General features: G+C 65.3%; 46 protein-coding genes, 1 other RNA gene and 2 pseudogenes (2 of these 49 cut by a window edge). 34 read left to right on the top strand and 15 right to left on the bottom strand.

Translation table 11 applies throughout. The features are described from left to right. Positions 1-1,210, bottom strand: partial view of a FecR domain-containing protein gene (locus tag ACNJX8_RS34445; RefSeq protein WP_439362019.1) — the 5' portion only. It extends 179 nt beyond the left edge of the window; only the first 1,210 of its 1,389 coding nucleotides appear in the window; the start codon lies at positions 1,208-1,210; its stop codon lies off the left edge, out of view. A 296-nt stretch (positions 1,211-1,506) separates the two neighbouring features. Next, on the bottom strand, positions 1,507-2,304 hold the full coding sequence (locus tag ACNJX8_RS34440; protein WP_439358328.1) for a DUF2147 domain-containing protein: 798 nt from the start codon (positions 2,302-2,304) through the stop codon (positions 1,507-1,509). Positions 2,305-2,687: 383 nt separating this feature from the next. Between ACNJX8_RS34440 and ACNJX8_RS34435 the strand changes: the two genes are divergently transcribed. Continuing rightward, complete coding sequence (locus tag ACNJX8_RS34435; RefSeq protein ID WP_439358327.1) at positions 2,688-3,368, top strand: DUF2147 domain-containing protein; 681 nt, start codon at positions 2,688-2,690, stop codon at positions 3,366-3,368. A gap of 343 nt (positions 3,369-3,711) precedes the next feature. After that, complete coding sequence (locus ACNJX8_RS34430; protein WP_128936051.1) at positions 3,712-4,923, top strand: extensin-like domain-containing protein; 1,212 nt, start codon at positions 3,712-3,714, stop codon at positions 4,921-4,923. A gap of 109 nt (positions 4,924-5,032) precedes the next feature. On the opposite strand, the gene ACNJX8_RS34425 is transcribed toward ACNJX8_RS34430, so the two are convergent. Both ACNJX8_RS34425 and ACNJX8_RS34420 read right to left on the bottom strand, forming a co-directional pair. After that, positions 5,033-5,374 carry a DUF6665 family protein gene (locus ACNJX8_RS34425; RefSeq protein WP_128937786.1) on the bottom strand — a complete coding sequence of 114 codons (342 nt, stop codon included), beginning with the start codon at positions 5,372-5,374 and terminating at the stop codon, positions 5,033-5,035. A 54-nt stretch (positions 5,375-5,428) separates the two neighbouring features. Further along, positions 5,429-6,061 (bottom strand): TetR/AcrR family transcriptional regulator, encoded by a 633-nt coding sequence (locus ACNJX8_RS34420; protein ID WP_128936049.1) that lies wholly within the window; start codon positions 6,059-6,061, stop codon positions 5,429-5,431. A gap of 197 nt (positions 6,062-6,258) precedes the next feature. On the opposite strand from ACNJX8_RS34420, the gene ACNJX8_RS34415 reads away from it, so the two are divergent. The 5 genes from ACNJX8_RS34415 (at position 6,259) to ACNJX8_RS34395 (ending at position 13,103) form a co-directional block, all read left to right on the top strand. Continuing rightward, positions 6,259-7,575 carry an HlyD family efflux transporter periplasmic adaptor subunit gene (locus tag ACNJX8_RS34415; protein ID WP_439358326.1) on the top strand — a complete coding sequence of 439 codons (1,317 nt, stop codon included), beginning with the start codon at positions 6,259-6,261 and terminating at the stop codon, positions 7,573-7,575. Between the two features lie 208 nt (positions 7,576-7,783). Then, positions 7,784-9,367, top strand: coding sequence for a DHA2 family efflux MFS transporter permease subunit (locus ACNJX8_RS34410; RefSeq protein WP_439358325.1), 1,584 nt, complete (start codon positions 7,784-7,786; stop codon positions 9,365-9,367). Between the two features lie 239 nt (positions 9,368-9,606). After that, the gene (locus ACNJX8_RS34405; protein WP_164940314.1) at positions 9,607-9,771 is read left to right on the top strand and encodes a hypothetical protein; all 165 of its coding nucleotides are present in this window, start codon (positions 9,607-9,609) and stop codon (positions 9,769-9,771) included. Between the two features lie 72 nt (positions 9,772-9,843). Then, positions 9,844-11,643, top strand: a complete 1,800-nt coding sequence (locus ACNJX8_RS34400; RefSeq protein ID WP_439358324.1) for an ABC transporter ATP-binding protein — start codon at positions 9,844-9,846, stop codon at positions 11,641-11,643. Positions 11,644-11,696: 53 nt separating this feature from the next. Next, complete coding sequence (locus tag ACNJX8_RS34395) at positions 11,697-13,103, top strand: MATE family efflux transporter (RefSeq protein WP_439358323.1); 1,407 nt, start codon at positions 11,697-11,699, stop codon at positions 13,101-13,103. A 97-nt stretch (positions 13,104-13,200) separates the two neighbouring features. Here ACNJX8_RS34395 and ACNJX8_RS34390 read toward each other — a convergent pair whose 3' ends face one another. From ACNJX8_RS34390 to ACNJX8_RS34380, 3 genes are all read right to left on the bottom strand, one after another. Continuing rightward, positions 13,201-13,515 carry a hypothetical protein gene (locus tag ACNJX8_RS34390; protein ID WP_128931407.1) on the bottom strand — a complete coding sequence of 105 codons (315 nt, stop codon included), beginning with the start codon at positions 13,513-13,515 and terminating at the stop codon, positions 13,201-13,203. Continuing rightward, on the bottom strand, positions 13,512-14,618 hold the full coding sequence (locus ACNJX8_RS34385; RefSeq protein ID WP_128937143.1) for an IS5 family transposase: 1,107 nt from the start codon (positions 14,616-14,618) through the stop codon (positions 13,512-13,514). The genes ACNJX8_RS34390 and ACNJX8_RS34385 overlap by 4 nt, the downstream gene beginning before the upstream one ends. 73 nt (positions 14,619-14,691) lie before the next feature. Continuing rightward, complete coding sequence (locus tag ACNJX8_RS34380) at positions 14,692-15,435, bottom strand: sulfite exporter TauE/SafE family protein (RefSeq protein ID WP_128936043.1); 744 nt, start codon at positions 15,433-15,435, stop codon at positions 14,692-14,694. 229 nt (positions 15,436-15,664) lie between these two features. On the opposite strand from ACNJX8_RS34380, the gene ACNJX8_RS34375 reads away from it, so the two are divergent. From ACNJX8_RS34375 to ACNJX8_RS34365, 3 genes are all read left to right on the top strand, one after another. Beyond that, the gene (locus tag ACNJX8_RS34375; protein ID WP_164934369.1) at positions 15,665-15,925 is read left to right on the top strand and encodes a hypothetical protein; all 261 of its coding nucleotides are present in this window, start codon (positions 15,665-15,667) and stop codon (positions 15,923-15,925) included. An 82-nt stretch (positions 15,926-16,007) separates the two neighbouring features. Further along, positions 16,008-17,114, top strand: a complete 1,107-nt coding sequence (locus ACNJX8_RS34370; RefSeq protein ID WP_128937143.1) for an IS5 family transposase — start codon at positions 16,008-16,010, stop codon at positions 17,112-17,114. After that, on the top strand, positions 17,111-17,425 hold the full coding sequence (locus ACNJX8_RS34365; RefSeq protein ID WP_128931407.1) for a hypothetical protein: 315 nt from the start codon (positions 17,111-17,113) through the stop codon (positions 17,423-17,425). The genes ACNJX8_RS34370 and ACNJX8_RS34365 overlap by 4 nt, the downstream gene beginning before the upstream one ends. On the opposite strand, the gene ACNJX8_RS34360 is transcribed toward ACNJX8_RS34365, so the two are convergent. Next, on the bottom strand, positions 17,422-18,792 hold the full coding sequence (locus ACNJX8_RS34360; RefSeq protein WP_439358321.1) for a PLP-dependent aminotransferase family protein: 1,371 nt from the start codon (positions 18,790-18,792) through the stop codon (positions 17,422-17,424). The genes ACNJX8_RS34365 and ACNJX8_RS34360 overlap by 4 nt on opposite strands. A gap of 79 nt (positions 18,793-18,871) precedes the next feature. Here ACNJX8_RS34360 and ACNJX8_RS34355 point away from each other — a divergent pair, with 79 nt between their 5' ends. Beyond that, positions 18,872-19,300 carry a DUF983 domain-containing protein gene (locus tag ACNJX8_RS34355; RefSeq protein ID WP_128936040.1) on the top strand — a complete coding sequence of 143 codons (429 nt, stop codon included), beginning with the start codon at positions 18,872-18,874 and terminating at the stop codon, positions 19,298-19,300. Positions 19,301-19,575: 275 nt separating this feature from the next. Here ACNJX8_RS34355 and rnpB read toward each other — a convergent pair. After that, an RNA gene (gene rnpB, locus ACNJX8_RS34350) (RNase P RNA component class A) lies at positions 19,576-20,055 on the bottom strand. Positions 20,056-20,205: 150 nt separating this feature from the next. Here rnpB and ACNJX8_RS34345 point away from each other — a divergent pair. Together ACNJX8_RS34345 and ACNJX8_RS34340 are read left to right on the top strand one after the other, a co-directional pair. After that, positions 20,206-20,559, top strand: coding sequence for a YciI family protein (locus ACNJX8_RS34345; protein WP_091879244.1), 354 nt, complete (start codon positions 20,206-20,208; stop codon positions 20,557-20,559). 76 nt (positions 20,560-20,635) lie between these two features. Then, positions 20,636-21,868, top strand: a complete 1,233-nt coding sequence (locus ACNJX8_RS34340; protein ID WP_439358320.1) for an RNA polymerase sigma factor — start codon at positions 20,636-20,638, stop codon at positions 21,866-21,868. Between the two features lie 142 nt (positions 21,869-22,010). Here the strand turns inward: ACNJX8_RS34340 and ACNJX8_RS34335 are convergent, their stop codons facing one another. After that, positions 22,011-22,793, bottom strand: coding sequence for an N-acetylmuramoyl-L-alanine amidase (locus ACNJX8_RS34335; RefSeq protein WP_128936038.1), 783 nt, complete (start codon positions 22,791-22,793; stop codon positions 22,011-22,013). Between the two features lie 525 nt (positions 22,794-23,318). On the opposite strand from ACNJX8_RS34335, the gene rsmH reads away from it, so the two are divergent. The 7 genes from rsmH (at position 23,319) to murD (ending at position 32,067) form a co-directional block, all read left to right on the top strand. Continuing rightward, entirely contained in the window at positions 23,319-24,308 is a 990-nt protein-coding gene (gene rsmH / locus ACNJX8_RS34330) for a 16S rRNA (cytosine(1402)-N(4))-methyltransferase RsmH (protein WP_439358319.1), read from the top strand. Between the two features lie 3 nt (positions 24,309-24,311). Further along, a complete protein-coding gene (ftsL, locus tag ACNJX8_RS34325; protein WP_091879235.1) occupies positions 24,312-24,704 on the top strand; it encodes a cell division protein FtsL in 393 nt (130 codons plus the stop codon). Next, entirely contained in the window at positions 24,701-26,455 is a 1,755-nt protein-coding gene (locus ACNJX8_RS34320; protein WP_128944668.1) for a peptidoglycan D,D-transpeptidase FtsI family protein, read from the top strand. The genes ftsL and ACNJX8_RS34320 overlap by 4 nt, the downstream gene beginning before the upstream one ends. 84 nt (positions 26,456-26,539) lie before the next feature. Beyond that, positions 26,540-27,997 carry a UDP-N-acetylmuramoyl-L-alanyl-D-glutamate--2,6-diaminopimelate ligase gene (locus ACNJX8_RS34315; protein WP_439358318.1) on the top strand — a complete coding sequence of 486 codons (1,458 nt, stop codon included), beginning with the start codon at positions 26,540-26,542 and terminating at the stop codon, positions 27,995-27,997. Then, positions 27,994-29,373, top strand: a complete 1,380-nt coding sequence (locus tag ACNJX8_RS34310; RefSeq protein ID WP_439358317.1) for a UDP-N-acetylmuramoyl-tripeptide--D-alanyl-D-alanine ligase — start codon at positions 27,994-27,996, stop codon at positions 29,371-29,373. The genes ACNJX8_RS34315 and ACNJX8_RS34310 overlap by 4 nt, the downstream gene beginning before the upstream one ends. 182 nt (positions 29,374-29,555) lie before the next feature. Beyond that, positions 29,556-30,659, top strand: a complete 1,104-nt coding sequence (gene mraY, locus ACNJX8_RS34305; RefSeq protein ID WP_122401968.1) for a phospho-N-acetylmuramoyl-pentapeptide-transferase — start codon at positions 29,556-29,558, stop codon at positions 30,657-30,659. 7 nt (positions 30,660-30,666) lie between these two features. Continuing rightward, the gene (murD, locus tag ACNJX8_RS34300; RefSeq protein WP_439358316.1) at positions 30,667-32,067 is read left to right on the top strand and encodes a UDP-N-acetylmuramoyl-L-alanine--D-glutamate ligase; all 1,401 of its coding nucleotides are present in this window, start codon (positions 30,667-30,669) and stop codon (positions 32,065-32,067) included. A 63-nt stretch (positions 32,068-32,130) separates the two neighbouring features. On the opposite strand, the pseudogene ACNJX8_RS34295 reads toward murD, so the two are convergent. Beyond that, positions 32,131-33,493 (bottom strand): annotated as a pseudogene (locus ACNJX8_RS34295) (IS30 family transposase). Positions 33,494-33,723: 230 nt separating this feature from the next. On the opposite strand from ACNJX8_RS34295, the gene ftsW reads away from it, so the two are divergent. The 12 genes from ftsW (at position 33,724) to ligA (ending at position 50,718) form a co-directional block, all read left to right on the top strand. Then, a complete protein-coding gene (gene ftsW, locus ACNJX8_RS34290; RefSeq protein WP_439358315.1) occupies positions 33,724-34,875 on the top strand; it encodes a putative lipid II flippase FtsW in 1,152 nt (383 codons plus the stop codon). Between the two features lie 118 nt (positions 34,876-34,993). After that, positions 34,994-36,094, top strand: a complete 1,101-nt coding sequence (murG, locus tag ACNJX8_RS34285) for an undecaprenyldiphospho-muramoylpentapeptide beta-N-acetylglucosaminyltransferase (protein ID WP_128936031.1) — start codon at positions 34,994-34,996, stop codon at positions 36,092-36,094. Between the two features lie 123 nt (positions 36,095-36,217). Beyond that, positions 36,218-37,621 (top strand): UDP-N-acetylmuramate--L-alanine ligase, encoded by a 1,404-nt coding sequence (gene murC, locus ACNJX8_RS34280; protein ID WP_249757788.1) that lies wholly within the window; start codon positions 36,218-36,220, stop codon positions 37,619-37,621. 4 nt (positions 37,622-37,625) lie between these two features. Beyond that, positions 37,626-38,543, top strand: a complete 918-nt coding sequence (gene murB / locus ACNJX8_RS34275; RefSeq protein WP_439358314.1) for a UDP-N-acetylmuramate dehydrogenase — start codon at positions 37,626-37,628, stop codon at positions 38,541-38,543. 156 nt (positions 38,544-38,699) lie between these two features. Next, complete coding sequence (locus ACNJX8_RS34270) at positions 38,700-39,686, top strand: D-alanine--D-alanine ligase family protein (RefSeq protein ID WP_249761905.1); 987 nt, start codon at positions 38,700-38,702, stop codon at positions 39,684-39,686. Between the two features lie 351 nt (positions 39,687-40,037). Then, positions 40,038-41,060, top strand: a complete 1,023-nt coding sequence (locus ACNJX8_RS34265) for a cell division protein FtsQ/DivIB (RefSeq protein ID WP_439358313.1) — start codon at positions 40,038-40,040, stop codon at positions 41,058-41,060. Beyond that, positions 41,057-42,379 carry a cell division protein FtsA gene (ftsA, locus tag ACNJX8_RS34260; RefSeq protein WP_439358312.1) on the top strand — a complete coding sequence of 441 codons (1,323 nt, stop codon included), beginning with the start codon at positions 41,057-41,059 and terminating at the stop codon, positions 42,377-42,379. Before ACNJX8_RS34265 ends, ftsA begins: the two co-directional genes overlap by 4 nt. Before the next feature lie 90 nt (positions 42,380-42,469). Next, a complete protein-coding gene (gene ftsZ / locus ACNJX8_RS34255) occupies positions 42,470-44,263 on the top strand; it encodes a cell division protein FtsZ (protein ID WP_439358311.1) in 1,794 nt (597 codons plus the stop codon). A gap of 361 nt (positions 44,264-44,624) precedes the next feature. Beyond that, positions 44,625-45,587, top strand: a complete 963-nt coding sequence (gene lpxC, locus ACNJX8_RS34250; protein ID WP_128936024.1) for a UDP-3-O-acyl-N-acetylglucosamine deacetylase — start codon at positions 44,625-44,627, stop codon at positions 45,585-45,587. A gap of 243 nt (positions 45,588-45,830) precedes the next feature. Next, the gene (locus ACNJX8_RS34245; RefSeq protein ID WP_439362018.1) at positions 45,831-46,721 is read left to right on the top strand and encodes an outer membrane protein assembly factor BamD; all 891 of its coding nucleotides are present in this window, start codon (positions 45,831-45,833) and stop codon (positions 46,719-46,721) included. Between the two features lie 13 nt (positions 46,722-46,734). Further along, positions 46,735-48,408, top strand: coding sequence for a DNA repair protein RecN (recN, locus tag ACNJX8_RS34240; RefSeq protein WP_128936023.1), 1,674 nt, complete (start codon positions 46,735-46,737; stop codon positions 48,406-48,408). Positions 48,409-48,564: 156 nt separating this feature from the next. After that, a complete protein-coding gene (gene ligA / locus ACNJX8_RS34235; RefSeq protein WP_439358310.1) occupies positions 48,565-50,718 on the top strand; it encodes an NAD-dependent DNA ligase LigA in 2,154 nt (717 codons plus the stop codon). A 108-nt stretch (positions 50,719-50,826) separates the two neighbouring features. Here the strand turns inward: ligA and ACNJX8_RS34230 are convergent, their stop codons facing one another. Further along, a complete protein-coding gene (locus tag ACNJX8_RS34230) occupies positions 50,827-52,101 on the bottom strand; it encodes a multidrug effflux MFS transporter (RefSeq protein WP_439358309.1) in 1,275 nt (424 codons plus the stop codon). A gap of 284 nt (positions 52,102-52,385) precedes the next feature. After that, a complete protein-coding gene (locus ACNJX8_RS34225; RefSeq protein ID WP_439358308.1) occupies positions 52,386-54,215 on the bottom strand; it encodes an aminopeptidase P family protein in 1,830 nt (609 codons plus the stop codon). 187 nt (positions 54,216-54,402) lie between these two features. Between ACNJX8_RS34225 and ACNJX8_RS34220 the strand changes: the two genes are divergently transcribed. Continuing rightward, the gene (locus tag ACNJX8_RS34220; protein ID WP_439358307.1) at positions 54,403-54,582 is read left to right on the top strand and encodes a hypothetical protein; all 180 of its coding nucleotides are present in this window, start codon (positions 54,403-54,405) and stop codon (positions 54,580-54,582) included. Positions 54,583-54,652: 70 nt separating this feature from the next. Here ACNJX8_RS34220 and ACNJX8_RS34215 read toward each other — a convergent pair whose 3' ends face one another. Then, positions 54,653-55,540: a 50S ribosomal protein L11 methyltransferase gene (locus ACNJX8_RS34215; RefSeq protein WP_439358306.1), complete on the bottom strand. Its 888-nt coding sequence runs from the start codon at positions 55,538-55,540 to the stop codon at positions 54,653-54,655. Positions 55,541-55,609: 69 nt separating this feature from the next. Here ACNJX8_RS34215 and ACNJX8_RS34210 point away from each other — a divergent pair. Further along, a pseudogene (locus tag ACNJX8_RS34210) lies at positions 55,610-55,756 on the top strand (Flp family type IVb pilin); the annotation flags it as partial. A gap of 274 nt (positions 55,757-56,030) precedes the next feature. Here ACNJX8_RS34210 and ACNJX8_RS34205 read toward each other — a convergent pair. Then, positions 56,031-56,894: the 3' portion of a phytoene desaturase family protein gene (locus ACNJX8_RS34205; protein WP_439358305.1), read on the bottom strand. Its footprint extends 747 nt past the window's final position; 864 of the gene's 1,611 nt are visible here — the last part of the coding sequence; its start codon lies beyond the right edge, outside the window; the stop codon is at positions 56,031-56,033.

The following is a 56,894-nucleotide window of genomic DNA, read 5'->3' as shown; positions in this document are numbered from 1 at the left end:
GTACGCCACCAGGCTGGGCGCCTTGCCCGGTGCGTGGCGCTCCTGGCGGCCGACCCGCGCCTTGCTGGCCTTGATGTTGCGGCCCCTGTTGCTGCGCGCCTTGTCGCTGCTGGCCCTGGCCTGCGCGCTGGCCGCCCGGCTGTACCGCGCCGCCCTGGCCCTGCCGCTGCGGTGGCTGCGCGCCTTGCCGGCCCGGCGTACCCGGCTGCTGTTGACCTGGACGGTTGTTCTGGCCGGGCTGGCCGTTCGGCCTCTGCGGCTGCTGGCTTGGCGGCGTGGTCGGGCGCAATTGCTGCTGTTGCGGCTGGAGCGGTCGCGGAATGCGGCTGAGCGCACCGGGATTGGCGCGGCGGAAGTCGCGCTGCTCGGTGACGATCTGCCGGCCCGCGGTCTGCGCGAGATGGACCTGGCTGACGAAGCCGCGGTCGCGCGCGATCTGCTGCGGTGGAATCGTGATCGGCACCGCTGCAAAGCGCATGACGCCGCCGGCGCCGCCTGCACCCGGCCGGATCGCAAAGCCGCTCGCTGCTTGCGTCAGCGCGCCGAGCCGCGCGCCGCTTGTGCGGTCGTCGACGTCGATGTGCCCGACCCGGCCGTCTGCGTCGGGATAGAGCTTGATGTTGACGTTGCTCGCCCTGTTCGCCGCCGCGCCTTCCGGCACGTCGACGACGCCAGTGGTGCCGCGGATGCCGAGCGTCGCGGTCGGCGTCGTGATCTTCATGTCGCCGGTCTTCGCCACCGCTGCGGCAACGAAAGCGACCGTGCCCTTGCCGACGTCGAAGATCGCGGCGTTCTGCTTGCCGCCGTCCTCATAGACGTAATTGTCGATGGTGATCCTGGCGCTGGCCGAGAGGTTGAACGTGGTGGCGTCGTTGAAGGTGATGCCGAGCGAGGAGTTCGACGAGGTCTGCACGACGTCGTTGAGATAGATGTCGTCGCGCACGCGCAGCGGATACGAGTTCTTGTCGCGGATCACGGTCGCGATGCCCGTCACCGTCGCGACGTTGCCGATCGGCTCGACGGCGGCGGGCTGCGCGTCTGTCGCGGGGCTAGGCGAGGCCGACGGTGTCGGGGAGGGTGTGGGTATCGGCTGTGCTTGCGGCTGCGCCTGCGCAAACTCCATCGCATCGGATGCGAATGCCGCGCCCGCGCCGGCCAGCGGCAAGGCCAGCAGGGCGAGCGCAAACACGAAGCGGCGCCAGGCTGCCAATGAAGTCACGAGGAGATCCCGGTGAGAACGCGAGGCGAGAGCTGCGGATTTCAGCCGGGGACAGCTGAATGGCGGATGAACATGTGTGGCAGGGGGGCGAATGCTCGAATGTCGTGTCCACAAGACCAGGTCGCGAGCAATGCCAGTGTTATGGGCTCCGGCATCTCCTCACCGTCATGGCCGGGCTTGTCCCGGCCATCCACGTGTTGGCGCGCGGTTCGAAGAACGTGGATGCCCGGGACAAGCCCGGGCATGACGATGACTTGTGCTTGCCTGTCGATGTGACGCCTTCAGTGTCAGCTCACGCGCTTCCAGGTCTGCCCGCCGCAGAACATGCCGCCGAAGGCGCAGCCCTGCACGCGCATTGCATTCGGGCCCTTCATCGCGATGGTCGAGTCGTAATTGCGGCCGGAGTCGGGATCGTGGATGCGGCCGCTCCACTTCGAGCCTTCGGGCTTCATGTTGATCAGGATGCGCGCGTTGGTCTTTTCGGCGTAACCACAGAGATTGGGACCGCACTGCTCGACACGGACATTGCCCTTGTTCTCTTCGGTCGCCCACACGCCGATCGGCGAGTTCGGTGCCGCCACAGGCGCTGCGGCAGCCGGAGCCGGGGCCGGCGCGGGGGCTGCAGCGACGGGAGCGGGCGCGGCAACGGGAGCCGGCGCGGGCTGCGTGTTGTCGACGCCGACGGACGGAGCGGCGGCAACCGTTGCTGCGGGAGCTGCGGGGGTGGCAGGAGCAGTAACGGCCGGCGCGGCGGGCGCAGCCGCCTGGACCGGCGCCTGCGGCACGGGCTGCTGCTGCACCGGAGCCGGCGTTGGCTGCGCAGTCGTGGTCGCCGGAGCCGGCGTGGTGTCGACCTCATCGTCGGTGGAGCCGCCAAGGCCCTTGAAGTTGATGTTGTTCAGCTTGATCGGCTTGTCCGACAGGCCCGGCGCGACGATGGTCACGCAATTGAGCGAGGCGCAGTTGCGCGGCGTCTCGATGCGGATGTGCTGGCCTTCGAACTGGAACGAGATCGAATTGCCGGCATGCGCGGCGGCGGTCGAAGCAAGGAAGAGCGCGGTGGCGGCGATGGCCAGCTTGTTCATGACAACCTCCGAAAATGGCCTGGTCCCGGTATGGACTGATGTCGCTGGTGACTGAGCGTGGTGCGACCCTACGACGGGACCGCCCTATCTTCCGTGATGAACGTCACGCCGGCTTGCGGCGGCTTGCGTGAGCCGGCGCACATTCGGCCATCGTTCTCCCGCGTAACGTCGCCGCGACACAGAGGGAGGCGTCGATGCAGCGGCTTGCGACTTCGCTTGGCACATTGATCGCCTTGATGGCGATTGCGCCCGCCGCCCAGGCCGGTTCCTATTCGTTCTCTATCGGTGGCCACCGGATTCATGTCGATGCACCGCGCAATTGCCGATCTGCTTCCTGTGTTTCGATGTCCAGTCGCAGCCTCCCGCCGACAGAAGACGTCAGCATGACCTCGGCCTCGCGGCCGGCGTCCGCGCCGATGGTCCACGCACCGCAACCGGTTTGTCCGGCGGCGCCGGTCCGGCCGCCACAAGCGACTGTGGTCGTGCCGCCACCGGCGCCTACCGTCCTTGCCGCGACGACGTCGCAGCCCGTTGTGCTGCCGCCGGCGCCAAAACTCGAGGCGTCGAGCACTCATACGCCGCGGGTCGATCTCCAGCGCGAAGATCTGCCGAAGATCGTTGCGCTCGATCCGCCGCGCATCGAGCCGCCGGTCATCGTTCCGAGGCCTGAGATCAAGCAGACCGCAACACTCGCACAGCGCAGCGACGACGAGGGCTATACGCCGCTCGGCGAATGGGAGAGCGCCGGCGCCAACGGCACCGTCCGCATCGAGCGCTGCGGACCGGCATTGTGCGGTTACGCGCTGACCGAGGCCTCAAACCGAGGCGAGAGCGTTCTCGTCAACATGAAGCCGAAATCGCACGACGTCTGGAGCGGCAGCATCTATAGCCGCTCCAGCGGCAACACCTATTACGCGACGATGATGCTGAAGAGCTCCGGCAAGCTGCACGTCGAAGCCTGTGCGCTCGGCCGCTTCTTCTGCTCCGGCAACGACTGGACGCGTGTTGAGCTGCGGCAGGAGCAACTGATCACGACGTCGCGGCAGTGGAGTGAGCGGTCGTAGCTCTTCGCGATATGCCGTTATCCCTCCCCTCTTGCGGGAGAGGGGGCTGCGAGTGCGGTTGATGAGTCTCTAAATCATGCCGAGCACGATGGCGCCGACGAAGGCTATGGCAAGGTACGCGGCGATAACGCTCAATCTGCCGGCGAACGTCATGAGATCGCTCCCGCTGTCGCGCCGCTTTGCGCGAGTGCTTTATGGTTAACAGAATGTCTCTTGCCGAAAAAGGCAGTCTTGCTGTCGCTCAGTCCTTGCAGCATTTCGGCGCGCGTGGGCCGGCATGGTTAAGAAAGGCTGAAATCGACACGTTGAAGAGTCTTTAAGTAAATTCGCCGAACGTGCGTTCATGACGCGCGGAGTTCGTTTGTATCTCGTCGGCTCCATCGTCCTTGTTTCGCTAGCGGGTTGCGGACGCGGCTTCTTTCAGGCCGAACGCGAACCGTGGCGGGCCGAGGCGGAAGCGGCGTGCCTGAAATCGGGAGCGGTCAAGGAGAGTGCGGACATCGTCCGCATCGATCCGATCTCCGGCCCCGGCCAGTGCGGCGCCGAATTTCCGCTCAAGGTCGGCGCTATCGGCGAAGCCTCCAGCAGCTACGGCTTTGCCGACGAGGAACTACGTCCGCCGGGGAATATCGGCAACCAGCCGCGCTGGCCGGTGACGCAGCCGCGATCGAACTATCCGCAGAGCCAGAATTATCCGGCACCCTCCTATCCGCAGCGATCGAATTACCCCGAGAGCGCGGTGCAACAGCCTTCCGGTTATGGCAGCTCAACCGGTCCGATGTCGCTGAACGCGCCCGGCGTGGCACCGCAGGAAGACGAGATCGACCTGCCGCCCGAGGGCACTGATGCCGCGGGTGCTGCGCGCTACATGAATGCGCCGAGCTATCCGGCGCGGCCCGCCGGTCCGGCACCTTACTCGCAAGCGCCCGCGCAGCAGCCGTTGCCGCGTCTTGGCCCGGCGCAGGGCAATCCCGTCACCGCCGTCGGTCCCGTTGCGATCAAGCCGACTGCGACGCTGGCCTGTCCGATCGTGTCCGAGCTCGACCGCTGGCTCGCCGACACCGTACAGCCCTCGGCCATGCGCTGGTTCGGCGTCCGCGTCGCCGAGATCAAGCAGATCTCCGCCTATTCCTGCCGCGGCATGAACGGCAACTCGCGCGCCCACATCTCCGAGCACGCCTTCGGCAATGCGCTCGACATATCCGCCTTCGTGCTCGCCGACGGCCGCCGCGTCACGGTGAAGGACGGCTGGCGCGGCATGCCGGAAGAGCAGGGGTTTTTGCGCGACGTGCAGTCCGGCGCCTGCGCGCATTTCACCACGGTGCTCGCACCGGGCTCCAACGTCTATCACTACGATCACATCCACGTCGACCTGATGCGCCGCGCCAGCCGTCGCCTGATCTGCCAGCCCGCCGCCGTCTCCGGCGAAGAGGTCGCCGCGCGTGCGCAGTCACGTAGTCCGTATGCGAACGCGCGCGATCCTTCCGTGACCGGTTCGCTCGGCCGCAAGAGCACCGCGCACAAGCGCGAAGAGGACGAGTACGCCGACGATTGAGGCTTGCAAAACCCTGTAGCCGGATGACGCGCAATCCGGGACAGGTATCCCCGCATTCCGCTTCGCTCCATGCGGGCTACGATGGGCGTAGCTCGACCTAATTAGCAGATCATTTCGAAGTCGGCTTCGACAGCACGGGGACCAGCCCCATGCACCGCTGCACCTCGCCGGGGACGTTGTAGGTCCGCATGATGTGGCGGCTGTCGCGCAAGCCGGACGCCTCCCGTTGCACCACGAACATCCAGAGCGCCTGGCCGGCTTCCGCGACCAGCTTCCGCCTCGCCGGTTGCAACGAGGCCGGTGTGTCCGAGAGCGCGTGGGCGGCGTCGAACTCGCGGAGGCGCGTCAGCGTCTGTTCGAGAGCGCGGCCCATCCGTCCGAGCGCCGAGGCCTGTTCCTGGACGATCTCATAATGGAGGATATCGACCGGCGGGCGAAGATCACGAGACATGGCCGCAATATAGGGCCGCGGCGCCGGCCTGCGCAACGCGCCGCCTGCTTGCCGTTACTTCCGGTACGCCGCCAGGAACATCCGCGTCGCGCTGTCGACCACCTCGGTCATCCGTTGTTCCGATGGTGCAGGTGCGGCCTGGAAGACAAAGGGCAGGAAGAGTGAGGCCTTGCAGAGTTCCATGAATTGCGAGGCAGCAAGATCGCAATCGTCGATCTCGAGATCACCGGAGGCGACATGGGCTCTGAGATACTCGGAGAGGCGGTTGATGGTCTTGTCCAACACCCGCCCATAGTAGCGGCGGCCGACATCGGGCATGCGCTCGGCGATCGCCATCACGGTGCGGATCGCCGATCCGCCGCCGGGGCGGCAGAGCAGATGGATGTAGGCCCGGCCGAACTCCTTCAGCGTGGTTTCGGCATCGCGCGCGGGATCGAAATTGAACACGACCTGGCCGTGCTGGAGCGCCTCCTCTTCGAGGATGGCTTCGAACAGCGCGCATTTGTCGGCGAAGTAGACATAGAGCGTGCCCTTTGAGACCTGCGCGGCGCGCGCGATCTCGCCCATGCTGGCCCCGTCGAAACCGAGCGCCATGAACACCTTGCGAGCACCGTCCAGGATCTGGCGGCGCTTGGAGCTATCCTCCTCATGGACGACGTGCAGATGTTCGCTGGCAGCTACAACCATTGGTTTAGGGTCTCGGAAGGTTTCTGGATCGGGTCTGACGCCATGAAGCGCAAATAAAGGATTCGAGCCCTTAGGTCCCGGGACAGGAATATAATATAGATTGACCGAACGGTTCGGTCAATGGTATTTGAGATGAGCGAGAGGGAACAGGCCGCAGGACGGCCTGCCCTTGGTCGCGCTTTTTTGGGGAGGCCTTTATGGCCGTATCGAGAGACCAGGCTGCGCGCGTCCTTCGCCAGGAAGCGGTGGACGAGCAGACCGGCGGTGACGCTGCGGCCGAGAAACCCGCCGTCCTGGCCGAGCAATTGCGCGCTCATGTGGCCGAGGAAACCAAGCGCCGCACCACCGAGGTGGCCGAGAAGCCCGCCACCGACAGGGCGGCCCCGGCTGTACCTGCCGATAGCGCTGCTGCCGGCGTGCCCAAATCCGGCAAGCGCAAATTCGTCCTGATGGGCGTCGGCTTGCTGTTGGCGCTCGCGGTCGCGAGCTATGCCGGCTACTACACGCTGGTCGGCCGCTTCTACATCTCCACCGACGACGCCTATGTCCGCGCCAACAACACCATGCTCGGCGCGCGCGTCGCCGGTCACATCTCCTCGATCCTCGCCGGCGACAACGCGCCGGTTCGCGCCGGCGACGTCGTCTTCCGCATCGACGACGGCGACTACAAGATTGCGGTCGATGCCGCCGCGACCAAGATCGCGACCCAGCAGGCCACGATCGATCGCATCGGCCGCCAGGTTGCCGCGCTCGACAGCCAGGTCGCGCAGGCCAAGGCGCAGCTCGTCTCGGCTGAGGCGGGCCTCAAGCGCGCCGATCTCGATTATGAGCGTCAGCAGGCGCTGAGCAACAAGGGCTTTGCCTCGCGCGCCACCTTCGAGAGCTCGGAAGCCGGACGCGATCAGGGCGCCGCCGCGGTCAAGGCTGCGCAGGCCGCCTACGACGTCGCGGTCAGCAATGTCGATGTCGCCAAGGCGCAGCAGGCCGAAGCGCAGGCGCAGCTCGCCGAGCTCAAGACCACGCTCGCCAAGGCCGAGCGCGACCTCAGCTTCACCGCGGTCCGCGCACCTGTCGACGGCACGTTCTCCAATCGCCTGGTCAGCGCCGGCGATTTCGTCGCGGTCGGCCAGCGCCTCGGCAACGTCGTGCCGCTCGATGCCGTCTATATCGACGCCAATTTCAAGGAAACGCAGCTCAAGCGCATCCGTCCCGGCCAGCCGGTGACGATCAAGGTCGATGCCTACGGCATGCGCAAGTTCTCGGGTGTGGTCGACAGCATCGCGGCGGGCGCAGGCTCGGTGTTCACGCTGCTGCCGCCTGACAATGCCACCGGCAATTTCACCAAGATCGTGCAGCGCGTGCCGGTGCGCATCCGCGTGCCGAAGTCAGTGGCGAAGCAGAACCTGCTCCGCGCCGGCATGTCGGTCTACGCCACCGTCGACACCAACAAGGGTGCGGCCGACGCCGACAGCGAGGTCGATCTCGACGATCCCACCGCGATCCACCCACAGTAGGATTGATCACTCATGAGCCGCGACACTCTAGCTCCGAGTGCAGCTGCGCTCCCTCTCCCGCTTGCGGGAGAGGGCAGGGGAGAGGGTGCCTCCGCAACGGGACAATCCCCTAGAGGAGAAAGCCCTCACCCGCGCCTTCGGCGCGACCTCTCCCGCAAGCGGGAGAGGTTCACCGACCTCGCACCCTGCTCGAGCCCGAACTGACACCATGGCCAACGCCACCACCGCTTCACCTGCCATGATGGCGGATCCCGCTTCGGAGCGCATCGCGCCGAAGCGGCTGTTTGCCTTCATCATCATGGTGTTCGGGATGTTCATGTCGATCCTGGACATCCAGATCGTCTCGGCCTCCCTGAGCGAGATCCAGGCCGGCCTGTCGGCGAGCTCCAGCGAGGTCTCCTGGGTCCAGACTGCCTATCTGATCGCCGAAGTGATCGCGATCCCGCTGTCGGGATTTCTATCGCGCGCTTTCGGTACGCGGCTGCTGTTCGCGATCTCGGCCGCCGGCTTCACCTTCTCGAGCCTGCTCTGCGGCTTCGCCTCCACGATCGAGGAGATGATCCTCTGGCGCGCGCTGCAAGGCTTCCTCGGCGCAGGCATGATTCCGACGGTGTTCGCCTCGGCCTATACCGTCTTCCCGCGCACGAAATTCCACATCGTCGGTCCCATCATCGGTCTCGTCGCGACGCTGGCCCCGACCATCGGGCCGACCGTCGGCGGCTACATCACCGACCTGATGTCGTGGAACTGGCTGTTCTTCATCAACGTCGTGCCCGGCATCAGCATCACCTTGGGCGTGCTGGCGCTGGTCGATTTCGACGAGCCGCATTTCGAGCTGCTCGACCGCTTCGACTGGTGGGGCCTGCTGTTCATGGCCGGCTTTCTCGGCACGCTCGAATATGTGCTGGAGGAAGGTCCGCAGTATGAGTGGCTGCAGGACACCTCGGTGGCGATCTGCGCCTGGATCTGCGCGATCTCGGCGATCGCCTTCTTCTGGCGCGTCTTCACGGCGGCCGAGCCGATCGTCAATTTGCGCACCTTCTCCAACCGCAACTTCGCGATCGGCTGCCTCCTGCAGTTCTGCATCGGTATCGGCCTCTATGGCCTGACCTATATCTATCCGCGCTATCTCGCCGAAGTGCGCGGCTACAGCGCGCTGATGATCGGCGAGACCATGTTCGTCTCCGGCATCACCATGTTCCTGGTCGCGCCGCTGGTCGGCCGTCTCATGGTGAAGTTCGACATGCGCTACATGATCGCGTTCGGCCTCGTCGTGTTCGCGATCGGCTCCTACCAGATGACCTGGATCACCCGCGACTATGATTTCTACGAGCTGCTGGTGCCGCAGATCCTGCGCGGCATCGGCATGATGTTCGCGATGGTGCCGACCAACAACATCGCGCTGGGCACGCTGGCGCCTGATCGGGTGAAGAACGCGAGCGGCCTGTTCAACCTGATGCGCAATCTCGGCGGCGCGGTCGGGCTCGCCATCATCAACACCGTGCTCAACGATCGCACCGATCTGCACATCACGCGCCTGCAGGAGCGCGTGACCTGGGGCAACGCGACCGCGACCGAAACCCTGACCATGTTCATGCAGAAATTCCAGGGGCTCGGCGATTCCACGCTGATGGCGATGAAACAGCTCTCCCAGCTCGTGCACCGCCAGGCCGTGGTGATGAGCTTCGGCGATGCCTTCTTCATGCTGACGCTGTTCTATCTCGGCCTCAGCCTGCTGGTCGCGCTGCTGAACAAGCCGGCCGCGATGACCGGCAGCGGCGACGCGCATTGACGCGGCACTCTCGATGTCATCGCCCGCGAAGGCGGGCGATCCAGTACGCCGCGGCTTATCGATTGAAACACTACCTCTGGAATACTGGATGCCCCGCCTCCGCGGGGCATGACGGCGTTGATGCGCACCAAAGCCGCACCAAATTGCAACACTCATCCGTGATCTCGCGCGAGCCCCGTTGCAAATCGCGAACGACACATCTATAAAGCGCACCTCATTCAATCGAACCGGGGAGAGATTTGCATGATTTCGTCGCATTCGCAGATCGCACGCCCGCGCTCGATGTTCTGGCTCGGTATGTGCTCGGCCTCGTAGGGGCCCTTTCCGCCAGCTTCGATTGGGCCAAGGTTTCGGCCAAGCGCCCCGATCGCTCCGCTTCCCAAGTCAAAGTCAGTTTTGAGTGACGCCGTTTCGGCCCTCGCGGCCGGCCTGCGTCCATCGATGGAGCCGGCCCGCGCGTGCGGCCGGATGATGTCATGACCGCTCTGTCCAAAAAGCCCGCCGCGATTCGCGTGGTGCTGCCCTTCGTGTTCCGGCACTGGCTGAAGCAGCCCGGGCGCGGCCTCATCGTGGCCGGCGGCCTCTTGGGTGCGACCATCGCCGACCTGTTCATGCCGGTATTCTCCGGGCATCTGGTCGATGCGCTGACGCGCGGCCCGTCCGATCCGGACGCGCGCCACGCGGCGCTCATGGCGTTCGGCGCCATTGTGGCGCTGGGCGCGGCCTCGATGGTGCTGCGGCTCGTCGGCCTCCAGGCGATCGTGCCGTTCACGTTGAAGATCATGTCCGATGTCGCGCAGGACGCGTTCACCCGCGTGCAGCGCTTCTCGACCGATTGGCACGCGAACTCCTTTGCCGGCTCCACGGTGCGCAAGATCACGCGCGGCATGTGGGCGCTCGACCTGCTCAACGACACCATCCTGCTGGCGCTGGCGCCGTCGCTGCTGGTGCTGATCGGCTCGATGGTCCTGATCGGCATGCACTGGGCCTCGCTCGGCCTGGTGATCGCGCTCGGGGCGATCTTCTACGTCACGATCACGGTCGTGTTCTCGACCCGCTACATCGCGCCGGCGGCCCGCGTCTCCAATGCCTGGGATACCAAGGTCGGAGGCACGCTGGCGGATGCGCTGACCTGCAACGCCGTGGTGAAGTCGTTCGGTGCCGAAGCGCGCGAGGAAGCGCGGCTCGCCCGCGTCGTTGGCCGTTGGCGCGTGCGCGTGCGGCGGACCTGGCTGCGCTACAATTACACGGCCATGTCGCAGCTTTCCTTGCTGCTGTGCCTGCGCGCGTCCGTGATCGGCGGATCGGTGCTGCTGTGGATGTCAGGTCACGCCTCGCCCGGCGACGTCACCTATGTGCTGACGAGCTACTACGTCATCCACGCCTACTTGCGCGACGTCGGCATGCACATCAACAACCTTCAGCGCTCGGTCAACGACATGGACGAGCTGGTGGCGATCCACGAGGAGCCGATCGGCATTGCGGATGCTTCCGACGCGCGGCCGATCGCGATCGAGGGCGGCGAGATCGTGTTCGACGACGTCACGTTCCTTTATGGCGGCCATCGCGCGCCGCTATATGACGGGCTGTCGCTGACGATCCGCGCCGGCGAGCGGGTCGGTCTCGTCGGCCGCTCCGGCTCCGGCAAGACGACCTTCGTCAAGCTGGTGCAGCGGCTTTACGACGTCTCCGGCGGCCGCGTGCTGATCGACGGCCAGGACATCGCGCTGGCCACGCAGCAATCGCTGCGCAGCCAGATCGCGATCGTGCAGCAGGAGCCGATCCTGTTCCACCGCTCGCTCGCCGAGAACATCGCCTATGGCCGTCCGGGTGCCAGCCTGCAGGCGATCGAGCAGGCGGCGCGGCTTGCGAATGCGCACGACTTCATCCTGCGCCTGCCCAAGGGCTACGGCACGCTGGTCGGCGAGCGCGGTGTGAAGCTGTCGGGCGGCGAGCGGCAGCGCGTCGCGCTGGCGCGCGCCTTCCTGGCGGATGCGCCGGTGCTGATCCTGGACGAGGCGACCTCGAGCCTCGATTCGGAATCTGAGGCGCTGATCCAGCAGGCGATGGAGCGGCTGATGAAGGGCCGCACCTCGATCGTGATCGCGCACCGCCTGTCAACGGTGAAGAGCCTCGATCGCATCCTGGTGTTCGACCGCGGCGAGATCGTCGAGCAGGGCACGCATGCGGTGCTCGCGGCCAAGCCCGGCGGCATCTATCGCGGCCTGTTCGAGCGCCAGGTGGTGGAGCTCGGACATATCGCAGCAGCGGAATGAGGCGCGCGGCAGGGGCGAACGTCCCGATGTTACGGCGCCAAGGATGGACGGACATGAAAGACCTGACAAACGGCTCCATCGTGAGCCACATCCTGCACATGGCGCCGCCGATCATGGTCGGCATGGTCACGATCATGGTCTGCCAGCTGGTCGATCTCTACTTCGTCTCGGGACTGGGCGATGCGGCGGTCGCGGGCGTCGCCGCGGCCGGCAACGCCGGATTTCTCGTCAACGCGCTGATGCAGGTGCTCGGCGTTGGCACCGTTGCGCTGATCGCACATGCGGTGGGACGCAAGGATCGGCAGGACGCCAATTTGATCTTCAACCAGGCGATCGCGCTGTCGGTGCTGTTCGGCTTGCTGACTCTGGCCATGGGAGCAGCATTGTCGCGCCTCTACATGCGTTCGATTGCCGCGGACCAGGCGACGATCGAGGCGGGGACCATCTATCTGTTGTGGTTCATGCCGGCGCTCGCGTTGCAATTCGCCACACAGGTGATGGCGTCTGCGCTGCGCGCGACCGGCATCGTGCGTCCCGCCATGCTGGTGCAGGCGCTCGCGGTCGTCATCAACATTGCGTTGGCGCCGGTGCTGATCGCGGGCTGGGGCACGGGCTACGCACTCGGCGTTGCCGGCGCGGGGCTGGCAAGCTCGATCGCGGTGGTGATCGGCGTCCTGATGCTGCTGGCGTACTTCCGCAAGGTCGAGCGCTACGTCGCGTTCGACGCGACGCAGTGGCGCCCGCAGCCGCGCCATTTGAAGCGCATCCTCAATGTCGGGCTGCCCGCCGGCGGCGAATTCGCGATGATGTTCATCCTCATGGCGGTGGTCTACTACGTGCTGCGCGATTTCGGCGCGGCGGCGCAGGCGGGATTCGGCATCGGACAGCGCGTGCTCGGCCTGATCCAGATGCCGGCGCTCGCGGTCGCGCTGGCGGCCGGGCCGATCGCCGGCCAGAACGTCGGCACTGCAAACGGCGCGCGCGTGCGCGAAACCTTCGTCAAGGCGGCGCTGATCACCACCGTCGTGATGATCGGCTTCATGATTCTTGCGCAGCTGAAGCCGGAACTGCTGCTCGCCGGATTCTCGAACGACAGGGAGACGATGGAGATCGCCTTCCTGTTCCTGCGGATCATCTCGCTCAACATGGTGGCGCAGGGCCTGATCTTCACCTGCTCGAGCATGTTCCAGGGCCTCGGTAACACCAAGCCGGTGCTGTTGAGCTCGGCGACGCGCGTGTTCACTTATTCGCTGCCGGCGATCTGGCTGTCGACGCGGCCGGGCTTCCGCATGGAGCACGTGTGGTACTTGTCGATCGCTGCGACGACGCTCCAGGCTGCGCTGAGCTTGTGGTTGTTGCGCCGCGAATTCATGAAGCGACTGGTATCGCCCCGTCCGGAGCAACCCATGGAGCAGGCGGGGACCGAGCCAGTCGCGCCTCCCGCACGCGTGCCCGCCTAAAGCGCGATGAGATTAGGATGAATCGTCATCGCGCTTTAGGTTGTTGTTTGAGCATGATCTTTTCGGAAAACCGCTACGCGCTTTTCCGGATCATGCTTTAGCAGGCTGTTGAAGAAGTAGCCAATCGGCGGGCGATAAAAGGAATGTCGTCGCCGCCTTCGAGGCATATCTTACCTTCGAGCGAGCCATCGGCGAGCTCTTCTGCCCAACCACGGCCTTTTGCGGGCTCCATCTCGTCGTTGCCATCCCATGTGAACTCGACGGCATCGCCTTCGCAACGGCCGTATATTGCCCCGGTGAGACAATCCAGGGCGAACTCGCCACCGTCGTTTGTGAACAGGATGTAAGAGCCCGACCCGGCCATGTCGTGATCGGGCGTTTCCACGACGCGCCATTTGCCCCGCACGCTCATAGCTGCACCGCCAGCAGCTTGGGCAGGCGGATCAGATTGTAGGCGGCAAGCGCCAACGTAAAGACGGCGTCCACACGCTCGCGCCCTCGCAGCTTTACCTTGGCCAGACCGGCGGAACTCTTGATCCATCCGAACACTTCCTCAATCCGCTTGCGGCAGCGTTGGCTGATCTCGTAGCCGGCATGGCGGGTGGAGCGGGCATCGACCGCCGTCTTGCGCGGGACGCCTGTCTTGCTGAGGTGTCCGTCGATTGCGATGTGCGGCGTCACCGATCGTTCTCTCAAGTCGTGCACGAACTGCGTAACGTCATAAGCCTTGTCCGCGCCGAGCGTGACCCGCCGGCCTCTGGGATGGCAATTATCAATCAACGCCAGCGCTGTCTCTCGTTCGGCCGTACCGGTGGCCTGGCTGACAATGCCGCCGACCGCCAAACCATGGCGATTTTCCATCAGAGCATGCCCCATGTAGCAGAGCTTGGCCGGCTGCCCATCGCCCTTCTTGTACAGCCGAGCCTCCGGATCGGTGGTGCTTTGGTGCGTCTTGTTTGAACGCTTCTCCTTGTGGAAGCTGCGCTCAGCGTTACGTCCCGGCCCCCCACTGTCGTTGTCGCCTCCATCCCTTCTGCGGAAGCTCTTGATCGAAGCCCACGCCTCAATCAGCGTGCCGTCCACCGAGAAGTGGTCGCTCGACAATAGCCGCTTCACTTTCGGCTGAGCCATTACCGCGGAGAGGAACTTAGCGGCGATCTCACCCTCTAGCAGCCGGTCGCGGTTCTTGGAAAAGGTCGAGTGGTCCCACACCGGATCGTCCACGCCAAGACCGACAAACCAGCGGAACAACAGGTCGAACTCCAGCCGCTCCATCAATTGTCGTTCCGAGCGGATGCCATAGAACGCCTGCAACAACATCGCCCGAAGCAGCCTCTCCGGTGCAATCGAGGGTCGGCCAAAGTCCGTGTAAAGCCCCGCAAATGCCTTCGATAGATCGTCCAGCGCAGCGTTCACAATCTCCCGGATCTTCCGTAAGGCGTGATCCGGGCGAACCCGCGCTTCAAGATCCACGTAACTGAAGAGCGATCCAGACCGCTCGTCCGATCCCCGCATCATGGCCTCCCGATTCAACTATCGAGAGAATCACGTCCACTGCCATCCTGCCAGAGACTTCTTCAACAGCCTGTTAGTGCGTGCCAACACTATTCCAGACGAGGCCGAGGCCCGACAGAAATAGGAGGCCGAGCACGACATCGCCAAAATGCTTGTCGCTCAGGGCGTGATAGACCCGCGCGCCTGCCCATGCGCCGATCAGTGTGCCCGGAAACGCGACCAGCGCGAGCCAGACCACTTTGAGTTCGACAAGGCCCGACGCGGTCTGCAACGCGAGCGCGGTCGCGAGCACCGTGAAATTGAAGAGCTGGAAGATGCCGCGTCGCTCGTGCTTGTTCCAGCCGCGGATGTTGGCCCACAGGATCGGCAGCGGGCCCGACAGTCCGGCGAGGCCGCCAAGAATGCCGCCGGCGAAGCCGATCGCGCCGTCGGCGATCCGGCCGCCGAACTTGATCGCGAGCGGCCTCTTGTTCAGATACAGCGCGCTCGAGAAGATCAGGAGCAGCACGCCGACGCTCAGCTTGAACACTTTTGGATCGGCCGAGGCGACCATCATCGTTCCCAGTGGCACGCCGATCAGTCCGCCGATCAGGAACGGCCAGACCAGCGAGAGGTCAAAACTCTTCCACATCGACGGTAGCGTTGAGGTTTGCGCGATCACCGAGCAGATCAGCACCAGCGGCACCGCAAGCGACGGCGGCAGCACATAGAGCCAGATGCCGAGCGCCATCAGTGCCGTGCCGAAGCCGGCCAGTCCCGAGACGAAGCCGCCGGCCAGCGCGCCGAACAGCAGCAGCGCGTAAGTGGACGTTTCCACCAATCATTTCCTGTCGTTAGCGGCGATGCCGAACGCGATCCCGCTTTTGATCGTCATCTGGCGCATAGCACAGATGCGGCCGCGAAGGTCAATTTCAAAACCGCACGCAAGCGTGATCCCCAGCGGCGGGCGTTCGCGGAAGACGTGCCTACATGACGCTCGTACTTTAATCCTGGGGCCTGCCGGGCGTCACGCCGCACCGTCCCTGATGAGATGATGGAGCATGATCATGACCCGCATGAACATTGCCGTTGCGGCCGCGCTGTTATCGGCCGCCGCCCTGACGCCGACATTGGCGCAGGCGCAGTTTTCCGAGCCTGCAGCCTATCAGGCCGCGCATCCCGACCGCGATGTGCTCAATGGCGGCCAGCTCACGCCCGCGGGGCGCGCAGCCCGCGGCGAGGCGGTGGCCCCGAGCGAGGCCTATGCGGCTTATCCTGCAGCCGTTGCGCCGGTGGTTCGCCCACGCCACCGTCGTCATCATCAATAAAGAGTCTAGCAGGCTGTTGAAGAAGTCTCTGGCAGGATGGCAGTGGACGTGATTCTCTCGATAGTTGAATCGGGAGGCCATGATGCGGGGATCGGACGAGCGGTCTGGATCGCTCTTCAGTTACGTGGATCTTGAAGCGCGGGTTCGCCCGGATCACGCCTTACGGAAGATCCGGGAGATTGTGAACGCTGCGCTGGACGATCTATCGAAGGCATTTGCGGGGCTTTACACGGACTTTGGCCGACCCTCGATTGCACCGGAGAGGCTGCTTCGGGCGATGTTGTTGCAGGCGTTCTATGGCATCCGCTCGGAACGACAATTGATGGAGCGGCTGGAGTTCGACCTGTTGTTCCGCTGGTTTGTCGGTCTTGGCGTGGACGATCCGGTGTGGGACCACTCGACCTTTTCCAAGAACCGCGACCGGCTGCTAGAGGGTGAGATCGCCGCTAAGTTCCTCTCCGCGGTAATGGCTCAGCCGAAAGTGAAGCGGCTATTGTCGAGCGACCACTTCTCGGTGGACGGCACGCTGATTGAGGCGTGGGCTTCGATCAAGAGCTTCCGCAGAAGGGATGGAGGCGACAACGACAGTGGGGGGCCGGGACGTAACGCTGAGCGCAGCTTCCACAAGGAGAAGCGTTCAAACAAGACGCACCAAAGCACCACCGATCCGGAGGCTCGGCTGTACAAGAAGGGCGATGGGCAGCCGGCCAAGCTCTGCTACATGGGGCATGCTCTGATGGAAAATCGCCATGGTTTGGCGGTCGGCGGCATTGTCAGCCAGGCCACCGGTACGGCCGAACGAGAGACAGCGCTGGCGTTGATTGATAATTGCCATCCCAGAGGCCGGCGGGTCACGCTCGGCGCGGACAAGGCTTATGACGTTACGCAGTTCGTGCACGACTTGAGAGAACGATCGGTGACGCCGCACATCGCAATCGACGGACACCTCAGCAAGACAGGCGTCCCGCGCAAGACGGCGGTCGATGCCCGCTCCACCCGCCATGCCGGCTACGAGATCAGCCAACGCTGCCGCAAGCGGATTGAGGAAGTGTTCGGATGGATCAAGAGTTCCGCCGGTCTGGCCAAGGTAAAGCTGCGAGGGCGCGAGCGTGTGGACGCCGTCTTTACGTTGGCGCTTGCCGCCTACAATCTGATCCGCCTGCCCAAGCTGCTGGCGGTGCAGCTATGAGCGTGCGGGGCAAATGGCGCGTCGTGGAAACGCCCGATCACGACATGGCCGGGTCGGGCTCTTACATCCTGTTCACAAACGACGGTGGCGAGTTCGCCCTGGATTGTCTCACCGGGGCAATATACGGCCGTTGCGAAGGCGATGCCGTCGAGTTCACATGGGATGGCAACGACGAGATGGAGCCCGCAAAAGGCCGTGGTTGGGCAGAAGAGCTCGCCGATGGCTCGCTCGAAGGTAAGATATGCCTCGAAGGCGGCGACGACATTCCTTTTATCGCCCGCCGATTGGCTACTTCTTCAACAGCCTGCTAGACGATCTGCCTGGTGTCGGTGCGCTTTTGCAGCGCGCTGACCAGGATGCGCAGCGCCTCGGTCAATTCCGCCCGGTTGCGCGCTGCGCCCAGCGAGAGGCGCGCCGCATGAGGCGGTGTTCCATCCACGGTGAAGGCTTCGCCGTCGACCACCGCGAGTCCATTCCGCAAGAGATGCCCCACGACATCGGACCGGGCCTCCGGCAGCCGTAGCCAGAGATGATGAGCGGCCGGCTTGGCCAGGAACTTAAACCCCTTCAGCGCCCGCTGCGCGAGCTGTTGGCGGCCGACTGCCTCGTTGCGGATGGCGGTGATGATGCGGTCGGCAATGCCGGTCTCGATCCAATGCGTGACCAGCGCGACCATCAGCGGCGCCGGCATCTGCACGGTGGCCTGCAGATGGCTGCGCATCGTCTGCTGCGCGTCGTTGTCGGGCGCCAACAGATAGGCGACGCGCAGCGCCGGCGCGATGCATTTTGACAGCGTGGTCGCGAGATAAGTCCGCTCCGGAATGAGGTTCGCGATCGGCGATGCCGAGCGATCGAGCAGCCCGTAGGCGTCGTCCTCGATCAGCGTCGTACCGGCATCGCTGATGATCTTTGCGATCGCATTCCGCCGCTCGGCGGACAATGTCGCCGTGGTCGGATTGTGCAGCGTCGGAATGAGATAGACGGCCTTCGGGCTGTGCGCGCGGCAGGCCTTCGCCAGCGCGTCGGGCAGGATGCCGCCGTCATCCATGGCGACACCGACGAGCTTGACGCCGAGCCGTGCGGCGGCGGCCTTGATGCCGGGAAAGGTGAGCGCTTCCGTCAGCACGATTTCGTGGGGCCGCGCGAGATGGGCGAGCACGTTGAACAGGATCGTTTGCGCGCCCGGAAAGATCACGAGCCTGTCGGCATGTGCATGCGGAACGCGTGCGCGCATCCAGCGCGCTGCGATCTCGCGCTCATGCGCGCTGCCGCCGGGCGGTTGATAGTTGAGATGCGCCGTCAGGCCCGATTGCGCGCGGATGGACTCCATTCCGGCGATGATGCGCTCGTCGAGCTGCGCCTCCAGCGGATGCGGCGGCACATTCATCGAGAGATCAATCGCGACGGGATGCGGCATGTCGACCGCACGGCGCGCGCTGGTCTCCGACACGAACGAGCCCTGTCCGACCCGGGCTTCCATGATGCCGCGGCGCCGGGCTTCGGTGTAGGCGCGCGTCACCGTGGTGAGATCGATGCCGAGTGCTTTCGCGAGTGCCCGCTGCGTCGGCAATTGCTGGCCGCGCACCAGCCTCCCTGCGGCAATGTCGGCCTCCATGGCTTCGACGATGCGCTGGTAGCGCGGGCCCGAGAGCTCCGAGATTGTAGGGGTCCAATCCATGCAATATAGGCTCACATCCTTTGAATGTATGGATGCAATATATTATTGTATGGATCGTTGAAAAGGAAGAGGTGTGGTCATGGCGACGGTCTCTCTGGCAAAGGCGATGTGGCGCGGCTTCGGCGGCAAATGCCCGAATTGCGGGGAAGGGCACCTGTTCGGCCGCTTCCTGAAAGTGGCTCACGCTTGCGACCACTGCGGCGAGGAGCTGTTCCACCAACGCGCCGATGATTTTCCGGCTTACCTCGTGATGGTCATCGTCGGCCATCTCGTGGTGCCGGCCATCCTCGCGGTCGAGACGGCCTACGCGCCGCCGGAGTGGCTGCAACTCGCGGTGTGGCTGCCGGTGACCCTGTTCGCGTCGCTCGCATTACTGCAACCGACCAAGGGCGCCATCGTCGGGCTGCAATGGCAGCTTGGCATGCACGGTTTCGAGGCGAGCAAGCTGCGGCGCGAGGCCGGCGAGCTTGCACCCGTCCTCGTGAAGGCGAATACGCGCGCGGCCTGACGCGGCGACAGAGTCTACATCGCGCGGCCGGCCGCTACATCGCATTCCGGGGCGTGCGCGGCACGAACCCGGAATCCATTCCTCCACCAACTGTGCCGTCCGATGGATTCCGGGCTCTCGCTTCGCGCCCCGGAATGACGCCATTTAAATGGCTGCGCTTGCCCCTAAAATGGTGAGGGGCCCGGCGCATTCACGCCGAACCTCTCGTTGCTTGCTCAGCAAGAGGCGTTTTCTTCACGCGAACCGGAAACCCACTTCGCTCGAAAACGCTTTAGAACATCAGCCGGCCTGTAAGCCGGGTTCTGTAGGGCACCGCCCGCTTGCGCGAACGGTACGTGACGGCCATTCCTCTGGGGTCATGTTTGCACATGGCCTCGAGCAACCTACCCGGACGGCGGGCCTGACATCGCCCCGCGGCGTTATCGCTTGCGCGAACAGCCCGCTACGCCGTCCCTATTCGGTTTTGCTCCCGGTGGGGTTTACCATGCCGGCTCCGTTGCCGCAGCCGCGGTGCGCTCTTACCGCACCTTTTCACCCTTACCCGCCTATGCAGCTTGCGCTGCTTCGGCGTGGCGAGCCTCGCGGGCTTGTCACGCCATAGCCCGAAGGGGCGAAGGCGGGCGGTTCGTTTTCTGTGGCACTTTCCCTGGGGTTACCCCCGCCGGACGTTATCCGGCACCGCATGTCAAGGGAGCCCGGACTTTCCTCCCCGGCGGCCTTTCGGCCCCTGCCGGAGCGGCCGTCCGGCCGACTGACGGTCTACGCATGGAGCATTTGTGACGGTTCCGTCAAGCCGATATCGCCGCGCACGCTTGGCCCGAAATAATTTATCCTGAAGATGTCGTTTGGAGCGTGCCCCGTTCGACTGGATGCCGGCGAGAGAGCCGAACAACAGGAGTGAAGCGATGCAGTATCTGCTGATGATCTACCAGAACGAGGCCGAGTACGCGAAGATTGACACGGGAACCACTCAGAAGATGTCGGCGGAGTATGAGGCCTTCACGCAATCCATCATCCGGAACGGCAATTTCAAGGCCGGCGATCGGCTCCGGCCGACCACGACCGCGACCACGGTGCGCGTGCGCGACGGCAAGACGCTGACGACCGATGGTCCGTTCGCGGAAACGCGCGAGCAACTCGGCGGCTACTATCTGATCGAGGCCAAGGATCTCGACGCCGCGATCGAGATTGCGGCGCGGATTCCCAGTGCGCGCATCGGGTCGATCGAGGTGCGGCCGATCTGGGTGTATGAGAAGTGACAACTCTCACCTTCGTCATTCCGGGCTCGTGGCCTTGCCGCGCCCGGGAATGACGGGAGGAGAGTGATCGTGTGACATGACCCCTTCCGAGATCGAAGCCATCTTCCGTGACGAGGCGGGGCGGGCGCTGGCCACGCTGATCCGCCTCGTCGGTGATTTCGATCTCGCCGAGGATTCGCTTCAGGATGCGTTTGCCGTCGCGCTGGAACGCTGGCCGGCATGTGAGGCCCCCGACAATCCGCGCGCCTGGCTGGTCAATGTCGCGCGCAACAAGGCGATCGACCGCATTCGCCGCCAGGCCATCTTTCGCGGCAAGCAGCAAGCGCTGGTGCACGAGCTCGAGCTGAACGCGCAAGCGCCTGACGAGCCGCCGGCCATGCTCGACGACGACATGCTCAGGTTGATCTTCACCTGCTGCCATCCCGCGTTCGCAGCCGAAGTCCAGGTCGCGCTGACGCTGCGCACCGTCTGCGGGCTGTCCACCGCGCAGGTCGCGCGCGCCTTTCTCGTCAGCGAGGAGGCGATGGCCCAACGCCTCGTTCGCGCCAAGCAGAAGATCCGTCTCGCCGGTATTCCTTACGAAGTGCCGGAGCGCGACGCGCTGGCGCTGCGGCTCGACGGCGTGCTCGCCGTGATCTATCTCGTCTTCACCGAAGGCTACGTGGCGACCTCGGGGACGGGCCTGATGCGGCCCGATTTCGTCGTCGAGGCGATCCGGCTCGGCCGCCTGCTCGACCGGTTGATGCCCGATCGTGCCGGCATCAAGGGCCTGCTGGCGTTGATGCTGCTGCACGATGCGCGCCGCGGCGGGCGCGAGACACCGGCCGGCGATATCGTGCTGCTAGAGGAACAGGATCGCTCGCTGTGGGATCGCGCGCAGATCGAGGAGGGCCTGCTCCTGGTGGAGGACGCGCTGCGCCTGCCGGGCCGGCCGCAACCCTATGCCGTGCAAGCCGCGATCGCGGCGCTGCATGCGCGCGAGATCAGCTTTGAGGAGACCGATTGGCGGCAGATTGCGGGGCTCTATGAGGTTTTGCTGCGCATCAGTCCCTCGCCGGTGATCGAGCTGAATCATGCCGCGGCGGTGTCGATGGTCGATGGACCTTCACGTGCGCTCGCTCTTGTCGACGCGATCACCGCGCGCGGCGGGCTTGATGGCTACGAGCTGTTGCCCGCGGTGCGCGCGGATCTGTTGCGGCGGCTCGGCCGCAAGGACGAGGCGCGCGAGGCGTATCGGGCGGCGACGGAGGCGACGCAGCTGGAGCCGTTGCGGCGGCTGTATGCGCGACGGGTGAGGGAGATGGGATAGTCGCCACGAGCTCCGTCATTGTGAGCCAACGGGTCCGCGCGAAGCGCGGCCCGATGACAGGCTCCGCGAAGCAATCCAGCGTCTCTCCGCCGGAACAGTCTGGATTGCTTCGTCGCAATGACGAAGTATGTGGCCGTCGTCGTCACTTCGACGCGACAGGCGTCCCCTCTTGCGGAAGGCTCGCCAGCAACGCCTGCAATGTCGACAGCGTCGAATGATCGGCGACGCCATCCAGCCGCGCCGGGCGGAAGTGGCGCTGGAAGGCGGTGATGACTTCCATGGTCGCAGCATCGTATTTGCCGGTCAGCGGCACGCCGTAGCCGTATCTGGCGAGCGCCTGCTGCATGCTCAGCACGGCGTCGCTGATGGTGCCGAGCATCAAGGTCTCGCCGCGCACGACCGGGGCGGGCGTCACCCAGTGGCCGACGCCGGAATTGGCAAGCGAATGCCACGGAAATTTTTCGCCGGGATCCTTCTTGCGCGCGGGCGCGACGTCGGAATGGCCGAGCACCCGGTGCGGCGGCACCTTGCGGCGGAGCATGATGCCGCGGCACAGCGCGATCACGGCGGCGATCTGGCGCAGTGGATACTCCGGATAGCCCCAGTCATGCCCGCGATTGATGATCTCGATGCCGATCGAGCAGGAGTTGATGTCGTCCTCGCCGGCCCAGGACGAGACGCCGGCGTGCCAGGCGCGCCTGGCCTCGGGCACGCATTGCACGATGCGGCCGTCCTCCAGCACGACGTAATGTGCCGACACGTCAGTCCCCGCCGTGCACAGCCGCGCCAGCGCGCCCTCGACATCGGGCATGCCGGTGTAGTGCAGCACGATCATGTCCGGCTGCCGTCCCTTGGCGCGCTCGCCATGGTTCGGCGAAGGGATGATATCGGAGACGATCGAGGAATCCGGATCGAACGTCCGCATGCCTGCAGCGGCCTTGGGAACCGGCAGAACGCGTTGACGCTTCGAATCAGATCCAGACGGCGTGGACGAACCGGACGGCATGGACAGCTCGAGTTGGACGGAGAGTGTGGGCCAAGCCCTTCTCTTTACTATTCCTTTACCCTCGGCCGCGCGCAATCGCGCGCCGCGGTTAACGAATGCATTTTGGCGCATGTGTGTGGATGAAGCATCACCACGACGTCACCTTTTAGACTTGTCGCGAGGCGATCAACGCTTTCTTAACGCTAAGGGCCGTTACTGAGAGATGAAGTGCCGACCCGCGTCCGGAGGCGGCCAAAGCGTATTTTGGCTCGAAATCCCATGGCTGCCCGACAAAATTCGCTGGGAACACTGGGTTTGCCGCCCGGGACGACCGGACTCGGTAATCATGTAGGACGAGGGCCTTGTCGTGGAACCGCCGCGACGCAAAATCATTCGAGGCGTCATGGGCTGTTTCGTTCCCGATCTGGCATCGACGTCAGGCTGGGCGTTCGGCAGGCGTGGCGCATGAGCTCGGCTCCGCACATTCCGGTTCTCGGCCGCGAGGCCATCGACCATCTCGCCCCGCGCGAAGGTGGCATCTATGTCGATGCCACTTTCGGCGCCGGCGGCTACAGCCGCGCCATTCTCGACATGCCGGGAACCCGGCTCATTGCGATTGACCGCGATCGTACTGCGATCGCTGGCGGTGCCGAGCTCGTCGAACGCTCCGCCGGCCGGCTCACGCTGGTCGAAGACCGCTTCTCCAACCTCGCGGAAGTCTGCGCGGCGCGGGGCGTCGACACCGTCGATGGCATCGTGATGGATGTCGGCGTGTCCTCGATGCAGCTCGATCAGGCCGGCCGCGGCTTCTCCTTCCGTCTCGACGGTCCGCTCGACATGCGGATGGGGCAGGCGGGCCCGACCGCGGCGGACGTCGTCGCGCGTGCCTCCGAAGGCGATCTCGCCGACATCATCTATCTCTTCGGCGAGGAGCGGCATTCGCGGCGCATCGCCCGTGCCATCGTTGCAGATCGGCAGGAGAGGCCGTTCACGACCACGCGCGCGCTCGCCGATCTCGTCGGCAGGGTCGTGCGCTCGAAGCCCGGCGACATTCACCCGGCGACGCGGACGTTCCAGGCGCTGCGCATCTTCGTCAACGAAGAGCTCGAGGAACTCCAGACGGCGCTCGCTGCGGCCGAACGCGTGCTCAAGCCCGGCGGCCGCCTCGTCGTGGTCTCGTTCCATTCGCTGGAAGACCGCATCGTCAAGAATTTTCTCGCCTCACGTTCGAAGAGCGGCGGCGGCTCGCGGCATCTGCCGGAAGTCGCGCAGGCCGCGCCGAGCTTCCAGCTGCTGACGCGGCGGCCGGTCGTCGCCGGTGAGGACGAAGTGGCGCATAACCCGCGTGCGCGCTCCGCAAAGCTGCGCGCCGCCGAGCGCACCTCGGCGCCCGCGCATGACGATGGCGAGCCATCGTCCTGGCCAAGGCTCTCCGACGTCATGAGGGGTGGCTAGCGCATGCGCTTCATCCACCTCCTCGTCATCGGCGCGCTGATCTTCGCGGCGGCCCATGTCTACCGGATCAAGATGGACTCCACCGCGCGCACCGAGAAGGTGCTGCGGCTGCATGCGGAAATCCGGGAGCAGCGCGATGCGATCGCCTCGCTGCGCGCCGAATGGGCCAAGCTCGATGCGCCCTTGCGCCTGCAAGGATTGTCCGACCGGCATCTGTCGCTGAAGCCGGTCAACGGCACGCAATATGACTCGCTGAAGAACCTGCCGGAGCGCCCGCCGCGGATGTTCAGACCGGGCGAACCCGACCCGATCGGAGCGATGCTCAACACCATCGAAGCCGCCAGCGATCCCGAGACCGTGACGGGCTCCGTGCCTCAGCCGGAGGACAATCAATGAGCGCTCCGATCCCGGCAAAACCCATGGAAAAGCCGACCGAGCCCTGGCGGCAGCGGCTGATCCGCAGCCTGCTCTACGGGCGCAATGTCGATCGCGCCGCGAAGGCACGCGCGCGCGTTGGCCTCGCAATGCTCGCCTTCGCCTCGGTCTATGCCCTGATCGGCGGCCGCCTCGTGATGTTCGCGATCGGCGCCGACGCCCACGGTGCCCGCCGCGCCGCGGCGCAGGAAGTGGTCGCGACCGCGCGGCCTGACATCGTCGACCGCAACGGTGCGATCCTGGCAACCGACGTCAAGGCGGCGAGCCTGTTCGGCGAGCCACGCCGCATCATCGACAAGGACGAGGCGATCGAGCTTCTGACCGCCACCGTTCCCGACCTCGACGAGGCCGAGGTGCGCGAGCGTCTGAAGACGCGCAAGGGCTTTGTCTGGCTCAAACGCGAGGTCACGCCGAAGCAGCAGCAGGACATCCACAAGCTCGGCATTCCCGGCATCGGCTTCCTGCGTGAGAACAAGCGCGTCTATCCGACCGGCAACGAAGTCGCCCACCTCATCGGCCTCGTCAATATCGACAACCAGGGCATCGCCGGCCTGGAGAAGTGGCTCGATAATCAAGGGCTCGCCGATCTCCACCGCGCCGGCTTTGCCACCGACCGGTTGCAAAAGCCGATCGAGCTCTCGGTCGATCTGCGCGTCGAGCACGCGCTCCGCGACGAGCTGTTGAAGGCCAAGGACAAGTTCCACGCCAAGGCCGCCTCCGGCATCGTCTCCAACGTCAAGACCGGCGAGATCGTCGCGATGGTCTCGCTGCCGGACTTCGATCCCAACAATCCGAAGGAAGCGCACGACCCCGACCGCATCAACCGTCTGACCACGGGCGTCTATGAGATGGGCTCGACCTTCAAGGCGTTCACGCTGGCGATGGCGCTCGATTCCGGCAAGATCAACCTGAATTCGTCGTGGGATGCGCGCGGAAATCTGCACTACGGCAAGTTCACCATCCACGACAGCCACCCGCTCGGGCGTTTCATCAACACCAAGGAAGTGTTCACCTACTCGTCCAACATCGGCGCGGCGCGGATCGCGCTCAGCCAGGGGGTCGAGGCGCACAAGGCGTTCCTCGCCAAGATGGGCCAGTTGACGCGGCTGCGCACCGAGCTGCCGGAGAGCGCGGCGCCGCTGATCCCGCGCCGCTGGAGCGAGCTGAACACGGTCACCGCCGCGTTCGGCCAGGGCCTCTCGGTGGCGCCGCTCCAGGCGGTGATGGGCATCAACGCGCTGGTGAACGGCGGCTATCTCATTCCGCCGACATTCATGAAGCGCAGCGAAACCGAAGCGGCGGCGCTGGCCAAGCGCGTGATCAAGCAGGATACCAGCGACAAGATGCGGTATCTGATGCGGCTCAATGCCGAGATCGGTACCGCCAAGACCGCGGACATCAAGGGCTACTACGTGGGCGGCAAGACCGGCACGTCCGAGAAGGTCATCAACGGCCGCTATGCCAAGAAGCGGGTGCTCAACTCCTTCACCGCGGTCATGCCCTGCGACGATCCAAAATATCACATCCTGATCATGCTGGACGAGCCGCAGGCGATTCCTGAAACCAAGGGTTTCATCACGTCCGGCTGGAACGCGGTGCCGACGGGCGGCAAGGTGATCGAGCGAATCGCGCCGCTTCTGGGCGTCGAGCCGCGGTTCGACCTGCCGCCGTCCGACCGCCTTATTCTTGCAGCATCCAGGACAACCCAGTAATCAACCGGGTAGGCCGTTGCCGCTGCTGAGTCGGGACTTTTCCGAAGATTCGGCTTTCCGGCACGGCATGTCGACTGGAACACCATGAAGCTGCGCGAACTGCTAGGCAATGATGCCGCAATCGAGCCCGCTGCCGCGGCGCTCGATGTGACCGGCCTTGCGCTCGACAGCCGGCAGGTCGGGCCGGGCGATCTCTTCTTCGCACTTGCGGGCAGCAAGACCGACGGCGCGCGCTTCATCGACGCTGCGGTCGGCGCAGGCGCGGTGGCCGTCGTCGGCGACCATGCACCTGATGGCAGCAAGGTGCCGTTCGTCACGGTCGCCAATCCACGCCGCGCTCTGGCACTGGCCGCGGCAAGATTCTTCCCCGCACAGCCCGCGACGATTGCCGCGGTGACCGGCACCAGCGGCAAGACCTCGGTCGCGGCGTTCACGCGCCAGATCTGGGAGCGGCTGGGGCATGCGTCCGCCAGCATCGGCACCATCGGCCTCGTCTCGCCCAAGCGCACCGTCTACGGTTCGTTGACGACGCCGGATCCGATCGCACTGCACCGGCAGATCGACGAGATCGCGCGCGACGGCGTGACGCATCTCGCCTTCGAGGCGTCCTCGCACGGGCTCGACCAGTACCGCCTCGACGGCGTGCGCGTCTGCGCCGGCGGCTTCACCAATCTCTCGCGCGACCACATGGATTATCATCCGACCGTTGCGCATTACCTCGCGGCCAAGCTCCGCCTGTTCCGCGAGCTGGTCGCCCCTGATGGAGCAGCGGTGATCTCGGCCGATCATGATTGTTCAGTGGACGTCATCGACGCGGCGAAGGCGCGCGGCCTGCGCGTGATGGCGGTCGGCCGCAACGGCGACGGCGCAGGCGAGGGCATTCGTCTCGCCGATGCCGAGGTCGAGGGCTTTTCGCAAGCGCTCGCGCTCGAGCATCGCGGCAAGCGTTACGCGGTCCGTCTCCCGCTGGTCGGCGAGTTTCAGATCGAGAACGCGCTGGTATCGGCCGGCCTTGCCATCGGCACCGGCAGCGATGCGGCAAACGTGTTCGCGAGCCTCGAACATCTCGAAGGCGCCAAGGGCCGGCTCGAGCGCGTCGGCGAGCGCAACGGCGCGCCGATCTTCGTCGACTACGCGCATAAACCCGATGCGCTGGCGAAGGCTTTGCAGGCGCTCCGTCCCTACGCCACGCGCAGGCTGGTCGTCGTGTTCGGCGCCGGTGGCGATCGCGATGCCGGCAAGCGGCCGATCATGGGCGAGATCGCGGCCGAGAACGCCGACGGCGTCATCGTCACCGACGACAATCCGCGCAGCGAGAAGCCGGAGGCGATCCGTGCCGCGATCCTCGCCGCGGCCAAGGGTGCGCGCGAGATCGGCGACCGCGCTGAGGCCATTCGCGTCGCGATCGAGGACTTGCAGGAGGGCGATGCGCTCCTCATCGCCGGCAAGGGCCACGAGACCGGGCAGATCGTCGGCGGCGAGATCTTGCCCTTCAGTGATCACGAGGCGGTCGCCGCCGCACTAGCATCGAGGGTTGCATGAGCGCGCCGATATGGACGGTTGCCGAGGTGGCGCGCGCGCTGGGTGTCGGCGGATCATTCCCGGATACGCCGATCGATTTCGTCACCCAGGACAGCCGCCTGGTGAAACCGGGCAGACTGTTCGTCGCGCTGAGCGGCACGCCAAGCGGTGGCTTCGTCTCCGCCTTCGCCAGCGCGCGTGACGGCTGGGAGTTCGCGGACAAGGCGGAGGCCTCCGGAGCGGTCGCGATGATCGTGCCGCACGAGATCGCGGGCATCCGCATTCCCCAGATCGTCGTGAAGGACACACTGATCGACGGCCTGTGGGGCCTTGCGCGCGCCGCGCGCGCGCGCTTTGGCGGTCCAGTGATCGGGCTCACCGGCAGCGCCGGCAAGACCAGCACCAAGGAGTTTCTGGCCGCTTACCCCAACGCCTATGCCAGCCCGTCGAGCTTCAACAATTTCTGGGGCGTGCCGCTGACGCTGTGCAACGCCAGGCCGGACGCCAGCCTCTGGGTCGTCGAGATGGGCATGAACCAGCCCGGCGAAATCGCGCGGCTCAGCGAGTTGACGCGGCCGACCGTCGCGCTCGTCGTCAACGTCCAGCCGGTGCATCTGGAAAAGCTCGGCTCACTCGAAGCTATCAGGCGCGAGAAAGTATCGATCGCGCTCGGCCTGCCCGAGGACGGCGTGCTGGTGCTGCCCGCCGGGATCAAGGCGCCGGATTGGAAAGGCACGGTGGTGCGCTTCGGCGAGCATGCCGAGGTGCACGAGATCGCGCACGCCCCGCATGGCGAGAGCTGGCAGGTCGTGGCCAAGCTCGGCAAGAAGGAGATCGCCTTCAGCCTCACGCCGGGCGCGCCGCACCGCGTACAGAATGCGCTGGCCGCGCTCGCCGCGATCCGTGCGGCGAACCTCGATGCGGCAACGCTCGCGATCAAGCTCGACCGGGTCGGCATCATGACCGGCCGCGGCGTCGAGCAGGCGGTCGGCGGCATCACCGTGATCGACGACAGTTTCAACGGCAATCCGGCCAGCGTCGCTGCTGCGCTGCAAAGCCTTCAGGCGCGCAACATGTCTGGCGGGCGCCGCATTGCGGTGCTCGGCGACATGCTGGAGCTGGGTGCTGACGCACCAAGCTACCATACCGGCCTTGCCAAGCATCTCGAAGGTATCGACGGCGTCTATTGCGTCGGGCCCCTGATGCGCCACCTCTTCGACGTGCTGCCGTCAAGCAAGGGGCTCGGCTGGCACGACGATCCCGTCACGCTGAAGCCGGATGAGGTTGCGCGCCTGCTGAAGGCAGGCGACGTCGTGGTTGTCAAGGGCAGCAAGAAGATGTTCTGGGTCAACAAGTTTGTGCCGGGCCTGGTGGCCGCCTTGCAGGCAAAGGCGTAAACTGCTTGGAAGGCGCTGTTCCCGAATCCCCCTTTTGCGGCACGAAGCCGTCCGTTTCCCCAGAGGTCGCCTCCGACCCGATGATGAAGACCAGCGAATGCGCGTGAGGCACGTCGAGGCCAAGATAAAGGCCGAGAACAAGGCCAAGGCTGCGCGTGCAAAGGCGCCATAGGACCGTCTGAATGTTTTACTGGCTGATCGAGCTCTCCAACACATTTCCGGGCTTCGGTGCAATCCGCACGGTCCTGAACGTCTTCCGCTACATCACTTTCCGCACCGGCGGCGCCGTCGTCACCGGCGCGCTGTTCGTGTTCCTGTTCGGACCCTGGATCATCGATCATTTGCGCATCCGTCAGGGCAAGGGCCAGCCGATCCGCACCGACGGTCCGCAATCGCATCTCGCCAAGAAGGGCACGCCCACCATGGGCGGGCTCATGATCCTGTCGGGCCTCACCGTCGGTACGGTGCTGTGGGCCAACCCGCTCAACCCCTATGTCTGGATCGTGCTGGCGGTGACGCTCGGTTTCGGCTTCGTCGGCTTCTATGACGATTACCTCAAGGTCACCAAGCAGACCACGACCGGATTCGGCAGCAAGCTTCGCCTGCTGATCGAGGCGGCGATCGCGCTGGTCGCCTGCTACGCGCTGGTGCGGCTGAACCGTGATCCCGCGTCCACTGCGCTGACGATTCCGTTCCTGAAGGACACGGTGCTGCATTTCGGCTGGTTCTTCGTCATCTTCGGCGCCTTCGTCATCGTCGGCTCCGGCAACGCGGTGAACCTCACCGACGGTCTCGACGGCCTCGCCATCGTGCCGGTGATGATTGCGACCGCGAGCTTTGCGATGATCGCTTATCTCGCCGGCAACGCCGTGTTCGCCGAATATCTCCAGATCAAATATGTCGCGGGCACCGGCGAACTCGCCGTGCTCTGCGGCGCGCTATTGGGCGCCGGCCTCGGCTTCCTCTGGTTCAACGCGCCGCCGGCCTCGATCTTCATGGGCGACACCGGCTCGCTCGCGCTCGGCGGCATGCTGGGCGCGATCGCGGTCGCGGTGAAGCACGAGATCGTGCTCGCGGTGATCGGCGGCCTATTCGTGCTGGAGGCGGTCTCCGTCATCGTGCAGGTGGTGTCGTTCAAGCTCACCGGAAAGCGCATCTTCCGCATGGCGCCGATCCATCATCATTTCGAGCAGCTCGGCTGGACCGAGCCGCAGATCGTGATCCGCTTCTGGATCATCTCGGTGATGCTGGCGCTCGCCGGCCTGTCGACACTGAAGCTGCGGTGATCGATCGATGATCCCGGTCACGTCCTTTGCCGGCAAGACTGTCGCTGTGTTCGGCCTCGGCGGTTCGGGGCTCGCCTCCTGCCATGCGTTGAAAGCCGGTGGCGCCGAGGTGATCGCCGCCGACGACAATGCCGAGAACGTCGCCAAGGCGGCGCAGGTCGGTTTCGTCACCGCGGATTTGCGCAACATCTCCTGGGCGAATTTTGCCGCGCTCGTGCTGGCGCCCGGCGTGCCGCTGACCCATCCGGTGCCGCACTGGAGCGTGCTGAAGGCCCGCGAGGCTGGCGTCGAATTGATCGGCGACATCGAGCTGTTCTGCCGCGAGCGGCGGCGCCACGCACCGGATGCGCCATTCGTCGCCATCACCGGCACCAATGGCAAGTCGACCACGACGGCACTGATTGCGCATCTGACGAAAGTCGCCGGCTACGACACCCAGATGGGCGGCAATATCGGCACCGCGATCCTGTCGCTGGAGCCGCCGCGCATGGGTCGCGTCCACGTCATCGAGATGTCGTCCTACCAGATCGACCTCACGCCCTCGCTCGATCCCTCCGTCGGCATCCTGCTCAACGTCAGCGAGGACCACATCGACCGCCACGGCACGGTTGCGCATTACGCCGCGGTGAAGGAGCGTCTCGTTGCGGGCGTGCAGGACGGCGGCACCTCGATCGTTGGCGTCGACGACGGTTTTTGCCGTGACGTCGCCGATCGGCTCGACCGCGCCGGCAAGAACGTGGTGCGCATCTCCGTCAAGAATCCGCTGGCCACCGGGATTTACGTCGAGCACGGCAACATCGTGCGCACCTCGGGCGGTGCGCGCAGCGAGATCGCCGCTCTCGGCGGCATCGGCTCGCTGCGCGGCCAGCACAACGCGCAGAATGCCGCCTGCGCCGCCGCTGCCGCGCTCGCGATGGGCATCGGCCTCGACGTGCTGCAGAACGGCCTGCGCAGCTTTCCGGGCCTCGCGCACCGCATGGAGCAGGTCGGCCGCCGCGGCAACGTGCTGTTCGTCAACGATTCCAAGGGCACCAACGCGGATGCGACCGCGCATGCGTTGTCGTCCTTTGCGGATATCTTCTGGATTGCTGGCGGCAAGCCGAAGGCCGGCGGCATCACCAGCTTAACCTCCTTCTTCCCGCGCATTCGCAAGGCCTATCTGATCGGCGAGGCCGCACAGGAGTTTTCGGGAACGCTGGGCAGCGAGGTTGCGCACGAGATCAGCCAGACGCTGGACGTTGCCGTCGAACACGCCGCGCGCGACGCAGAAGCCTCAGGGCTCACCGACGCCGTCGTGCTGCTGTCGCCGGCCTGCGCCTCGTTCGACCAGTACCGCAATTTCGAGATCCGCGGCACCAAGTTCCGCGAGCTGGTGCAGGCGCTGCCGGGTGTGAAGCCGGTGGTGTAGGGAACACGCGTGCGTCACACTCCACTGTCGTCGCCCGGCTTGACCGGGCGATCCAGGGCGGATTCAACCGCTCGTCGCAACACTCCGTGTATCGCTCACCCGTAACAATTGGTCGAGAGTTTCGGCGGGTGTTTTCCAGCCGAGCGTCTTTCTGGGCCTGGTATTGAGTGCGAGAGCCACGGCCTCGAGGTCCTCGGCATTGTGCATGCTGAGATCGGTCCCTTTTGGAAAGTACTGACGCAGCAACCCATTCGTGTTCTCGTTGGTGCCGCGCTGCCATGGGCTATGAGGGTCGCAGAAGTAGACCTGTACGCCTGCATCGATCCTCAGACGTGCATGCTGTGCCAGCTCGGCTCCTTGATCCCAAGTCAGTGACCGACGCAGTTGCTCTGGCATGGTGACGATTGCGCGGGTGATGGCATCGCGCACGGCCTCAGCCGCCATGTCCGGCGAGTGCTTTCTTCACCCCAGCTTCCTGTTCCTGGCCCGTCATGCGCGGTAGATGCAGCAGAATGGTAAAACGGGTCGTGCGCTCCACCAGAGTGCCGATCGCGGAGCTTCCAAGGCCCATAATGAGGTCACCTTCCCAGTGGCCCGGCACAGCTCGATCGGCGGCCTCCGCCGGACGCTGACTGATCATGATCTCGGAAGGAATAAAGCTTCGGCCTTTACGCGCGCGCGCCCTTGGCATCCGCAACGCCCGCCCGGTGCGCAAGCAGGCCGTCAGTTCGCGACGCAAAGCCCCTCGTCCCTGCACATAAAGCGCCTGATAGATCGCCTCGTGACTGATGCGCATCGTCTCATCCTCGGGGAAGTCGAGCCGAAGTCGCCGCGAAATCTGTTCCGGGCTCCATGCCGTCGCCCAGCGCCGGTTTTGCCGATGTACAGCCCGGCGCCCCTTCCACACCACCTTCGGGCCAGGGAGGGGCTTCCCGTCCGGCTTGGCGATCATACCGGCAAGCCGGTCTTGCACATAATCCCGCAGGGCCGGATTGATTGCCAACTTCGCCAATTTGGGTCGTCGGGCGGATCGATCAGCGCGCCATTGTGCCGTGGTCGCGCGGTACTCTGCAGCGCCGTGGCGACGCGCCACATTGCGTCGGAGCTCACGAGAGATCGTGCATGGCGGCCGATCGAGCTGGCGAGCTATGGCTCGCACCCCATGCCCCTGCGCGCGCAAGATGGCGATCTCCTCACGCTCGGCGAACGAGAGGTAGCGCCCTGATGAGGGTTTTGACGACCGCGACAAATGTGTTGGCGGCATACCGCCCGCCCTCCGGAACCAGCGCACTCCGACCGCCGGCGACACCCCGGCCTCAATCGAAGCATCCTCGCTCGATCGCCCCGAGGCAATCGCGACCCAGAACGGTCTGTAATGCTCTCGCAGGGCCTTCTGAGCACGACCCACCCGCACACAGCTCTCCATCGCAACCTCCTTGCTGGAGTGTTGCGACGAGCGGTTGAATCCGCCCAGTATCCCAGAGACGGTGCTTTAGCCGAGGTGCCGCGGCGTACTGGATGCCCCGCCTTCGCGGGGCATGACAGTGTGTTTTGTGGCGGCAGCGAAGATCATCTGCAAACGCCCCCACTTCCTTAACCCCCCGGTAACCAACCTCGGCGACCAATGGACGGACCTCTGTCCGAAAGCGGCCGCCCATGCTCTCCCGTGAAGAACGCACCCCCTTTTCCGAGTGGTGGTGGACCGTCGACAAGCCGCTGATGGGCGCCATCCTGGCGCTGATGCTGACCGGGGTGATCCTGTCGCTGGCGGCGAGCCCGCCGGTTGCGACCCGTATCGGGCTCGATCCCTTCCATTTCTTCAGCCGCCACGTGATGTTCCTCCTCCCGTCCTGCCTAGTGCTGCTTGGCGTCTCGTTCCTCTCGCCGCGCGCGATCCGCCGCAGCGCGCTGATCATCTTCACGGTCAGCATCATCCTGATCGTGGTGACGCTCGCGATCGGCCCTGAGGTGAAGGGCTCGCGGCGCTGGATCACGCTGCTCGGCGTCAACATCCAGGCCTCCGAGATCGCAAAGCCGTCGTTCGTCGTCATCGCGGCCTGGCTGTTCGCGGAATCGACCAAGCGGCCGGAGATGCCGGCGACCTCGATGGCGCTGGTGCTGCTCTTGATGTTGGTCGCGCTGCTGGTGATGGAGCCGGACTTCGGCCAGACCATGCTGATCCTGATGGTGTGGGGCTCGCTGTTCTTCATCGCAGGGATGCGCATGATCTGGGTGTTCGGCCTTGCGGGTGCCGCCGCGGCCGGCCTGTTCAGTGCCTACCTTTTTGTTCCCCACGTAGCGGGCCGCATCAGGCGCTTCGTGAACCCGGCCTCCGGCGACACCTTCCAGGTCGATACCGCCATGGAAGCCTTCTACAATGGCGGCTGGTTCGGCCTCGGACCGGGCGAGGGCATCGCCAAGCGCAGCCTGCCGGACAGCCACACCGATTTCGTGTTCGCTGTTGCTGCCGAAGAGTTCGGAATCATCCTGTGCCTGGCGATGCTGGCGCTGTTCGCCTTCGTCGTCATCCGCACGCTGTCACGCGCCTATACCAATGAGGACATGTTCTCGCGCTTTGCGGCCTCGGGCCTTGCGATCCTGTTTGGCGTGCAGGCGGCGATCAACATGTCGGTGAACCTGCAGCTCATCCCCGCCAAGGGCATGACGCTGCCGTTCATCTCCTATGGCGGCTCCTCGATCGTGTCGCTGGCCTATGGCGTCGGCATGATGCTGGCGCTGACGCGGCTGCGTCCGCGCACCGAGGTCGAGGCGAGCGGCCGCGCCGAGGCAATGCGGAGTTACGCGTAATTCGTCGTCATTGCGAGGAGTTCTTGCGACGAAGCAATCCAGACTGTCTCCGCGGAGGTAGTCTGGATTGGTTCGCTTCGCTCGCAATGACGAGACAGATCTTGTAAAAGCCTCCGTCATGGACACGTCCCCCCTGATTCTTCTCGCCGCGGGCGGCACCGGCGGCCATCTGTTCCCGGCCGAGGCGCTCGGCGTCGAATTGATCCGGCGCGGCTTTCGCGTCCGCCTCGTCACCGACGAGCGCGCGCTGCGCTATAGCGGGCTGTTCAGCAAGGACATGATCGACGTCGTCTCGAGCGAGACTGCGCGCGGCCGCAATCCGTTCCAGCTTGCCTATGCCGGCCTCACGCTCGCCGTCGGCACGCTCTCTGCCTACGCTCTGATCAAGCGATTGAAGCCTGTCGCTGTCGTCGGTTTCGGCGGCTATCCGACGCTGCCGCCGCTGGTCGCGGCGAAATTCGCCGGCGTGCCCGGGATCATCCACGATGCCAACGCCGTGCTCGGCCGCGCCAACCGGTTCCTGTCGAGCCGTGTCCGCGCCATCGCGACGTCCTTGCCCGGCGTGCTCGACCGCGATCCGGCACTATCGGCTAAGACCACGACCGTCGGCACGCCGATGCGGCCGGCGATCCTCGCGGCCGCTGCGGTAAAATATATCACGCCTGAAGTGAACGGTCCGCTCCGCTTGCTCGTCGTCGGCGGCAGTCAGGGCGCGCGCATCATGGCCGATATCGTGCCGGGCGCGATCGAGCGGCTCGAGCCTGCACTGTGGAGCCGCCTCGTCCTGACCCAGCAGGTGCGCGAAGAGGATATGAGCCGCGTGCGCGCGGTCTACGACAAGCTCAAGATCAGGGTCGAGCTCGCACCCTTCTTCACGGATTTGCCGGCGCGGCTTGCTTCCAACCATCTGGTGGTGTCGCGTTCCGGCGCGGGCACGGTCGCCGAGCTTGCCGCGATCGGGCGGCCCTCGATCCTGGTGCCGCTGCCGGGCTCGATCGACCAGGATCAGTTCGCCAATGCCGGCGTGCTGGTCAAGGTCGATGGCGCCATCCGCATCCCGCAGACCGAGTTCAGCTCGGACCGCCTTGCCGCCGAAATCTCCACCTTCGCCGCCGAGCCGGCGCGTCTTGCCGCCATGGCCGAAGCCGCCCGCGGCGCCGGCCGGCTCGACGCGGCCGAGCGGCTGGCGGATCTCGTGGTCAAAGTCGCGGGAATCTGACGCGAAAAAGCCCTTGTCATCGCCTTCTAAAGCGGGGCATCCAGTAGGAAAGGCGCGCGGCTGATTTGGCCGTGACCTTCGCCAGATGCCGCCTTCGGGGGCGGCGAGGTCAGGGAACAGAGTATGAGACTGCCGCGCGAGATCGGACCCATCCACTTCGTTGGAATCGGCGGAATCGGCATGAGCGGCATCGCTGAGGTGCTGGTCAATCTCGGCTATGCCGTGCAGGGCTCCGACGCCGCCGACAATTACAATCTCGACCGGCTGCGCAAGAAGGGCGCGAAGGTCTCGGTCGGCCACAAGGCGGAGAACGTCGACGGCGCCGAGGTCGTTGTGGTCTCTACCGCGATCAAGCGCGACAATCCGGAATTGATGGCGGCGCGCGAACGGCGCATTCCCGTGGTGCGTCGCGCCGAGATGCTGGCCGAGCTGATGCGGCTGAAGAGCTGCGTCGCGATTGCCGGCACCCACGGCAAGACCACGACGACCACGATGGTCGCAACGTTGCTCGATGCCGGCGGGCTCGATCCGACGGTGATCAACGGCGGCATCATCAACGCCTACGGCTCCAACGCGCGGCTCGGCGCCGGCGACTGGATGGTGGTGGAAGCCGACGAGAGTGACGGTACGTTCCTGAAGCTGCCGACCGATGTCGCGATCGTCACCAATGTCGACCCCGAGCATCTCGATCATTTCAAGACCTTCGATGCCGTGCAGGATGCGTTCCGCCATTTCGTCGAGAATCTGCCGTTCTACGGCTTCGCCGTGATGTGCATCGATCATCCCGTGGTGCAGAGCCTCGTCGGCAAGATCGAGGATCGTCGCATCATCACTTACGGCGAGAATCCGCAGGCGGACGCGCGGCTGGTCGACCTCACGGCGGGCGGCGGTGGCTCGAAGTTCAAGGTCGTCATCCGCGATCGCAAGAGTGGGGCTGTGCACGAGATCGCCGACCTCGCGCTGCCGATGCCGGGCCGGCACAACGCCTCGAATGCGACGGCAGCGATCGCAGTTGCGCACACGCTCGGTGTTTCCGACGACAAGATCCGCGGCGCCATCGCAGGCTTCGGCGGCGTCAAGCGGCGCTTCACCAAGACCGGCGAGTGGAACGGCGTGACCATCATCGACGATTACGGCCACCACCCCGTCGAGATCGCGGCCGTGCTGAAAGCGGCGCGCGATTCCTACACCGGCAAGGTGATCGCCGTGGTGCAGCCGCATCGCTACACGCGCCTGCAATCGCTGTTCGAGGAATTCTGCACCTGCTTCAACGATGCGGACGCGGTGATCGTCGCCGAAGTCTATGCCGCCGGCGAAGTGCCGATCGCGGGCGTCGATCGCGATCATTTCGTCGCGGGCCTGCGCGCCCACGGCCATCGCGAGGTGATCCCGCTGCCGGCGGCTTCGGCGCTCGCGGGCATCGTCAAGGGATTGGCGAAGCCAGGTGATCTCGTCGTGTGCCTGGGGGCCGGCAACATCACGCAATGGGCGTACGCGTTGCCGGACGAATTGAAGGCGCTGGGGTAGGGCGGTGAGCTTCCCCGACATCATCCCTTCGCTCAAAGCCGCGATGCCTGATCTTCGCGGTCGGCTGCTCGCCAACCAGTCGCTCGCCGAGCTCACCTGGTTTCGCGTCGGCGGTCCGGCACAGGTGCTGTTCACCCCGGCTGACGAAGACGATCTCGCCTACTTCCTCGCGCTTCTCGCTCCCGACATCCCGGTCTATGTCGTCGGCGTCGGCTCCAACCTCATCGTGCGCGACGGCGGCATTGCGGGCGTGGTGATTCGTCTCGCACCGCGCGCCTTCGGCGAGACGAGCGCGAGCGGCGATGTCGTCACCGCGGGCGCGGCGGCGCTCGACAAGCGCGTGGCAGAAGTTGCGGTGTCCGCCAATATCGGCGGGCTCGAATTCTATTTCGGCATTCCCGGCACGATCGGCGGCGCGCTGCGCATGAATGCGGGCGCCAATGGCGGGGAGACCAAGGACGTCCTGATCGAGGCGAGGGGCGTCGGGCGCGACGGCGGCAAGCACGTGTTCTCCAACGCCGACATGAAGTTCGTCTACCGCAACAGCGGCGTCGATCCCTCCATCATCTTCACCTCCGCGCGCTTTCGCGGCGAGATCAGGGATAGTGATGCGATCCGCGCGCGCATGGCAGAGGTGCAGACCCATCGCGAGACCGCGCAGCCGATCCGCGAGAAGACCGGCGGCTCGACCTTCAAGAACCCGCCCGGCCATTCCGCCTGGAAGCTGATTGATGCTGCCGGCTGCCGCGGCCTGCGCGTCGGCGGCGCGCAGGTCTCGGAGATGCACTGCAATTTCCTGATCAACACCGGCGACGCCAGCGCGCACGATATCGAGACGCTGGGCGAGACCGTGCGCGAACGGGTGAAGGCCAATTCTGGAGTTGAGCTACACTGGGAAATCAAGCGGATCGGGGTTTCATGAACACCGTCATTCCGGGGCTCGCGAAGCGAGAGCTCCGATGCGCAATTGCGCATCGGAGAATCCATCGGGCGGCGGTGTTCGTGGATGAATTGATTCCGGGCTCGCGACTTCGTCGCGCCCCGGAATGACGAACTGGAGAGATTGCGAACTATGAACATGCGCATCACCATCCTCTTCGGCGGCTCCAACCGCGAACGTCTGGTTTCGGTCGCCTCAGCCCAGGCGCTGCATCAGGCGCTGCCCGAGGCCGATCTGTGGTGGTGGGACGTCGAGGACAAGGTGCATGTCGTGCAGTCGAAACAACTGCTCGAACATGCCCGTCCGTTCGAGGACGAGTTCAAGCCCGGCACGCGTGGCATTCCGCTGGCGCAGGCGCTCGACCAGGCCAAGGCGGAAGGCCGGGTGCTGGTGCTCGGCCTGCATGGCGGGCGCGCCGAGAACGGCGAATTGCAGGTGATGTGCGAGGCGCGCGGCGTGGCCTTCACCGGATCGGGCTCGGCCTCCTCGCATCTCGCCTTTGACAAGATCGCGGCCAAGCACTTCGCTGCGCTCGGCGGCGTGACGCCGCCGGCAAACGTCGCGCTCGACAACATTGACGAGGCTTTCGCCGAATATGGTCGGCTGATCGCAAAGCCGGCGCGGGACGGATCAAGCTACGGCCTTATCTTCGTCAACGCCAAGCAGGATCTCGTCGCCGTCCGCAACGCGGCGAAGCACGAGGAGTACGTCATCGAGCCCTACGTCGCCGGCGTCGAGGCGACCTGCGGCGTGCTGGAGCGCACCGATGGCTCGATCATCGCGCTGCCGCCGATCGAGATCATTCCGGGCGAGGGCAATTTCGACTACGCCGCAAAATATCTTTTGAAGTCGACCCAGGAGATCTGCCCCGGCCGTTTCGCACCCGAGATCACCGCCGCGCTGAAGGAGCAGGCGATGGCGGCGCATCGGGCGATGTCCTGTGTCGGCTATTCCCGCTCGGACTTCATCGTCTCGGACAGGGGCCTCGTTTATCTCGAAACCAACACGCTCCCCGGGCTGACGAACTCTTCGCTCTACCCCAAGGCGCTGAAGGCCGAGGGCATCGCGTTCGTCGACTTCCTGCGTGGCCTGATCGAGCTCGCCGAGCAGCGGGCCCGGAAATAATTAGGACTGGTTAACGGCCGAAAGGCCGAAACGGTCCGATTTGGGGTCCAAAACCGGTAAAATGCCGGATATCGCGGCATAAATGCCAGATATCGCGGGGCAAAAAGCATCCCGCGTTAACGAATTTTACCTTTTGTTTACCAGGACGTCCGAAGGTTAACGCTGGCGGCGCATATGGCGCTTTGGCTGCCGGCGCGTGAGCTGTTTGCGGTGATGTCACCTGCAGCGAACGCTTTGAAGGGGAGAGGTTTTCTTCTGCTGAAGACCAGCACCCGGCCCGGCAAGTCCGAGACGTCATGTTCGCCAGGACCCGCGCGATGTCGCGGCCAAACTTGTTGACGAGCTCGTGCAATGGATGGTGCAGGAAGCCTCACCCGGTCGTTTCTGAGATCGCTGAGGCCCCAAGCTGACCTGAAGGCGGCCGCTATCGGAGCGGTCGTGCTTCTGCGCGAGTGGGTGCAGGACAAGCGCGCCGAGGCGCGCGCCGCCGCCAAGGACAAGGCCAAGACCAAGGCCAGGGCCGTCGTCGAGCGCGAACCACCGCCGCGCATGGTCGCGCTGGTCGAGCGCTATCTGCCGCGCCGGGTCGGGATCAGCATGACCGTGCTGCTCCTGATCGGAAGCTGCGGCTTCGGCATCGTCAAGGGCGGCCATCTCCAGGATTTCATCACCGCGGTCAACGACGCCCGCAATGCGCTGGCCAATTCCGCCGGCTTCCGCATCACCTCCGTCGTGATCAACGGCCGCAAGCAGCTCACCCAGGACGAGATCCTCGCGATCGGCGGCGTCAGCGGCCGCTCCTCGCTGCTGTTCCTCGACGCCGACGCGGTGCGCGACAAGCTCAAGGCCAATCCCTGGATTGCGGACGCGACCGTGCTGAAACTCTATCCGGGCCAGCTTATGATCGAGCTCACCGAGCGCAAGGCATTCGCGCTGTGGCAGGAGGCCGGCCGGCTCTCCGTCATCGCCGATGACGGTGCCGTGCTCGAACCCTATGTCTCCCGCCGCTTCCTGTCGTTGCCGCTCGTGGTCGGCAAGGGCGCCGACACCCAGGCCCGCGATTTCCTCGCCCTGCTGGCGCGTTACCCGCAGGTCAATTCGGTGACGAAGGCCGCGATCTTCGTCGGCGTGCGGCGCTGGAACCTGAGGCTCAAGGACGGCCTCGACATCCGCCTGCCCGAGCAGGATGTCGGCAACGCCCTTGCGATGCTGTCCAAGCTCGACAAGGACGATAGGCTGTTCTCCCGCGACATCGTCGCCGTCGACATGCGCCTGCCCGATCGTCTGGTGGTGCAGCTGTCCGACGACGCCGCCAAGGCGCGCGAGGAGCAGTTCAAGGACAAGAAGAAAAAGAAGGCCGGGGATTCCGCATGACCGGTCTCGATCGCACCCAGACGCCGAAGACACGCCCGATGCCGCACAAGCGCGGCGGCATCGTCGCCTGCCTCGATATCGGCACCAGCAAGATCGCCTGCATGATCGCGCGGCTGAAGCCGTCGCCGCCGAGCGATGCGTTGCGCGGCCGCACCCACGCGGTGGAATTGATCGGCTACAGCCAGATCCAGTCGCGCGGCATGAAGGCCGGCGCGGTGATCGATCTTACCGAATGCGAGCAGGCGGTGCGCCAGGCCGTCGGGCTCGCGGAGAAGATGGCCAAGGTGCGGGTCGAGTCCGTGCTGCTGTCCGTGTCCGGTGGCCGGCTCTCCGGCCAGCTGGTCGAGGCCGCCGCCGACATCCGCGGCGGCGCCGTGACTCAGGCGGACGTCAGCCGCGTCACCTCCACCGGCATGCGCCATGCTACCGGCGAAGGCCGCACCGTGCTGCACGCCCTGCCGGTCGGCTACACGCTCGATGGTGTCAAAGGCATCCGCGATCCCCGCGGCATGGTTGCGCACCAGTTCGGCGTCGACATGAACGTCGTCACCTGCGACGCCACCGTGGCACGGAACCTGATGCTGGCGGTGGAACGCTGCCACATCAATGTCGAAGCGATGGCAGCGAGCCCCTATGTGGCCGGCCTGTCGGTGCTGACCGACGACGAGGCCGATCTCGGCGCCGCCGTCGTCGAGATGGGTGCCGGCACCACCACGATCGCGGTCTATTCCGGCGGCCGTTTCGTGCATGCGGCCGGTTTTGCGGTCGGCGGGCAACACATCACGATGGATCTCGCGCGCGGACTCTCCGCGACCATTGCCGATGCCGAGCGAATCAAGACTTTATATGGGACCGTCATCACCGGCGGATCGGACTCGCGTGAGCTGATGTCTGTGCCGACAGCCGGTGACGAGCAGGATCTGCCGCAGATCGTCTCCCGCGCCACTATCGCGAACATCGTCAAGCACCGTGCCGAGGAAGTCTTCGAAATGGTTCGGGACAAACTGAAGGATTCGCCCTTCGCCTCAGAGCCCAACGGCCGCGTCGTGCTCTCGGGCGGCGCCTCGCAGCTGACCGGCCTCGTCGAGCTCGGCACCCAGATTCTCGGCCGGCCCGTGCGGGTCGGACGTCCGCTCGGTTTCGGCCGGCTGCCCAACGAGGCGAAGAACGCCGCGTTCGCGGTGCCGGCCGGACTTCTCGTCTACCCGCAATATGTTCACCTCGAACATGTCGAACCGCGGCATGCGCGGCAGCAGGTCAAGACAGGGACCGGCGGATATTTTGGAAGGGTCGGACGATGGCTACGCGAGGGCTTCTGATGACCGCTTTCCGCAATTGTCGATTTTCACCAACTCCCGCGGCCACCGGCCGGGGCGAACCCACGCGCGCGTGATCGAGAGGCAGCAACCATGACCATCAGCATCAATGTTCCTGATATTCACGAACTGAAGCCCCGGATCACCGTGTTCGGCGTCGGCGGCGCCGGCGGCAACGCCGTCAACAACATGATCACCGCGGGCCTCCAGGGCGTCGACTTCGTGGTCGCCAACACCGACGCGCAGGCGCTGACGATGTCGAAGGCGCAGCGCATCGTGCAGATGGGCACAGCGGTCACCCAAGGCCTCGGCGCCGGCTCGCAGCCGAATGTCGGCGCCGCGGCGGCGGAAGAGGTGATCGACGAGCTGCGCGACCATCTCTCCGGCGCCAACATGGTGTTCGTCACCGCCGGCATGGGCGGCGGCACCGGCACCGGCGCTGCACCCGTCATCGCCAAGACGGCGCGCGACATGGGCATCCTCACCGTCGGCGTCGTCACCAAGCCGTTCCACTTCGAGGGCGGCCGGCGCATGCGCACCGCTGAAGCCGGCATCAACGAGCTTCACAAGGTGGTCGACACCCTCCTGATCATCCCGAACCAGAACCTGTTCCGGGTCGCCAACGAGAAGACCACCTTCGCCGACGCCTTCGCGATGGCCGACCAGGTGCTCTATTCGGGCGTTGCCTGCATCACCGACCTGATGGTCAAGGAAGGCCTGATCAATCTCGACTTCGCCGACGTCCGCGCCGTCATGCGTGAGATGGGCAAGGCGATGATGGGCACCGGCGAAGCCTCCGGCGACAAGCGCGCGCTGACCGCCGCGGAAGCTGCGATCGCCAATCCGCTGATCGACGATAGCTCGATGAAGGGCGCCAAGGGCCTCCTCATTTCCATCACCGGCGGCAAGGACCTCACTTTGTTCGAGGTCGACGAAGCCGCGACCCGCATCCGCGAGGAAGTCGACCAGGACGCCAACATCATCGTCGGCGCGACCTTCGACGAAGCCCTCGACGGCCTGATCCGCGTCTCGGTCGTTGCCACCGGCATCGAGCAGGCCGCGATCGCCCGCAACAGCCAGGCGACCTCCGCTCCCGTCGCGAACCCGGCACCGCAGGCGCAGCAGGCTGCCGCTCCGGCCGCTGCTGCCGAGAGCCGTCTCGCCGACCTGACCGCGCGGCTCCGTGCCGACAATCAGCGTCTGGCCGAACGCGCCCAGAAGCTGGAGGGGCAGGTCCCGGCGGCCGCGCCGGCTCCGGCCGCTGCCGCGCCCCGTCCGAATGTCGAGCGTGCTGCGCTCGCCGCCATCGCCGCCGCCGTCGCGGACGTCCCGCAGGCGCCCGCGCCGATGCAGACCTACGGCGACGTCACCGTGCGCCCGATCGCGCAGAAGCCGACCCTGTTCCCGGAGCCCGAGCAGGCCCCGCTCGCCATGCAGGAGCCGATGACGCCGGAAACCTTCATCCCGCCGCAGGCCGAGCGTGCACCGGTCCGTGCGCCGCGGATGCCACGCATCGAGGAACTGCCGATGCCGGCCCAGGCCGAGCTTCGTCAGGCCCGCGGCGAGGTCGAGGAAGAGACCCCGCAGAAGACCCGCCTGTCGCTGCTCCAGCGTCTCGCCAATGTCGGCCTCGGCCGTCGCGACGAGGAGAGCGAAGCGCCGATCGCCGCCCGCACCGCCGGTCCCGCGATGCCGCCGCTGCCCGATCGCCGGCCGCAGAAGACCGTGGCGCAGCAGATCGCGGCCAGCGAGCCGGTATCGGAGTATGCCCGCCGGCCCGCGCCGCAGGGCCTGGACATGCATGGCCGCCCCGCGCCTGTTGCGCCGGCGCCACAGGGAGACGACCATCTTGATATCCCGGCCTTCCTACGGCGGCAGGCGACCTGAGGATTGTTACAATAAGGCAGGCGAAAAAAGGTCCCGGCAATAAGCTTGCCGGGACCTTTCCTTTGGTCCCGTGCATATCCGGATTGCACAGCCAAGCAACTGATTTTAAATGATTAATTACGCATTCGGTGGTTCAGTAAAACTGCCGGTGACGACCCCAAACCTCGGCGCAATTTGGTTAAGCCTTGGCGCGAATACGGCAGGTTTGGGGTAACAATCGGTAAAAAAGCGTGAGTTGGCGCTGTTTGGGGCAGTCACTATGGTTTGCGGTGACTTGGGGATACGGATTCGCGGGACGACGGCACTGACCGGCCAGGCGGGTCTCGTATAAGTCGCAGTGGTCGTAGTGGGGCGGTTCCTGATGAAATTTAGCCGGCAAACAACGCTTCGTGCGCAAGCCTCCGTGGCAGGCGTAGGCGTTCATTCCGGTCTTCCCGTCACTCTCACGCTTGGGCCTGCGCCTGTCGACGCAGGTTTTATTTTTGTCCGCACCGGGCTCGAGGGAAGTGACCGCGAAGTTCAGGCTACCGCCGAGCAGGTGATTGCGACCGACTTCGCCACCGTCCTCGGCGATCGCGACGGCCCGCTGGTCTCCACCGCCGAGCACGTGCTCGCTGCACTGCGGGGCATGGGTGTCGACAACGCCACGATCGAGATCGACGGGCCCGAAGTGCCGATCATGGACGGCAGCGCCGCCGCCTTCATTGCGGCGATCGACCAGGCCGGCATCGTCACCCAATCGGCCCAACGCCGCTTCATTCAGGTTTTGAAGCCGATCTCGGTCAAGATCGGCGATTCCTTCGGCGAGATCAGGCCCTATGCCAATGGGTTCCGCGCTGAGGTCGAAATCGACTTCACCAACCCCGTCATCGGCCAGCAGAGCTATGCCTTCGACCTCAGCGCCGAGCGTTTCCGCCGCGAAGTCGGCCGCGCCCGGACTTTCGGCCTGATGGGCGATGTCGCGCGGCTCTGGAGCGCGGGTTATGCCCTCGGTGCCTCCTTCGACAACACCGTCGTGTTCGACGATGAGCGGCTGCTCAACACTGAGGGCCTGCGCTACGCCGACGAATGTGCCCGCCACAAGGTGCTGGACGTGATCGGCGACCTCGCGCTGGCCGGCCTGCCGCTGCTTGGCGCTTACCGCTCGGTGCGTGGCGGCCACAAGCTCAACCACGCCGTCCTGACCGCGCTGCTGGCCGACCGTACCGCTTGGCGGGTGGTCGAGGGCGAAGCGGCCCGCCGCACCACGCGTCCCCAGGGCGACGTTGGTCGCGGCATCGTCGGTGGCCGGATCGCTGCGGCCTACGGGCCGGACGTGTCCTGACGGACCTGTTGTCGCAGGTACGGGTTGCAACTGACCCCGGGAAATTCCTGGTAACCATGATCGACTAGCATTGCGGCAGTTTCGCCTTAATCCGGGCGAAATGCCTGCCTATCCGGTTCGTTAAAGATCGTTTTTCGGATAGATCGGCGTGGTCGCATGGCAGGCACCACGGTCACATTTCGCGCCCATGACGGGGTTCATGGGCTGGCGGGCACCGCATCACAGGGCGTCAAGGCAAAACTCATGTCGGCACAGCGTATGACGCGCGGATATCTCCCGAACTCGTCTCGAGCCCGCGGTCTGCTTCACGCCGTCACCTTCATCCTGCTCGCGCTGCCGCTAGCCGGCTGTGGCACCGGCTCGCTCTGGGACAAGTTCACCGCCAAGGACGACACCTTCGTCGAGGAGCCCGCCGACAAGATCTACAATGAGGGCCTGTACCTCATGAACGAGAAGAAGGACATGAAGGCGGCGAACAAGAAGTTCGAAGAGGTCGACCGCCAGCATCCTTATTCCGACTGGGCCCGCAAATCGCTGCTGATGTCTGCCTATGCGTCCTACCAGGGCGGCGACTATGACGGCTGCATCGGCGCCGCCACTCGCTATGTCACGCTGCATCCCGGCAGCCCGGATGCGGCCTATGCGCAATACCTGATCGCTGCCTCGCATTACGACCAGATCCCGGACACCAGCCGCGACCAGGCCCGCACCGAGAAGGCGATCGCCGCGCTAGAAGAGGTGGTGCGCAAATATCCGAACTCGGAATATGCCACCTCGGCCAAGGCCAAGATCGAGGGCGCGCGCGACCAGCTCGCCGGCAAGGAAATGAATGTCGGCCGCTACTACGCGCAGAAGCGCGACTACACGGCGGCGATCAACCGCTACAAGACCGTCGTCACGCAGTACCAGACCACCCGCCATGTCGAGGAAGCGCTGTTCCGGCTCACCGAGGCCTATATGGCGATCGGTATCGTCGGCGAAGCGCAGACCGCGGCGGCCGTGCTCGGGCACAATTTTCCTGACAGCCGCTGGTACAAGGACGCCTATAATCTTGTAAAATCGGGCGGTCTCGAACCGAGCGAGAATCAGGGGTCTTGGATCAGCCGGACCTTCAAGAAGATGGGTCTCGGCTAGGAAATTTGGTTCCATGCTGGCGCGTCTGTCGATCCGTGACATCGTCCTGATCGAACGGCTCGATATCGAATTCGCCACCGGTCTTGCGGTTTTGACCGGCGAGACCGGTGCGGGCAAATCCATCCTGCTCGATGCCTTTGCGCTGGCGCTCGGCGGCCGCGGCGATGCCGGCCTCGTGCGCCACGGCGCGGAGCAGGGGCAGGTCACCGCCATGTTCGATGTCCCCAAAAATCACCCCGCGACGAAGATCCTGGCCGAGAACGGCCTGGACGACACGGGTGAGATGATTCTCCGCCGCGTGCAACTCGCCGACGGCCGCACCCGCGCCTTCATCAACGACCAATCGATCAGCGTGCAGACGCTGAAGGCGGTCGGCGCCGCCCTGGTCGAGATCCATGGCCAGCACGATGAGCGCGCGCTGGTCGATGCCGCCACCCACCGCCGCCTGCTCGACGCCTTTGCCGGCCTCGAAAAGGACGTCGCCGCCGTGGAAGCGCTCTGGGACGCCCGCCGCACCGCCAATACCGAGCTTGAGGAGCATCGCGCCGGCATGGAGCGCGCCGCGCGCGAGGCCGATTATCTGCGTCATGCCTCCGACGAGCTGAAGCAGCTCGCGCCCAAGGACGGCGAAGAGACCTCGCTGGCTTCGCGCCGCACCACCATGATGCAGGGCGAGAAGATCGCTTCCGATTTGCGCGAGGCGCAGGAGGCGGTTGGCGGCAATCATTCGCCGGTCGCGGCGCTGTCGGCCGCAGTGCGCCGGCTGGAACGGCGCGGCGTCAACTCGCCGGCGCTGGTCGAGCCGGCGGTGAAGGCGATCGACGCCGCGATCAACGCGCTGGAGGAAGCCGACCAGCATCTCCAGGCGGCCCTGGCCGCAACCGATTTCGATCCCGCCGAGCTCGAACGCATCGAGGAGCGGCTTTTTGCTTTGCGTGCGGCGTCTCGCAAATATTCGACGCCGGTGGATGGCCTCGCCGCGCTGGCCGCCAAATATGCCGCCGACGTCGTGCTGATCGATGCCGGCGCCTCGCGGCTGAAGAAGCTGGAGCAGGCCGCGATCGAGGCAGATAGCCGCTATGCGGCCGCCGCCAAGAAATTGTCGCTGGCGCGGCAGAAATCGGCGGAGAAGCTCAACAAGGCCGTCAACGCCGAGCTCGCCCCGCTCAAGCTCGAACGCGCAAAATTCATGACCCAGGTCGAGACAGACGAGGCCGCGCCGGGGCCGCAGGGTTTCGATCGCGTCGAGTTCTGGGTGCAGACCAACCCGGGTACCAAGCCGGGGCCCATGATGAAGGTCGCCTCCGGCGGCGAGCTCTCACGCTTCCTGCTGGCCCTCAAGGTCGTGCTGTCCGACCGCGGCTCGGCGCCGACCCTGGTGTTCGACGAGATCGACACCGGCGTCGGCGGTGCGGTCGCCGATGCCATCGGCGGGCGCCTGGCGCGGCTCGCCGGCAAGGTGCAGGTGATGGCCGTGACCCACGCCCCGCAGGTCGCCGCCCGCGCCGACCAGCACCTCTTGATCTCCAAGGACGCCCTTGACAAGGGCAAGCGTGTCGCCACCCGCGTCAATGCACTGGCCGCCGACCACCGCCGCGAGGAGATCGCGCGGATGCTGGCGGGTGCCGAGATCACGGCGGAAGCGAGAGCGGCCGCAGAACGGCTGCTCAAGGCGGCGACGGCTTGACGCTCTCTTGTCCCGGCCGAAGAGCCGGGACCCAACAGAATGCCGCGCATGGGCCCCGGCTCTGTAGCGCACCGCCGAAGAAGCGCTGCGCTGCGTCCGGGGCACGCAATCGTAACCACCTTTACCCTCCCGCCCGCTCCGTCGTATCCAAGCACCATGGCCAGAGCAGCAAAATCCAAAGCAACACCGCCTCGCGACGTCGCCGATCTCACTCAGGCGCAGGCTAAGGTCGAGCACAAGCGGCTGGCGCTCGAGATCGAGGGGCACAACGAGCGCTACTATCAAGAGGACGCGCCCACCATCACCGACGCCGAATATGATGCGTTGCGGCAGCGCCTCAACGCCATCGAAAAGCGCTTTCCGGAGTTCGTCAGCGCGGAGTCGCCGTCGCAGAAGGTCGGCGCGGCGCCGTCGGGCCGCTTCAGGAAGGTCCGGCACGCCCTCCCGATGCTGTCGCTCGACAACGCCTTTGCCGAAGAGGACGTGCGCGACTTCGTGGGCCGCATCGCGCGCTTCCTCAAGCTCGGCGACGATCAGGTCAATTTCTCCGCCGAACCCAAGATCGACGGTCTGTCGATGTCGCTGCGCTATGAGGGCGGTGAACTCATCACGGCCGCGACGCGCGGCGACGGCGCGGTAGGCGAGGATGTCACCGCCAACATCCGCACGCTCGAAGACGTGCCGCAGAAGCTGAAGGGCCGCAACGTCCCCGATATCTGCGAGGTGCGCGGCGAGGTCTACATGACCAAGAGGGCGTTTCTGGCGCTGAACGAGCGACAGAAAGCCGAAGGCGGCACCATCTTCGCCAATCCGCGCAACTCGGCCGCAGGTTCTTTGCGGCAGAAGGATCCGACCATCACCGCCTCGCGCCCCCTCGGTTTCTTTGCCTATGCCTGGGGCGAGATGAGCGCGATGCCCGAGGGCACGCAGAGCGGCATGATCGGCTGGTTCGAGCGTTGCGGCTTCAAGACCAATCCGCTGACCAAGCTGTGTCACTCGATCGAGGAGCTGCTCGCGTTCCATCACTCGATCGAAGAGCAGCGCGCAAGACTCGACTACGACATCGACGGCGTCGTCTACAAGGTCGACCGGATCGACTGGCAGGAGCGGCTCGGCTTCGTCTCGCGCACGCCGCGCTGGGGCATCGCGCACAAATTCCCGGCCGAGCGCGCCATGACGGTGCTGCGCGACATCGAAATCCAGGTCGGCCGCACCGGCTCGTTCACGCCGGTCGGCAAGCTCGAACCGGTCGGCGTCGGGGGCGTGATCGTGCAGAACGTCACGCTGCACAATGAGGACTACATCAAGGGCATCGGCAACAAGGGCGAGGTGCTGCGCGAGGGCCGCGACATCCGCATCGGCGACACGGTGGTGATTCAGCGCGCCGGCGACGTCATCCCGCAGGTGGTCGACGTCGTCCTCGACAAGCGGCCGAAGACCGCCAAGGAATTTCACTTTCCGAAGAAGTGCCCGTGTCCGCTGCACACCGACGTCACGCGTGAGGAGACGGCGACCGGCGAGGAGGGCTCGCGCGCCCGCTGCACCGGCGAGTTCGCCTGCCCCTATCAGAAGATCGAGCATCTCAAGCTGTTCGTCTCGCGCCGCGCCTTCGACATCGACGGATTGGGGGAGAAGCAGCTCCAGTATTTCTTCGATGAGGGATGGGTGAAGGAGCCTGCCGACATCTTCACGCTGGAGAAGCGCAACTCAAAACTCAAGCTCGAACAGATCGAGGGCTACGGCGCAACGTCAGTGCGAAATCTCTTCGGCGCCATCGAGAGCCGGCGGAAAATCGCGCTGGAGCGCTTCGTCTATGCGCTCGGCATGCGCCATGTCGGCGAGACCACGGCGCTGGCCCTCGCACGCGGCTACGGCTCGTGGGATGCCTTTCACGATGCCTGCCTCAAGGTTGCCAAGGGCGACGAGGAGGCGATGGCGGACATGGACGCGCTCGACCAGATTGGCGACACCGTCATCAAGAGCATCGCCGACTATTTCGGCGAGAGCCACAATCGCGGCATCGTCGAGCGGTTGACCAAGGAAGTCGAGATCGTCGACGCCGAGAAGCCGAAGAGAAATTCGGCCGTCGCCGGCAAGACCGTGGTGTTCACCGGCTCGCTGGAGAAGATGACGCGGGACGAGGCCAAGGCAACCGCGGAGCGGCTCGGCGCCAAGGTGTCGGGCTCGGTGTCGAAGAAGACCGATCTCGTCGTGGCCGGCCCCGGCGCCGGCTCGAAACTCGCCGAAGCCAACAAGCACGGCGTGAAGGTACTGACCGAGGACGAGTGGCTGAAGCTGATCGGGGAGTGAGATTTTTCGTCATTGCGAGCGAAGCGAAGCAATCCAGAGTCCCTCCGCGGTGGCGGTCTGGATTGCTTCGCTTCGCTCGCAATGACGGGGATGCAGCGCGCCGCCCCCTCACATCATCCCCGTCTCTTCCGCCTCCGCCTGCTCGATCAGCTTCTCGCTGACCACGACCTCGCGGCGCGGGACGACGAACATCATCGTGCAGGCGCAGAGCAGCGAGATCGCGAGGACCGCGGAGGTCAGCGGCAGCGTGGTCGTGGAGTGGCCGCCGAGATAGGCGCCGAATTGCGACATCAGTGCGCCGATGCCCTGTTGCAGGAAGCCCATTGCGCCCGACGCGGTGCCGGCGGCTTCGGGACGGATGCTGATGGCGCCGGCGGCTGAATTCGCCATCACGAAGGCATTGCCAGCCATCACGATCATCTGCGTGCCGAACAGCCAGCCGGGCGCCTCGTTCCAGCCGGCGAAGCTCCATATCAGGTTCAGTAGGCTGCCGCAGAGCTGGAGGGCAAGCCCGAACCAGATCAGCTTCTCCAGCGAGTGCCGCGGCGCAAAGCGCACGCAGAGCAGATTGCCGACGAGGAACGCAAATCCCGAGGTCGCGAACCATGCGCCATATTCGGCGCTGCTGCGTCCCATCTGCGTCACCACGATGTAGGGGCCGCCGCCGGCGAAGGTGAAGATGATCTGCGAGGCCAGCACCTGGCACATCACGTAACCGACGAAGGCGCGGTTGCGGATCAGGATGCCGACGTCGCCGCGAAAGCCGCTGCCGGCGGCGCGGCTGCGGCGTGTCTCCGGCAGCGCCACAGCGATGCCGACGGCGACGATGATCGCGGCGATCGTGATGGCGTAGAAGATCGCGCGCCAGCCGAACGCGGTCTCGATCAGGCCGCCGGTGAGCGGGGAGACCATCTGTCCGATCATCAGGGCGGCGACCACGAGGCTGATCATCGAGGCGACGCGATCGCGCTCATAGATGTCGCGGATGATGGCGCGGCTCACCACCATGCCGGCGGCTCCGCCCAGCGCCTGGAAGAAACGCGCGGCGATCAGCTGCGGCAGGTCTTGCGCGAAGATGCAGGCGACGCTGGCTGCGATCATCAGCGCCAGCCCTCCAAGCAGCACCGGGCGCCGGCCGAACCGGTCCGATAACGGCCCCATGATGAGCTGCGACAGCGCGATGCCGACCATGTAGAGCGACACCGTCATCTGCGCGATAGAGATGTCGCTGCCGAAATTGGTCGCCAGCACCGGCAGCGCCGGAACCAGCATGTAAAGCGAGATCGGCGCGATCCCGGTCATGACCACCAAGAGCAGGAGCACCAAGCGCGACGTCGCGAGATTTGTCGCCGCTCCCGGCGGCTTGCTGATCATGCCGTGCATGCGTATCCGTCTTTCGAATTCGAATCGACTGTAGCGCGCTCGTGCAAGACGGATATCGGCGTTTCGGAATGCGGCTATACGGATTCCGGGATGGTTACGATGATGGCGCGATGACCGCCCCGGCCTCCGCTGTCATTCCCCGCGAAGGCGGGGAATCCAGTATTCCAGAGGCAGATGTCGTATGCGGAGAAGCTACGGCGTACTGGATGCCCGCCTTCGCGGGTGGACGGCTGTAGTGGAGCAGGCAGCGTTGCGCAAATCGCCTAGCGCCATGCGCACCGAACTTACGGCTTCAGCTCCGCCGTTGCCTGATCGAGCCAGGCCTTCGTCGCTTCATCAAGCGCCGGCCCCACCTCGGCCCTGACCCGCGCATGATACGCATTGAGCCAGTCGAGCTCATCGCGGCTCAGCATCGCCACATCGATCAGCCGGCGGTCGATCGGTGCCAGCGTCAGCGTCTCGAACGCATTCATCGGCTTCTCGGCACCGTTGATGTCGAGGGCGACCACCAGCTCGAGGTTCTCGATGCGGATGCCGAAGCCATCGGTCTTGTAGTAGCCGGGCTCGTTGGACAGGATCATGCCGCGCTTGAGCGGCGTGGTGCCGAGCTTCGAGATCCGCGCCGGCCCCTCATGCACCGAGAGATAGCTGCCGACGCCGTGGCCGGTGCCGTGCTCGAAATCGACGCCGGCGGCCCAGAGATATTGCCGCGCCAGCGTGTCGAGCTGCGCGCCGGTGGTGCCGTCGGGGAAGACCGCGCGCGCAATCGCGATATGGCCGCGCAGTACACGGGTGAAGCGGTCGCGCATCTCCTCCGTCGGCTCGCCCACGGCCATCGTACGGGTGACGTCGGTGGTGCCGTCTTCATATTGCGCGCCGGAATCGATCAGGAGCAGGTCGCCGGGTGCGATCCGCCGGTTGCTCTTGCGGGTGACGCGGTAGTGCACGATGGCGCCGTTCGGACCGGTGCCCGAGATGGTCGGGAACGAAACGTCCTTCAGCGCGCCGGTGTCGCGGCGGAACGTCTCCAGTGCCTCGACGGCGTCGATCTCGGTGAGCTTGCCGCTTCCCGCCTCGCGATCGATCCATGCGAGGAAGCGCGCCAGCGCCACGGCGTCGCGCACATGTGCGGTCTTCGTGCCCTTGATCTCGGTCGCGTTCTTCACCGCCTTGAGCAGCGCAATCGGGTCGCTGCCGCGCACCGGCTTGCCGCCAGCGCCTGCAATCAGCCGGCTGAGCGCGTCGGCCGCCGTGGCATTGTCGAGCGCGATTGCGGCGCCGCTCTTGGCCAGTGCCATCAGCGTCGGCGCCATCGCATCTGGCTCGCGCACATCGGCGGACTGTTCGAGATGGTCGCGCGTGAGGTTGGAGAGCTTGCGGTGGTCGATGAAGATCGTCGGCCGTCCGTCCTTCGGTACCAGCGCATAGGACAGCGGCAACGGCGTATGCGCGACGTCGGCGCCACGGATGTTGAAGGTCCAGGCCACGGCATGGCTGTCCGACACCATCAGCGCATCGACGCCGAGCTTGGCGATTTCGCCTCTGATCTGTGTCAGCTTGTCGGCTTCAGTGAGGCCGGCATGTTGCATTCCGTGCACGGTCACCGGCGCGAGGGGAGGCTGCGGTCGATCGTGCCAAATCGCGTCGACCGGATTGCTGTCGACCGCAACGAGTTCAGCGCCGGCCTTGGCGCAGGCGGCGGACAAGCGCTCGGCTGCTGAAGAAGTGTGCAGCCACGGATCAAATCCGAGGCGGTCGCCGGGCTTCAAGTGCGCCGACACCCAGCTCTCCGGCGGCGGATCGATCAGCGATTCCACTGCCCAGGCCTTCACATCGACCTGCTTGGCAGCCTGCAGCGTGTAGCGGCCGTCGACGAAGATCGCGGCCTCCTGGGTCAGGACCACCGCCAATCCAGCCGATCCAGTGAAGCCGGTCAGCCAGGCGAGCCGCTCTTCCGACGGCGGCACATACTCATTCTGCTGCTGGTCGGCGCGGGGGATCACGAATCCGGTCAGCTTGCGGCGGGCGAGTTCTTCGCGGAGTGCAGCAAGGCGCGCCGCCAATGCGACGCCGGCCTCGGGCTCCTCGAATGTCTGGAAGTGCGCTTCGAACATGGTGGATCACTTTAGGATCATGGGGATCAGTCCGCAATCTAGACGCATTTGCGTCGCATCTGGCATGGACTGTGCTTGAAATAGTTCCATTCGAATGGAGTGGAGTAAAGGGTGCGGCAGTTGCGCTTCGTCCGGACAACAGGGAAATTCGAGCAAGTGGTTCATCTCAACGGCGAGGGGACACACGATGGCATCGTTCACATTTGAGAAGATTTCGCCGCCGGTGCGTCGCGCCCCGACTGGGGCGACACCGAAGAAGCCGCGCGGCCTCATCAGCCAGATGATCGATCGTTTCGCCGAGCGCCGCGCGAGGCGGACGTTGCGGGATGAGCGCACGATGCGCAAGGACGAGAAGCCGGCGGAGTAGCGCGGCGAACGCTCGACTTCACCTCTCCCCGCAAGCGGGGCGAGGGAGCGCAGCGCCATCGCGGGTGCACTCACCCCATCTTCCGCAGCAACAAACTGCTCCATCCCTCGATCCGCAAATGCCGCAGCGGCACGAGGCCGCGCGCGCGGTAGGCGGCGATCACGGCGGGGGCCTGATGCGTCAACAGGCCGGAGAGGATGAGGCGCCCGCCGGGCGCGAGATGCCGCGCCATCGGGCTCGCCAATTGCCGCAATGGATTGGCAAGGATGTTGGCCAACACCAGGTCGAACGGACCGCATTTGCCAAAATCCGGTGCGGCGAAGCCGGTGGCACGGATCACCCGCACATGGTTACCAACTTCATTCAGCGCTGCATTCTCGGCCGCCACCTGCACCGATGGCGGGTCGATGTCGGAAGCGAGCACTGCGCGATGCAGCGCCTTGGCCGCCGCGATCGCCAGCACGCCGGTCCCGGTGCCGAGGTCGAGCAACCGCCTCGGCCGTGCGCTTTTCAGGACATGGTCAAGCAGCAGTAAACAGCCGCGGGTGGTGCCGTGGTGGCCAGTGCCGAAGGCAAGCGCCGCCTCGATCTCGATCTTGAGCTTGTTCGCCGCCACCCGGTCGCGGTCATGGCTGCCGTGCACGACGAAACGGCCGGCCTGGACCGGCACAAGGTCTTCCAGGCTCGCTTTGACCCAGTCCTTGGCCTCGACGATATCGAAGGCGAGCGTCTCCGCGATCTCGTTTCCTGCTGAAGTTACAACGAGTTCGCGCAGCCATGCCTGGTCCGGCGCGGCGGCAAAATGCAGCGTGACGTCCCATTGACCGTCCGGCCGCTCGAAGGCGGCGACCGCCGCATCCCCCTCGAAAAACACCTCGGTGAGCACGTCGACGACACGCCTGGCGGCGGCCTCGCTGCCGATCGAGAGGCTGGCGCGATGGGTAGGGGAGGGCTGCATCCTAGTGTTCCGTCGGGTTCAATTTTTGGAACTTTTGTTCCCAATTTTTCAGCATAAGTCGCGGCTCGCAGATTCTGGTCGGACGAGTCCGGTGCAACTGCGATCGAATACGGTCTGATCGCAGCCGGTATCACGCTCGCGATCATCACCTTGGTGAACAGCCTGGGCAGCACGATGAACGAGAAGTTCGGTTCGATTAGCACCTCTTTGAAGTAATTTCCGCCTCCCATTTCCCACCGCGGGCTACTTTTCTTCATGAGCTTTGACCCATCGCCCGCGAGGGGGCGAGGTCATTTTGGGTATGTGTGGCTCTCAAGCGGTCTCCACAGGTTGTCCGCAGCTTGTACGGCGGCTATCCGCGGACTCTTCCCGCAATTGCCCCCTTTGTTCTCCACTGCCTTTCCCCAGGCCTGTCCCGCTCGCCCGTCCGTGGGCATCCTCGTCCTGACCACATATCTCTCGCTAGCCTGTCCACAGCTCATCCACAGACCTACCCACGGCTTCCGAACAGCGATCGGTGATCCCTCAGAATCACCTGTGCGGCGTTGTGGCCCGGAGCACCGGTGACGCCGCCGCCGGGATGGGCGCCGGAGCCGCAATGGTAGAGACCCTTCAGCGGGCCGCGATAGTCGGCATGGCCCAGCATCGGCCGCGCGGAGAACAGCTGGTTCAGCGTCAGCGCGCCGTGGAAGATATCTCCACCCAAAAGGCCGAACTGCCGTTCGAGATCGAGCGGTGAGAGGATCTGGCGGCCGAGCACGCTCGCCGCAAAGCCCGGGGCATATTTGTCCACCGTCGCGATCATGAGATCGGCGACCTCCTCGCGATGGTCGTCCCACGACTTTCCATCGGGAAGCTCCGGCGCGACGTGCTGGCAGAACAAGCTCGCGACGTGTTTGCCTTCGGGCGCCAGCGTGTCGTCGAGCGTCGAGGGGATCAGCATTTCGACGACGGGCTCTCGGCTCCAGCCCTGCGCGCGCGCATCGAGATACGCGCGGTCCATGTAGCCGAGGCTCGGTGCCAGGATGATGCCCGAGGTGAGATGATCGCCGTCACCGGGCAGCGCCGTGAAGGAGGGCAGGCGGTCCAGCGCCACGTTCATGCGGAAGGTGCCGGAGCCGTTCTTCCAGTGCCGGATGCGCGCGAGGAACTCGTGGGGCAGGGCGTCGGCCGCGATCAGCCGCGTATAGAGCAGCTTCGGATTGACGTTGGCTGCGACATATTTGGCGCGGATGGCCGTGCCGTTCTCCAGTACGACGCCGACCGCGCGGTCGCGCTCGACGATGATCTCGCGCACGCCCGCGTCGGTGTCGATCACGACGCCGCGGTGCTGCGCTGTGCGCGCCATGGCCTG

Source organism: Bradyrhizobium sp. SPXBL-04, assembly GCF_051853035.1.
Taxonomy (GTDB): Bacteria; Pseudomonadota; Alphaproteobacteria; order Rhizobiales; family Xanthobacteraceae; genus Bradyrhizobium; species Bradyrhizobium zhanjiangense.
Note: the sequence above shows the minus strand (reverse complement) of the source record. Positions and strands in the feature narration are given on the sequence as shown.

Excerpts from the sequence above, each read along its gene's own strand:
- ACNJX8_RS34220 (WP_439358307.1), top strand. The coding sequence starts at position 54,403 with ATGGCATCGTTCACATTTGAGAAGATTTCGCCGCCGGTGCGTCGCGCC.
- ftsA (WP_439358312.1), top strand. The coding sequence starts at position 41,057 with ATGACCGGTCTCGATCGCACCCAGACGCCGAAGACACGCCCGATGCCG.
- ftsL (WP_091879235.1), top strand. The coding sequence starts at position 24,312 with ATGCGCTTCATCCACCTCCTCGTCATCGGCGCGCTGATCTTCGCGGCG.
- ACNJX8_RS34440 (WP_439358328.1), bottom strand. The coding sequence starts at position 2,304 with ATGAACAAGCTGGCCATCGCCGCCACCGCGCTCTTCCTTGCTTCGACC.
- murD (WP_439358316.1), top strand. The coding sequence starts at position 30,667 with ATGATCCCGGTCACGTCCTTTGCCGGCAAGACTGTCGCTGTGTTCGGC.
- ACNJX8_RS34410 (WP_439358325.1), top strand. The coding sequence starts at position 7,784 with ATGGCCAACGCCACCACCGCTTCACCTGCCATGATGGCGGATCCCGCT.
- mraY (WP_122401968.1), top strand. The coding sequence starts at position 29,556 with ATGTTTTACTGGCTGATCGAGCTCTCCAACACATTTCCGGGCTTCGGT.
- ACNJX8_RS34225 (WP_439358308.1), bottom strand. The coding sequence starts at position 54,215 with ATGTTCGAAGCGCACTTCCAGACATTCGAGGAGCCCGAGGCCGGCGTC.
- ACNJX8_RS34360 (WP_439358321.1), bottom strand. The coding sequence starts at position 18,792 with ATGGATTGGACCCCTACAATCTCGGAGCTCTCGGGCCCGCGCTACCAG.
- ACNJX8_RS34375 (WP_164934369.1), top strand. The coding sequence starts at position 15,665 with ATGACCCGCATGAACATTGCCGTTGCGGCCGCGCTGTTATCGGCCGCC.
- ACNJX8_RS34430 (WP_128936051.1), top strand. The coding sequence starts at position 3,712 with ATGACGCGCGGAGTTCGTTTGTATCTCGTCGGCTCCATCGTCCTTGTT.
- ACNJX8_RS34230 (WP_439358309.1), bottom strand. The coding sequence starts at position 52,101 with ATGCACGGCATGATCAGCAAGCCGCCGGGAGCGGCGACAAATCTCGCG.
- lpxC (WP_128936024.1), top strand. The coding sequence starts at position 44,625 with ATGAAATTTAGCCGGCAAACAACGCTTCGTGCGCAAGCCTCCGTGGCA.
- rsmH (WP_439358319.1), top strand. The coding sequence starts at position 23,319 with ATGAGCTCGGCTCCGCACATTCCGGTTCTCGGCCGCGAGGCCATCGAC.
- ACNJX8_RS34265 (WP_439358313.1), top strand. The coding sequence starts at position 40,038 with ATGGATGGTGCAGGAAGCCTCACCCGGTCGTTTCTGAGATCGCTGAGG.
- ACNJX8_RS34420 (WP_128936049.1), bottom strand. The coding sequence starts at position 6,061 with ATGGTTGTAGCTGCCAGCGAACATCTGCACGTCGTCCATGAGGAGGAT.
- ACNJX8_RS34370 (WP_128937143.1), top strand. The coding sequence starts at position 16,008 with ATGCGGGGATCGGACGAGCGGTCTGGATCGCTCTTCAGTTACGTGGAT.
- ACNJX8_RS34395 (WP_439358323.1), top strand. The coding sequence starts at position 11,697 with ATGAAAGACCTGACAAACGGCTCCATCGTGAGCCACATCCTGCACATG.
- ACNJX8_RS34315 (WP_439358318.1), top strand. The coding sequence starts at position 26,540 with ATGAAGCTGCGCGAACTGCTAGGCAATGATGCCGCAATCGAGCCCGCT.
- ACNJX8_RS34310 (WP_439358317.1), top strand. The coding sequence starts at position 27,994 with ATGAGCGCGCCGATATGGACGGTTGCCGAGGTGGCGCGCGCGCTGGGT.
- ACNJX8_RS34365 (WP_128931407.1), top strand. The coding sequence starts at position 17,111 with ATGAGCGTGCGGGGCAAATGGCGCGTCGTGGAAACGCCCGATCACGAC.
- ACNJX8_RS34435 (WP_439358327.1), top strand. The coding sequence starts at position 2,688 with ATGACCTCGGCCTCGCGGCCGGCGTCCGCGCCGATGGTCCACGCACCG.
- ACNJX8_RS34320 (WP_128944668.1), top strand. The coding sequence starts at position 24,701 with ATGAGCGCTCCGATCCCGGCAAAACCCATGGAAAAGCCGACCGAGCCC.
- ACNJX8_RS34390 (WP_128931407.1), bottom strand. The coding sequence starts at position 13,515 with ATGAGCGTGCGGGGCAAATGGCGCGTCGTGGAAACGCCCGATCACGAC.
- ftsZ (WP_439358311.1), top strand. The coding sequence starts at position 42,470 with ATGACCATCAGCATCAATGTTCCTGATATTCACGAACTGAAGCCCCGG.
- recN (WP_128936023.1), top strand. The coding sequence starts at position 46,735 with ATGCTGGCGCGTCTGTCGATCCGTGACATCGTCCTGATCGAACGGCTC.
- murG (WP_128936031.1), top strand. The coding sequence starts at position 34,994 with ATGGACACGTCCCCCCTGATTCTTCTCGCCGCGGGCGGCACCGGCGGC.
- ACNJX8_RS34400 (WP_439358324.1), top strand. The coding sequence starts at position 9,844 with ATGACCGCTCTGTCCAAAAAGCCCGCCGCGATTCGCGTGGTGCTGCCC.
- ftsW (WP_439358315.1), top strand. The coding sequence starts at position 33,724 with ATGCTCTCCCGTGAAGAACGCACCCCCTTTTCCGAGTGGTGGTGGACC.
- ACNJX8_RS34355 (WP_128936040.1), top strand. The coding sequence starts at position 18,872 with ATGGCGACGGTCTCTCTGGCAAAGGCGATGTGGCGCGGCTTCGGCGGC.
- ACNJX8_RS34340 (WP_439358320.1), top strand. The coding sequence starts at position 20,636 with ATGACCCCTTCCGAGATCGAAGCCATCTTCCGTGACGAGGCGGGGCGG.
- ACNJX8_RS34345 (WP_091879244.1), top strand. The coding sequence starts at position 20,206 with ATGCAGTATCTGCTGATGATCTACCAGAACGAGGCCGAGTACGCGAAG.
- ACNJX8_RS34335 (WP_128936038.1), bottom strand. The coding sequence starts at position 22,793 with ATGCGGACGTTCGATCCGGATTCCTCGATCGTCTCCGATATCATCCCT.
- ACNJX8_RS34385 (WP_128937143.1), bottom strand. The coding sequence starts at position 14,618 with ATGCGGGGATCGGACGAGCGGTCTGGATCGCTCTTCAGTTACGTGGAT.
- ACNJX8_RS34245 (WP_439362018.1), top strand. The coding sequence starts at position 45,831 with ATGTCGGCACAGCGTATGACGCGCGGATATCTCCCGAACTCGTCTCGA.
- ligA (WP_439358310.1), top strand. The coding sequence starts at position 48,565 with ATGGCCAGAGCAGCAAAATCCAAAGCAACACCGCCTCGCGACGTCGCC.
- ACNJX8_RS34425 (WP_128937786.1), bottom strand. The coding sequence starts at position 5,374 with ATGTCTCGTGATCTTCGCCCGCCGGTCGATATCCTCCATTATGAGATC.
- murC (WP_249757788.1), top strand. The coding sequence starts at position 36,218 with ATGAGACTGCCGCGCGAGATCGGACCCATCCACTTCGTTGGAATCGGC.
- ACNJX8_RS34415 (WP_439358326.1), top strand. The coding sequence starts at position 6,259 with ATGGCCGTATCGAGAGACCAGGCTGCGCGCGTCCTTCGCCAGGAAGCG.
- ACNJX8_RS34270 (WP_249761905.1), top strand. The coding sequence starts at position 38,700 with ATGCGCATCACCATCCTCTTCGGCGGCTCCAACCGCGAACGTCTGGTT.
- ACNJX8_RS34215 (WP_439358306.1), bottom strand. The coding sequence starts at position 55,540 with ATGCAGCCCTCCCCTACCCATCGCGCCAGCCTCTCGATCGGCAGCGAG.